The sequence below is a fragment of the Arthrobacter sp. K5 genome, assembly GCF_040448525.1.
Taxonomy (GTDB): Bacteria; Actinomycetota; Actinomycetes; order Actinomycetales; family Micrococcaceae; genus Arthrobacter; species Arthrobacter globiformis.
Genome location: NZ_CP159279.1, coordinates 2,348,281 through 2,403,948, shown reverse-complemented (window position 1 = coordinate 2,403,948; position 55,668 = coordinate 2,348,281). Strand labels below are relative to the sequence as shown.

Below are 55,668 nucleotides of genomic sequence, written 5' to 3'. Positions count from 1 at the left end.
GATGACCATGAACAGCAGGATCAGCGCGGTCAGGATCGGAGCCGGGACCCGCAGGATCGAGGTCCACAGACCCACCAGCGGGACGTTCAGCAGCACCAGCAGGAGGTTGCCGATGAAGAGGCTGGCGATGATCGCCCAGGCGATCTCGGAGTGCTCGGTGAACAGCGTCGGTCCGGGCGTCAGGCCCTGCTGAAGGAAGGCCCCCATCAGGACGGCGATGGTCGGGGAAGCAGGGATGCCGAGGGTGAACAGCGGGATGAGCGCGGCGTTGGCGTGGGCATTGTTGGCAGTTTCCGGCCCGGCAACACCTTCGACGGCGCCCTTGCCCAGCTCGTTGCGGTGCTTGGAGAACTTCTTCTCGGCGCCGTAGGAGAGCAGGGATGCGACCGATCCGGTCATGCCTGGGATCAGGCCGAGTCCGAAGCCGATGCCGGTTCCGCGGGCCATGGACGGTGCGCTGCGGCGCCATTCCTTGCCGGTGGGCAGCAGCGAGCGGAACCCGGGGGCGTGCACCACGGTCGACTCGCCCTTGCGGTAGGAGAGGATCTCGGACAGGCCGAAGACGCCGACGATGACAGCCACGAAGCTCACGCCGTCCAGGAGCCGGTCCATGCCGAACGTGAAGCGGGGTGCGCCGGCGACGGGGTCGATGCCGACCATGGAGATCAGCAGGCCCAGGGCTCCGGAGATCAGGGCCTTGACCATGGATTTGCCGGCCAGCGCCACGAGCAGAGAGATGCCGACGACCATGAGGGCGAAGAATTCCGGCGGACCGACGAGCAGGCCGAGCTCGCCCAGCGGTTTGGCCGCGGCAACGAGTCCGAGGGTGGCGATGGTGCCGCCGACGAAGGAGCCGATGGCGGCGATGGTGAGGGCCGCTCCGGCCTTGCCCATCTTTGTCATCGCATGGCCGTCAATGGTGGTGATGGCCGACGCCGCCTCACCCGGGGTGTTCAGCAGCACGCTGGTGATGGTTCCCCCGTAGGCCGTGCCGTAGAAGATGGCGCAGAGCATGATGATTGACCCGGTGGGGTCCATGTTCAGCGTGAGCGGGATGAGCAGGGCGACGCCGGCCACCGGGCCGATGCCCGGCAGGACGCCGATCACGGTGCCCAGGAGGCAGCCCAGGAACGCGAAGATGAGGTTCTGCCAGGTCAGGGCTGCCGCGAAGCCGTTCAGCAGTTCATTGAGGGTGTCCATGTCTAGAGTCCGATCAGGTTCAGGACGGGAATAGATGAGACAGGCAGGGCCACGTTCAGTCCGTAGTTGAAGGCGTAGAAAGCTCCGACGCTTCCGGCCAGGGCGGTGAGCAGGGCGGACAGCCAGCCCCGCTTCCCCCGGATCTTCAGGTGGTACATCAGGAAGAGGAACATGCTCAGCTGGAAGCCGAGCAGATCCAGCAACGCTGCCAGCAGCACAAGGCTGACGACGACGGCGAGCACCAGTCCGCCGTCGGCCTTTTCACCTGCCGCGCTGGGGCGCCTGAGCTCCTGAAGCAGCCAAAGGACTGACATCGAGGCGAGCACCGCGCCCATGGCGAACGGGAACAGTCCGGGGCCGGGACCTAGCGAGGTCCAGAGGCCCAGGCCCACTGAGCTGACAAGTACATAGGCGCCCAGTGCCCCGAAGGCGGCGATCCCGGCCAGGACGCTGCGCGCTGGCCTCGTCCGGGCGGGGGACTGGGTCAGGGTCGACTCCGTTGTCATCAAAATGCCTTCCAATTGCTTTCATAGAATGAAAGTATCTTACGTCAGAAGAAATAGTGACACGGCCCACAGGTGCTGTCAAGCGGGCAGGTAGGGACAGAACTTACATAGAATGAAAGAATGACGGTCACCAATGCGCAGCCCGGTACTGCAGCGGACGACGGCGGCAAGCCCTCCAACATGCGCTCGCTGTCGCGGGCGTTGGAGGTGTTTGCCGAACTGCAGCGGGCGGACCGCCCCCAGCGGCTCAGCGATCTGGCACGGAACTGCGGCATGAGCCTGCCCACCACGCTGCGCATCCTGCGCGTGCTGCAGGATTTCGGCATGGTCAGCCAGACGGACAAGACCTACCGGATCGGACCGGCCGTGCTGCCAGCGGCGCGCAGTTACATTGAGAACGATCCCCTGGTCACTGCATCCCGCCCGGTGCTCCAGCAGGTGGCGGCGCAGACCGGAATGACCGCGTCCCTCTACACCCGTCTGGGCTTTGAACGCATCCTGGTGGTCCGCGTCGACGGCGACGCCCCGCTCCGGTATGACATGCCGCTCGGCAAGCGGCTTCCCCTGACCGTCGGCGCGGCCGGCAAGGTCCTGCTGGCCGGTGCGTCGGACCAGCATCTTCAGGAAGTGGTGCAGGGGGCGGTCGCGGCCGGACACGAAAAGCCCACCTTCAGCCTGGCCGAGCTCAAGGCCCGCCTGCCGGAGCCCGGAACGGACTACGCTTACTCGGCCGACGAACGCGCCACCGGAGTGCTCTCGGTGGCGATCGCCATCAACCGGTCCGGGCTGCTGCCGAGCGAATCGATTGCGCTGACCAGCCCGGTGGAGGCCGCCACCGAGGAGGGGCTGAAGGCAGGCGTCCCCGAACTGCGGCGCGCAGCAAACCGGCTCTCTGAACTGCTGGAGGGCACCGTCTACTAGTGCAGGAAAGGCGAGAGTCTGAATGGCAGGAATGCCGCCGGCCACCATCGAAGTGAGTGACGCCGTCGTCCACGCCCTCATCCGGGCCCAGCGGCCGGACCTCTCAGGCCGCTCTTTGGTGCGCATGGCCAATGGCTGGGACAATGCGACCTTCCGTCTCGGTGACGATCTGGCGGTCCGGGTGCCGCGCCGTGCCGAAGCCGTGCCGCTTATCCTGCATGAACAGCAGTACCTTCCCAGTATTGCGAACCGGAACCGGACCCCGGTTCCGGTTCCCGTGCCCGTTCATGCCGGCAGCCCGACGTCGGACTTTCCCTGGCCCTGGAGCATCGTGCGGTGGGTTCCCGGCGCACCGGCGGTCGAGGCCGGGCCGGCGGACCGTGCGCCGGCCGTTGATGGCCTGGCCGCCTTTCTCAGGTCGCCTAACGTGCCCGCGGATGCAGGGGTCCCAGTGAATCCGCTCCGCGGGGTCCCACTGGCGGACCGGAACGCGGCAGTGCGGGAACGGCTTGGGGACCGGGAACGCTACCCGCAGGCGGCAGGGCTGAGGGAAGTGTGGGCGCAGGCCTGTGCGGTTCCCGTATGGGACGGTCCGGCGATGATGCTCCACGGGGACCTGCATCCGGCCAACATCCTCCTGGCGGCCGACGGGTCGCTGGCCGGCGTGATTGACTTCGGCGACGTGGGGGCCGGGGATCCCGCCGTCGACCTTGCCGTGGGCTGGTTGATGTTCGACGCCGGCGCCCGCCAGCGCTTCATCGGCGCCTTTGGCTTTTCGGTGGACCGGGGAACCTGGATGCGCGCCCGGGGCTGGGCCCTCGTCCTGTCTACCGCCATGCTGAGCAACTCCGACGACAATCCCCGGATGTTCTCCGTGGGGGAGTTCGGAATCCGGCAGGTCCTGGCGCGCTGATCCGGCGTTTCGCGCGGGCCGGGGCGGTAGGGTGAGGCCCATGGAGATGCGCCTTGAAGTTGTGCAAGTGCCGGTAGCCGACGTGGACGCGGCGAAATCGTTCTACGTGGAGAAGCTGGGCTTCGTCCTGGACCACGACGTGGAGCACATCCCCGGGATGAGGGTCGTGCAGCTGACGCCGCCTGGTTCTGCTGCCTCGATCGTCATCGGGACGGGCATGACCAGCATGGCGCCGGGGAGCCTCGAAGGGCTGCAGCTCGTCGTACCCGACATTGACGCCGTCCGCGCCGAGCTGCAGGAGCGCGGCGCCGGCATCAGCGACGTCCAGGACATGGGCGGGGTGAAGTTCGCCTTCCTCAGCGACCCGGACGGCAACCGCTGGGTCATCCAGGGGGCGACGCCTCCCGAGGTCAAGAGCGCGCACCTGGACCCAGCCGCGTCGTAGAGGTGCAGCCGCCTCGTAGCTGCCTGGCGCTGCGCCGTCGCTTTTCGTGACGAGGACATATTCGACTACGAGGGCAAGGGCACCTCCGGGGTCTACGAAACCCGACCCGCTCATCGTGCGGCGTGGCCGGGAGGACGTGGGCGACCGATCGGCGTCGTTCGGGTCAGCCGCTCCCTACCCACCCGCAACCACGCGGCGTTAGGATGCCGTGTGACTTTCACCCATGGATACGCGGCCAACGGCGAGCTCCGCATGTACTACGAGGTCCACGGCCGCCCGACAACCGACACAACACCGCTGCTCCTCATCCCCGGCGGCGGCTCCACCATCCAGACGAACTTCGCCCGCCTCATCCCGCTCCTGGCCGCCCAGCGGCAGGTGATCGCCGTCGACGAGGAAGGCCACGGCCGCACCCTGCCGACCGACCGGCCGCTCACCGCCGAGAACTCCGCCGGCGACGTCGTGGCGGTCCTCGACCGGCTGCAGCTGGACTCGGTGGACGTGCTTGGTTTCAGCGCCGGCGGCCACACCGCCCTCGCCCTGGCCATGCAGCACCCCGGGAGGGTGCGCCGCCTCGTCGCCGCCTCCACGTTCTTCAGCCGGGACGCGGTGCCCGACGAATTCTGGGAAGGCATGAAAACAGCCACCCTGGACAACATGCCGGCTGCCTACAAGGACGCGGACCGCAGCCTCAATCCAGAGCCCGGGCACCTGGAGCGGCTGTTCGAGCTGGACCGGCAGCGCATCGTCGGCTTCCCGGGCTGGTCCGAGCAGGACCTCGGAAAGATCACCGCGCCAACCCTGGTGCTCTGCGCCGACCAGGATGTTATGGGTCCCGAGCACGCCATGCGGATGTCCCGCGCCATCCCCGGTGCCCGCCTGCTGATCGTGCCCGGCGGCCACGGCGATTACCTCGGCGAACTCGCCGCCAGCGACGGCGATCTAAAGGCCCTGCACGCGACCTTCCCGCAGCTGCTGCGGTTCCTGGACGCATAGGAAGAGGAGGCACTGCTGCCGGAACGTCAGTTGCGCCCCTGCCAGGTGCAAATGTCCACCACATTCCCTTCGGGGTCGATGAGGGACACCCACGCCGGCGCATAACGGTCGCCCAGGACACGGCCGCCGGCGGCCACGATCGCGTCTATGCGCGCCTGCGCCTGGTCGTGCGGGACCGAGACGTCCATGTGGATACGGTTGCGCGGCGGAACGAACTCCTTGTCCTGGAACCACGCGGGTGGGCCGATGAGGTTGGGTTCGATGAGGTCCTCGTCCCCGACGGCGACGTAGCCCAGCGCCGCCCGCCAGAACTCCATCACGGCCGGTCGGTCCGCGGTGTCGAACGCGAGCTGCACGTGCTGCACGGCGGAGGGATCCGACTTCAGCCGCAGCCGGGTGGCAATGCCGGAGATGCTGCGGGCAAGCTCGAGGTCGCGGTCGCTCAGGCCCACGCCCGGTGTGACGACCTGGACTGTCACCGTGTCCGGTCTGAGGTCCACGAGCGGGGCATGGCCCATGGCTTCGGCGGCCTCTGCGATCGCGGCAACAAACTTCGCCCCGGTGGCAAAGTCGCCTGTCTCATAAAGTGCTTTCGCACCCCAGAACAGCACCCGCCACTCCGCGACGCCGTCGGCGGAAGAGAACTCTGCATCGGAAATCCCTGTTGCCATGCCCCCACTATTCGGACTCCGGCGGCGCCGGTCAATGGGGCCGTCCCGGCAGCTAGTAGGCTTCCTTGGGTTGGCTTCACGCCGAAGCATTCTTGGGGAATTTATTGGGGGAAATTTCATGAAGTACCGCTGGGCCACGTTCACTGCCGTTTTCGGAGCAATGTTGTGCCTCGGTTCCGCGCCGGCAGTCGCGGCACCTGATGAAGGAACAATCTCTGTCGACGGCGCACCCGTGCGGGTGGCCATTGCGGCGGACGGCACGGCCTACCTCGGCAATTACGGCCAGGGCGGCGGCATCTTCGTGGTTCCCCCCGGTGCCACCGAGCCGTCCCGCACCATCAGCACCGGAGGCTACATCACCACGGGGCTCGGGCTCGGCCCGGACGGCACCCTGTATGTGGCCACGGCAGACGGTGACCAAAGCGCCGTCGGGGTTGTTCCGGCCGGAGCTACAGACGTGGCGCGGACCATTCCGGTGTCGGCCGGGTTCCATCCGCTCGCCGTCGGACCGGACGGAACTGTATACGTCGCCAACTCCACGGGAAACACCGTCTCAGTCATTGCGCCGCAGGGGACGGCGGTGGATCGGACCATCAAGGTCGGGGCAGGACCGGCGGAAATAGCCGTGGCAAAGGACGGAACCGCGTTCGTGTCCAACCAGACTGCTGGCACTGTCTCCGTGATCCCGGCAGGGGCGGACGCCGTCTCAAAAACCATCGAGCTGGTCTCGGACACCGGAACGTCCCAGGAACCGCACGGGATCGCGGCCGGACCAGACGGAACCGTCTACGTGGCCAACATCAAGTCCAATGACATTGCCGTCATCAAAGCCGGCGCCGACACCGTGGCTGAGCGGATCTACGTCGAGGGAGGGCCGCAGGACGTGACCGTCGCACCGGACGGCTCCCTGTACGTGACGAGCCTGCTGACCCAGAAGCTCTCCGTCATCCGTCCCCACGCCGAGGACGTGGAAGGTTCCATCTCCACCGACGGCGGCCCGGGTCACCTGGCGGTGGCACCCGACGGTTCGGTCATCGTGATCAGCCCCGGATCCGGCCCCGGACAGGGCTCGGTGGTCCGGTATTCCGCGGAAGCATTGGCGGCAACGCCGCTTGCGTCCGGGGCGTCGACGGCGGCAGCACCGGCCGCAACCCCGGCTCCCGAAGCGGCGTCGCAACCAGCCGCCGAAGCACAACCGTCCGCCGGTTCCTGGAACGCCCTGCCCGCCGTGGCCGGCGGGGTGGCGGCAGTCGTCGTCGGCGTCGCTGTTCGGATTCTGCTGAAAGGCCGACGCCGGAAGGCCGGGCTGGCTGCCGGCGCCAGCCAGGCGGGGTAGCGGGCTGTAACATCGATCCCATCCGACGTTGAAAGGGGAGCAGTGCGCGCAACGGTCAAGGACGTCGCGCGCCGTGCCGGGGTTTCGCCCAAGACTGTCTCGAACGTGATGAACGGCGTGGTGCCGGTCAGCGGATCCACTAGGCTCAAGGTGGAGCAGGCCATCCTCGAACTCGACTATGTGCCCAACCTTTCCGCCCGGGGTCTGCGCAACGGCAGGTCCGGCGTCATTGCTCTGGCGCTGCCGGACCTGGCCACACCGTACTCCGCCGAGATCGCGCACAACGTGGTGGAGGTCGCCCACGAACAGGGCTGGAGCGTGCAGATCGAGGAAACCGGGTCCGATCCCCGCCGCGAATACGAGCTGATGTCCCGGGCGCGGTCCAACCTGATCGACGGTCTGATCCTCAACCCCGTGGTGCTGGACGAGAGCGCCGTCAAGGTGGGTGTCTCCCTGCCTCCGGTGGTCCTGCTGGGGGAGGTGTCCCAGCAGCTGGCCGACCGGGTGTGGGTGGACAGTGTTGCCGCCGCCCGCGACATGACCCTCGCGCTGGCCCGGACTGGCCGGCACCGCATTGCCGTGCTGGGGACTGCCGAAGGCCGGCACTCGGCAGCGGCAGTTCTGCGCACCCGCGGCTACCAGGCCGCGCTTGAGGACCTCGGCATTGACCGGGACGAATCGCTGCTGATCCCCTGTGAGAAGTGGACGCCACAGACGGCGGCTGGTGCGCTTGCCTCCTACCTGGATGCGCACCCGCTCCCGGACGCCCTGTTCTGCTTCACCGACTCGATGGCCATCGGTGCGCTCAGCGTGCTGTGGAAGCGCGGAATCAAGGTTCCGGACGACGTGGCGGTGGCAGGCTTTGACGACATCGCCGACGGGCAATATGCCGTGCCGTCCCTCACCACTGTGTCCTTCGACAAGCGCCGCGTGGCCACTGAGGCCCTGCGCCTGCTCACCGAGCGGATGACCGACCGGGCCAGCGGGCAGCGTGTGGTCACCGTCGATTACAGGATCATTGAGCGGGACAGCACCCGCAGCTAAACGAGACCGCCACATCAGATTGTTGGCGCTAACAATTTTTCCTTGTGCCGTGTTTTACAACGATGTAATGTGAGGTCTGCGTCACACGCCAGCTCCTACAGGATCCGAAATGCACTGGACCGGAAGGCTGGCGCGGTGCCATAAGGATTACTTTCAGCGGACCCATCCAAAGGAGTGACGGGTGAAGCAATTTGATTTTTTCGCCGGGAAACAGTTGTCCGGCAAACAGGTGTCCCGGCGGCAGTTGCTGGCAGGAACCGCGGCCCTGGGCAGTGTGTTTGCCGCGGCCGGCCTCACGGGCTGCGGCGGAACCGCCTCGGCGGCGGCCGTCCGGGACATTGCGTTCTGGCATCTGCTGTCCGGCGGCGACGGCATCAAGATGCAGGCCATGATCAGCGCGGCGAACGCGGCCAACCCCGGCTTCAAGGTCCATCCGACCGTCCTCGCGTGGGGCCCGCCGTACTACACCAAGCTGGCCATGGCGTCAGCCGGCGGCCGACCCCCGGAACTGGCCATCATGCACGCCAGCCGCGTCCCCGGGTATGCGCCGGGCGGACTCATCGATCCGTGGGACATGTCCCTGCTGGCCGAACACGGCGTGACCGCGGAGAGCTTCGCCCCGCGGATCTGGGACAAGAGCCAGCACGAAGGCCAGGTGTTCTCCATTGCGTTGGATTCCCACCCCTTCGTCATGTTCTACAACACCGACGTCGCCGGCAAGGCAGGGGTGCTGGCCTCCAACGGGCAGCTGCAGGTGGTGACCTCGCCGCAGGACTTCCTTGCGATGGCCCGAGAGATGCAGAAGGTGACGCAGGCCCACGGCCTGTCCTTCGGCTACCTCGGCAGCGGATCGCAGATGTGGCGACTGTTCTACACGCTCTACAAGCAGCACGGGGCGGACATGGAACTTACGCCTGGCCAGCCGATGAAGGTCGACCGGGATGCCGCCGTCGAATCCCTGGAATTCATGGCCTCGCTGTTCGATGACACCGTCGCGGCAAAGAGCGGTGACATCGGCACGGGCATCGCGGAATTTGCCCGCGGCGGTTCGGGCATGCTGTTCAGCGGCGTCTGGGAACTTCCCACCTTCAAGAAGGCCGAGCTGCCGGTCGATGCCGCCACCATCCCCACGCTATACGGGACGCCGGCGTCGTACGCGGATTCGCATTCCTTCGTGCTGCCGCGGCAACTGAACGTCGATGACGGGAAACGGCGCGACGTGTACAAGTTCGTCAGCGACATGCTCAAGGGTTCGCTGTCCTGGGCGGAGGCCGGCCACATTCCTGCCTATCAGCCGATCGTGCAGTCACAGGCCTACCGGGAGCTCACACCCCAGGTCCACTACGCCAACGCCGCGGACATCATCGCCTACGATCCCGAGGCCTGGTTCAGCGGCTCGGGTTCGGACTGGCAGACCTACTTTGCCGAAAACGTGCAGAACGTGCTCCTCGGCCGCGACAAGGCAGCCGATGGCTGGGACGCCTTTGTGCGGCGCACCAACACCCTTCTTTCCCGGCCCAACCCGGTCTGAGGCCACTGAGCTTCCGAAAGCACTGAGCGACAAAGGAGTCCCCGATGAGTTCCTTAGCAACATCCCAAGACGCCGAGCGTGAGGCGTCATCCCTGCGCGGCCAGCCCCGCAGAAACCCGTCCCGCAACAACGCCACCGGTTCAGAAACCTCCAGTCCCCGCCGGACCAGGGACAACCTCAACGGCTGGGGCTTTGCCGCCCCGTTCCTGGCGTTCTTCCTGATGTTCCTCGTCTGGCCGCTGCTGTACGGCCTGTACATGAGCCTCACCGGCAAGTCCCTCACCGGCGCCAACGACAGCCTGATCGGCCTGGCCAACTACGCCGAAGCGCTGGCCGACGCCGACATGTGGCATTCCCTCGGCAACACGCTCTATTTCACAGTGATCAGCACGGTTCCCCTGGTGCTCGTTGCCCTCGTCATGGCCGCACTGGTCAACGTCGGGCTGCCGGCGCAGTGGCTGTGGCGGCTCTCCTACTTCGCCCCGTACCTGCTTGCGTCCACCGTCGTCTCCCTCTTCTTCTCCTGGATGTACAACCCCCAGTTGGGCCTCATCAACGATTCGCTGGCGAAAATCGGTCTGCCCAAGGTGGCCTGGCTGAACGACCCGAACGTGGCCATGTGGGCCATCGTCATCGCCACCCTCTGGTGGACCGTGGGCTTCAACTTCCTGCTGTACCTGGCCGCCATGCAGAACATCCCCGCCCAGCACTACGAGGCGGCATCGCTGGACGGCGCCGGAGCCTGGCGGCAGTTCTTCTCCATCACCCTGCCGCAGCTCACCCCCACCACCGTGATGATCGTGCTCCTGCAGATCCTGGCCTCGCTGAAAATCTTCGATCAGGTGTACCAGATGACGGCCGGCGGACCCGCCGGTTCCACCCGGCCGGTGGTGCAGTACATCTTCGAAACCGGGTTCACCGGCTACCGGCTGGGCTACTCCGCAGCCATCTCCTACATCTTCTTCGGGCTGATCGTGGCCGTCTCGGTCATGCAGTTCTTCATCACTCGCCGCAGGAGTGCGTAACCATGGCCACCCAGACCCTCACCCGCCCCGCCGCCCGCAGCGCGTCCGCTCCGCGGCTCCGCCAGCCGCGGAAGAAGATGACGGCGGGCAGAACCGCAGTCCTCGCGGTCGCCGCGATCCTCGCCGTCCTCTGGCTGATTCCCTTCGCCTGGGCAACCGCCACCGCCTTCAAGAGCGAGACGGACGCCGCGGCACCGAAAGTAAGCTGGATTCCGCCGTCGGGCTTTACCGCCGACGCGTTCGTCAAGGTGTTCCAGGACGGCAACATCCCGCTGTGGACCTGGAACTCGCTCTACACCTCCGCGGCCATCACCGTGATCACGCTGGCCATTTCCGCGCTGGTGGCCTACGCCCTGTCCCGCATCGACTTCCGCGGCAAGAAAGTGCTGATGACGGTGATCATCGCCTCCATCATCATTCCGCCGCCGGTACTGATCATCCCGCTCTTCTACCAGATGGTGGCACTGCACATGATTGACACGTCGTGGGCCATCATCCTGCCGCAGGTCATCCACCCGGCCATGGTGTTCGTGCTCAAAAAGTTCTTCGACCAGATCCCGCGTGAACTCGAGGAGGCCGCGGTGATGGACGGTGCCAGCCGGATGCGGATCTTCACCCAGATCATCCTGCCGCTCTCACAGCCCATCCTTGCCGCCGTCGCGATCTTCGTGTTCATCAGCGCCTGGAACAACTTCCTCTGGCCCTTCATCTCCACGAACGACGGCTCCATCCTGACCCTGCCCGTGGGGCTGCAGACCATCAAGAGCGCCTACGGCATCCAGTACGCGCAGAACATGGCCTCCGCGCTGCTCGCGGCCCTGCCGCTCATCCTCGTCTTCCTGTTCTTCCAGCGCCAGATCATCAAGGGCGTTGCGACGACGGGACTCGCCGGCACCTGAGCCGGGCACCTTCGCTTTTCACTGACTGTCAAGAACCTGAACCACGACCAAGGAGATACCCCACATGTCCCGCGCAAGGATCACCCTCGACCGCGACTTCACCATCGGGGAAGTACCCCGCCGCCTCTTCGGCTCGTTCGTTGAGCACATGGGCCGCTGCGTCTACACCGGGATCTACGAGCCCGGCCACCCCGAGGCCGACGAGAACGGCTTCCGCCAGGACGTGCTTAAGCTCGTCAAGGAGCTCGGTGCCACCGTCATCCGCTACCCCGGCGGCAACTTCGTCTCCGGCTACAACTGGGAGGACGGCATCGGTCCCCGGGAAAACCGCCCCCGCCGGCTCGACGGCGCCTGGCACACCTTGGAGACGAACGCCTTCGGCTTGCATGAGTTCGTGGACTGGTCCCGGCAGGCGGGCACCGAAATCATGGAGGCCATCAACCTGGGCACCAGGGGAGTGGACGCGGCCCGCGAAATCGTGGAGTACGCCAACCACCCGGGCGGCACCTACCTGTCCGACCTGCGCGCAAAGAACGGCCACAAGGACCCGTTCAACATCAAGCTGTGGTGCCTCGGCAACGAGATGGACGGACCCTGGCAGATCGGCCACAAGACTGCCGAGGAATACGGCCGGCTGGCGCAGGAAGCCGCGAAGGCCATGCGGTTCGTGGACCCGGACATCGAACTGGTGGCCTGCGGCAGCTCCAACTCCGGAATGCCCACGTTCGGCGCCTGGGAGCAGACCGTGCTGACCCACGCCTACGAGGAGGTGGATTACGTCTCGCTGCACGCCTACTACCAGGAGCACGACGGCGACGTCGGCAGCTTCCTCGCCAGCGCAGTCGACACCGACTACTTCATCGAATCCGTGATCGCCACCGCCGACGCCGTCCGCGCGAAGGGCAAGCACAAGAAGCACATCAACCTGTCCTTCGACGAGTGGAACGTCTGGTACCAGCGCGGCCTCGACACCGAGGACCAGCCGCACAACGTCTCCAAGGCCGGCTGGCGCGAGCACCCCCGCGTCATCGAGGACAAGTACAACGTGACGGACGCCGTCGTCGTCGGCACCCTGCTCAACTCGCTGCTCCGGCACGGCGACCGGGTCAAGATCGCCAACCAGGCGCAGCTGGTCAACGTGATCGCCCCGATCTTCAGCGAGGAAAACGGCCCGGCCTGGCGCCAGACCATCTTCCACCCGTTCGCCCGGATGGCCGAACTGGCGAAGGGCCAGATCCTGCGCCTGTCCGTCGACTCCGACAAGTACGGGAATGCCCGCTTCGGAGACACCGACCTCGTCGACGTCAGCGCGACGTGGAACGAGGAAACCGGCCGGGTGGCGCTGTTCTTCGCGAACCGCGGCCTGGAGGAGGCGGCCGACGTCGAGGTGGCCCTGCGCGGCTTCGACGCCCGGCAGGTGCTCCGCGCCGAGGTCCTGGAAATCCCGGAGGGCGGGGACCGCTTCACGATCAATGCCCAGGGCAGCCCGGACCGCGTGGGCCTGAAACCGCTCGAAGGGGCGAAGGCAAGCGGCTCCGAGCTGCGCCTGAGCCTGCCGGCCCTGTCCTGGGCCGTCGTCGAGCTGGACGTGGTCAAGAACTAGAGGGGAGACGACGACGGCGGGTGGTCCCGCCGTCGTGCGTCCCTACACTTTGCGTGCCTACGCAGGGTAGACGGCGATGGCCGTGGCTTTGATGACGAAGTAGACGGTCATCCCGGGGGTGAGTCCGAGGTCTGCCGAGGCTGCCGGGGTGATGTCCGCGGACAGCCCGCCGGCGTGGACGCGGATCTGGTCGCCGTGGGGTTCCAGGTCCGTGATGGTGACGGCGAACGAGTTCCGCGGGCTGCCGTGTTCTGCGCCCAGGAAGACCGAGACCGCCGTCGGCGAAAAGACGGCCACGCCGTCCTGGCCGGGGACGGCACCGTCCTCGGGGTGCGCGGTGATGTCCAGTCCGCCGTCGGACGTGAGCCCACGGCCGGTGATAATGCCGGGAAGGAGGTTCATGCCCGCCAAACCGGCGGCGAACTTGCTGCGAGGTTTCTCCAGGACGCCGCGGGTGGGTCCGGCCTCGGTGATCCGCCCTCCTTCGACGACGATGGCCCGGTCCGCGAGCATGAGGGCGTCCAGGACGTCATGGGTGATGATGATGGCCCGGCGGCTGGCGAGGACGCGTTTGAGGAGCCTGCGCAGCATGGGGGCGGCGTGGATGTCGAGGGCGGCCATGGGTTCGTCGAGGAGCAGCAGCTCGGGGTCCGTGGCCAGGGCACGGGCGACGGCGACGCGCTGGGCCTGTCCGCCGGAGAGCTGGCCGGGCCGCCGGTCAGCGAACTCCGACGCTTCCACCTCGGCCAGCCAGTGCCGCGCCGTCTGCAGCGCACTGGCCCGGTTCGCGCCGGCCGCCCGCGGTCCGAAGGCGACGTTCTCCAGCACGTTCATGTGCGGAAACAGCAGCGGTTCCTGGGCGAGCAGCGCTGTTCCCCGGGTGTGCGGCGGCAGAAAGTGACTGTTCCCGGCGTCGAGGTTGAACAGCGTTTTGTCTCCGAGAACTGCATGCCCGCTGTCCGGACGGATGAGCCCGGCGATGATCCCCAGCAGAGTCGACTTCCCGGCTCCGTTGGGCCCCAGCACCGCGACGGTTTCGGCCGGTCCGAGGCTGAGGGAAACGTCGAAGTTGCGCGCGTGCAGCGCGGCGTTGAGTGTGAAGGTCATGCTGTTGGTGCCGGCTCCGCCGCCAGCGCCCGGGGGCGCCGGTAGGAAAGTCCGACGACGGCAACGGCCACCGCGACCAGCACCAGCGAGAGCGCGACGGCGGCGTCGGCGTCGGTTTCGCGCTGCAGGTAGATTTCCAGCGGCAGGGTGCGCGTGACCCCCTGCAGGCTGCCGGCGAACGTCAGGGTGGCGCCGAACTCCCCAAGGCAGCGCGCGAAGGACAGCACGGCACCGGAAGCCAGCCCCGGCAGCACCAGCGGGATGCTGACGCGGCGCAGTACCGTGGTGGGGCGCGCGCCGAGGGTTGCCGCGACCGCCTCGTATTTGGTGCCGGCGGTGCGCAGGGCGCCCTCCAGGCTGACCACCAGGAACGGCAGCGCCACGAATGTCTGCGCGAGAACGACGGCGGTGGTGGAGAAGGCGATCTGGATTCCCGCGAAGTCCAGGCTCCGCCCGAGCAGTCCCTGCCGGCCGAACGTGTAGAGCAGGGCGATGCCGCCGACAACAGGCGGCAGGACCAGGGGGAGCAGCACGAACGCCCGCAGCAGCCGCTGGCCCGGGAAGCTGGCACGGGCCAGGACGAGGGCCAGCGGCACGCCAAGAACGATGCTCAGCAGGGTGCTGGCGGCCGAGGTCCGCAGGCTCAGGCCCAGCGCGGTGAGGGAGGATTCCGAGGTAATGAGCGGGACGAACTGTCCCCAGTTCACCTTGGCCACCATTGCGGCAAGAGGCAGCAGGACAAACAGGGCTCCTGCTCCCGCGAGGACGAATACCCACGGCGGGACGCCGGTGTAGCCGGTGTCCCGCCTTTTTGTTGTGCGGGCCGTCCAGGCCTTGCTACGGGGTGCCGAAACCGGCGTCACTGAGGACCTTCCTGCCTTCGCTGCCCGTGACCATGGCGATGAAGGCATTGGCCAGTTCCTTGTTCCTGCTGCTGCCCACGGTGGCGATCGGGTAGGTATTCACAGCCTGGTCCGACTCGCTGAACGTGATGCCCTTGACCTTCCCGCCTGCGTTTTTGACGTCGGTGACGTAGACCAGGCCGGCGTCGGCTTCCCCGGAGGTGACCTTACCCAGGACATCGGTGACGGAGGATTCCTCACTGACGGGTTTCAGTGTGGTTCCCGTGGCCTGTTCCACCTTCTCGGTAGCGGAGCCGCAGGGCACCTGCGGCGCGCAGACAACCACCTTGAGGCCAGGCTTCGCCAGGTCGGCGAAGGACCTGATCGACGCCGGGTTGGCTGGCGGAACCGCGATCTCCAGGACGTTGGTGGCGAAGTTGCGCGCCGTTCCGTCTATGAGATTTGCGTCGGAGAGCTTGGCCATGTTCTTGGTGTCGGCGGCGGCGTATACGTCCGCCGGCGCCCCCTGGCTGATCTGGGTGGCCAAGTCAGAGGACCCGGCAAAGTTGAGCGTCACCTTGGTGCCCGGGTTCGCGGCTTCGAATTTGGAGGCGATCTTGGTGAAGGTCGCCTTCAGCGACGCGGCGGCAAACACGGTCACGGTGGGGGTATTGCCGTTCGCGGTAGTGGAAGTGGCGCAGCCGGACAGCCCGGCGGCAAGGACGCCGGCGGCCAGCAGGGCGCTGATGCGCACGCGGCTGATGCTCATATGATGCTCTTTCCCTGGGGTGTTTCGATGATGACCGTGGTGGCCTTGACCACGGCGGTGGCCACGGACCCGAGTTCCAGGCCGAGTTCGCGAACGGCTTCGCTGCTCATCAGGGAGACGACGCGGAACGGGCCGCACTGCAGCTCTACCTGTGCCATGACCTTGTCCGCGGTGATGCCGGTGACGAGGCCAACGAACCGGTTGCGGGCAGAGCTGCCCACGCGGGTGGGGTCCTCGGGCAGCTGCGCCTGGTCGCGGGCGAGGTGCGCGAGTTCAAGCCCCTCAACGGCCAGCCGGCCCGAGGCGTCCTTCACCGGGGTCAGGGTCCCGTTCTCGGTCCAGCGCCGGACGGTATCGTCGCTGACGCCCAGAAACCGCGCTGCTTCGGAGATGCGGATTTTCGGCATGACACCATATTCCACTATTTGCGGTAGTTTCCGCAGTTTTTTACCGCAAATCAGAAATCTGACTACAAATCCTGCTCGCGGGTAGGCTGCTGAGGATTGTCATTCAATCTAGGTAGTGACACTATCTATGAGTGAGCGGAATCGACTGGCTGCAGGAGCTGACCCGGGCTGCGCTCCCGCATGCGGTGCTCGGGCTCTTGGCGAACGGGGAGATGCACGGCTATGCCATGATCGAAGTCCTCCGCTCCGGAGGGTTCCCGCGGACCCAGGGCGGGACTTTGTACCCGCTCCTGCGGCGGCTGGAGGAGCAGGGGCTGGTCAGCCATGTGTGGCAGCACGACGCAGCTGGGCCCGGCCGCAAACAATTCACCATCACCGAAGAAGGCCGCGCGGAGCTGACGCGCGCGGCGGAGACCTGGCAGCAGATGGATGACGCACTCGGCAGGCTTCGAACCAGCAGACAGGACAACCCATGACGTACGAGCGCGACCTTGCCTTCAACCTTCGGATCCGCGGCATCCCGGAGTGCGAGATCGCCGAAATAATGGCGGAAGTGCGGGTCCATGAAGCGGCCACCGGGACGCCGGCAAAGGACGAGTTCGGAGCCGCCCAGGAGTATGCCAAGCAATTCCCGAAGGGCAAGAGCCGGTCACGGGGAACGGCCATCACCGCCGTGGCAGTGGCAGCGTCCCTCGTGTACGTTCTGGCCGTGGTCGTCACGCCGTTCCTTGGCGTCGATATCCAGGAATCCGTGGGGCCCATGACCCTGCTGCCGGCGCTCGCCGTATCCCTGGGAGGCGTCCTCGCCGGATTCCTCACCGACTGCCTCCGCCCGGTGTCTTCGTCCTCCCAAGCCTGAACGAGCGGCCCGAAACTGACGTGATGGCGGGGTTCGAACCCGCGTCAACGGTTTTGCAGACCGCTCCCTGGCCACTCGGGCACACCACGTACCGGTAGCCTAGGCAAGCCCTGGCCCGATGTCGCCTGTATGTCGAACTCGGTCTTGGCATTGCGGCTGACTACGTCGCGGCCGGCTTACGCCGCCTGATAACCCGCCAGGTCCAGCGTGTACACCACCAGCTGGACTTTCGGAGCGGGCCGGGGCCGCTCCCGTTCCGGCCGCCGGACAAAGCCGAAGCGCCGGTAGAGCTGCTGCGACCGCTCGTTGTCCGCCCCGGTGTCGAGCACCAGGCCGCTGGCACCGGTGGCTTGCGCGAGGTTTGCCGACTCGGCGAGCAGCCTCCAGCCGATGCCCGAGCGGCGGGCCTGCGGCAGCACCGCCAGCAGCCGCAGCTCCGTCTCGCCGTCGAGTGCCTGGCGGGCCAGGGATGAACCAAAAGGCAACAGGCTCGCGGTACCTACCAGGCCGCCGTCGGCCGCGTCCTCAGCAACCAAAAGCACGCCCTCCCTGGCCCGTGAAGCGGCGTCGAGCAGCAGTTCCAGGCGGTCGGGCGCAGGCTCCGGGGCACCGGGAAGATGGTGCCCAAAGCCTTCGTAGGTCAGGCGTCCGACGGCGTCGAGCTCCGACTCCGCGGCCTCGCGGATCCGGTACTGCGTTGCTGTTCCTGGCAGTGTCACGCGTGGACTCCTTTGAGGTTGTGGGGCTGGCCGCCAGCCTGCATCACAGGCTAAACGCGCCGCCGGGACGGTTCCCACAGCAGCGACATCCCCCGACGTTCTTCGTCACCCAAGGCCTGCATTTTGGACTGTTTTGTTACGCCCCGCTTCGGCCGGTGAAGCTGCGTTTCCATGCGCGTCAGTTCGTTGCAGCCGGGGTTTGGAAGCGGGCAGCGAGGTGCTTCATTGGGAGTACATGCTTCGAAAGGACTCGCCATGACGGAACTCTCAGACCTCAGCCCGCGCCGGATCCGCAACGTGCTGGGCCACTTTGCAACGGGCCTGACCGTGATCACCGCGGCCACCGAGAACGGCCCTGCCGGGTTCACCTGCCAGTCCTTTGCGTCCCTCTCGCTGGAACCGGCGCTGGTGACTTTCAGCCCCGCACGGACCTCCAGCACCTGGCCGCTGCTGCGCCGGGCGGGCCGCTTCACCATCAACATCCTCCCCGCCGACCACCAGCACCTCGCGGCCCAGTTCGCGCGGTCCGGTGCAGACAAGTTCGCCGGCGTCGACTACTCGCCGTCGCCCCTCGGCAACCCTGTCCTCGACGGCGCCCTGGCCTGGGTGGACTGCGAGCTGCACCAGGAGTACGACGGCGGGGACCACACCATTGTGGTGGCCGCGGTCCGCGCGCTGAGCGCCCGGTCCGACGTCGATCCGCTGCTCTTCTTCAAGGGCGACTACGTCTCCGTGCAGCCACGGGCGAAGATCCTGGAGGGCGCCGCATGACACGGGTCAAGGCCACGTCCCGGCGGCGCGGCCGCCGGCATGCGCAGCCGGAAACCAGCGATGAGGTGTTGCAGCCTGCGGAGGACTGGGCAGCCATCGAGGTGGGGGCCACGGTTGAAGTCACGCTGGCCGCCGGGCACTCCTACACCGGCCACATCGGTTCCAAGACGCACGATTCCGGCTTGGTGTGGGTCATTGATTCCGCCGGGCAGGGCCGCCAGATGTACGGCAACCGCGACGGCGTCCGCCTCCGGCCGGATTGACTCGTGGCGCGGGCGAGGCGGCCATGGACCCGTTACGGTCCCGCTTGTTGCCGCGCTTCCGCTCGGCGGCGATGGGCCTGTTCGACCAGTTCAATCATCCACGGACGGTGCCCTCGGAGGAACGTCATCCCTTCCGGAAGTCCTTGGACGGAGGGGACGGAGTTGGCAATGTCGATTGTGATGCGGCCGCCGCCCAGCGGCGCGTTGCTGATGTGCAGGTCCCCGAATGATTCCGGAAGAGCGGGATCCATCCACACCCCGCCGGCCGACACCACCGGGTCATACCGCATCAGGCTCGTCACCAGCTGGATCGGCGCGGTGGCTGCCCAGGCCTGCGGTGAGCACGCCGTCGGATACGGGACGGGGACGGCAAGCTGCTCCCGGCTGAAGCCGCAGAACAGCTCCGGCAGGCGGCCTTCGGAGTGCTCCGCCGCATCCATCATGCCGGTGGCGATCCGCTGCGCCTCTTCCACGAAGCCGTAGCGGAGGAGCCCGGCGGCGACGATGGCGTTGTCATGCGGCCAGACCGATCCGTTGTGGTAGCTGGCGGGGTTGTAGGCGCCCATGTCGCTGGCCAGGGTCCGCACGCCCCAGCCGCTGAACATCTCCGGGGACATCAGGTGCTCGGCCACCATCGGGGCCTTGTCCTGGTCAATGAGTCCCTGCAGCAGGCAGTGCCCCATGTTCGACGCACACGCGTCCACCTGCCGCTTCTTGCCGTCGAGGGCAATGGCGTAATACCCGCGTTCCGGGATCCAAAATTGCTCGTTGAACTGTTTCTTCAGCCGGGCCGCGCGGTCCGTGAGCTCATCCCCCAAAGCCGTGTCTCCGGCGTCGTATGCCAGCCAGGCGCGCGAAAGGTAGGCGACGTAGACGTAGGCCTGGACCTCGCAGAGGGCGATCGGCGGCTCAGCCAGTTTGCCGTTGGCGAAGTTGATTCCGTCCCAGGAGTCCTTCCAGCCCTGGTTGATCAGGCCCTGGGGATTGAGGCGCTCGTACTCGACGAAGCCGTCGCCGTCCTTGTCCCCGTAGTTTGTGATCCACTCGAGCGCCCGGTCCGCATGAGGGAGCAACGCGGCGATAGTGTCCGCGGCGAAGCCCCAGCGACTGACCGCCCCGAGCACCATCAGGAACAGGGGCGTGGCATCGACGCTGCCGTAGTAGTTGGACTTGCCGCCCAGCGACAGTCCGCTGGAGACGTCGAGCCGGACCTCGTGGAGGATCTTGCCGGGCTCCTCCTCGGTCATCGGGTCCACCACGGTGCCCTGGCGGTCGGCCAGCGTCTGCAGGGTGCCCAGCGCCAGGGACGGGTCCACCGGCATCGCCATGACCGAAGCCCACAGCGAGTCCCTGCCGAACAGGGTCATGAACCAGGGCGCTCCGGCGGCCACCACCACACGTTCAGGGTGGTCCGGGTCCTCAATCCGAAGGGCGCCCAGGTCGTCGTAGCTGCGGCGCAGCGTCCGCTCAACCGACCGGTTGCCCATCTGCAGGACCGGAATCTTGGCCACCCACTCCTGCCGGCGGCGGTCCCGGGGGGACAGGCCGTCCCCCTCGGAATGGACGAAAGCCATCGCCGAATCGGTGCCCTCGGTGCTGGGCAGCACGGTCAGGACCGTGCTCCAGTGCCCATGCGCCGGTACTGTTGCCCGATACATCACCGTATCCGCCGAAACGTCCGCACCCGGGGCTTGGACCACCACGCCCTTCCGGATGTCCTGCCACGCGGCCCGGATGGTGAGCGCACCTCCGCCGGCCTGACGGCTTTCGTCCCAGCGCCGCAGGATGCGTGCCTCCTTCACCTCAAAGAGGCCTGCGAAGTCCGCCTCGATTCTCAGTGCGATGACGCATTCGACCGGTTCGAGGGAGTAGTTCCGAACGGTGACCTGTTCTTGGATGCCGGCCCCAACTTCCCGCAGCCGCTCGACGATCAGCGGACTGTCGGCGTAGCCGTCCGAGCGGGGAACCCGCCCGACAAACAGCGCCCGGTACGGCTCCTTCGTCTCGGCTGCCAGCGGTTCCAGCGCCAGGCCATCAACCGTCAGGCTCCAGCCCGAAAGTATGCGGGCGTCCCGCACAAAGAGGCCATGCGGATGCTCGGCACTGATGTCCCCGTTCGGCAAGGAAATGCAGAAGGACGATCCCTCAACCAAGGTGACCGTCCCGGCCCCCAACGGACCCGCCGCCGTATCAGCATTCCATCCAGCCATCGGGGCCACCTCCGGGCAACTAGCAACAGCGTGCAGTTCGACGCTACGCTTGCTGGCCCGGCCTAGCTAGGGCCTTGCCGCGTACAACGACGCCGGCGACGGCGGCCCGCCGAATTACGCCGGGATCGCTCCGGATTCCGGCTGCACGCCCCAGGTGATTTTCCGGATAGTTTCGCGCTGCAAACCGCTGAGGGCGGCGAGTTCGTAGTCATCCAGGACTCCCGGCCGTCGTGCTCCTGCCAGGAGGTTCAGGCGGTGGTCTTCCAGAGACGTCTTGGACTCTTCAAGTTCCGCCAGCTCGGATTTGAGCTGGCGGATCTCGGCAAGGCGCTGCTCGGCCGGAAGGCCGGAGGGGACCATGTCGTCGGCAGACAGGCCCACTGTGCGGACCGCCCACCGCGAGAGCTCCGCGGCTTCGGCGAGGCGTGTGACTTTCAGTCCGTCGCAGAGCGCCTGCGCGATCTGCTGGTTCAACCGGACGGAGAGGGCGCGCATGCTGGTGGCGTTGAAGGAGATCCGCTGCTTGTTGTCCCTGAGCAGTTTGCGCGTTTTTTCCGCCCGGACAGCGGTCTTATCGGGTTTCGCCGTCCCCCGGTAGCGATAGTAGCCTTCCCGGCGGTCATCGCGGTGCAGAACAGCCAACAGCACTCCTCGGTTCGGATTTACATCGGACGGCGCCGGCTTCGGCCGGCCAAATGGTGCCCGCCAAACGGGCCCGACATATGTAGAAGGCTAGGCAGATCGGACGGAGGTGCGGAAATACCTATAGTGCGTGGAGCCATAACCAAAAAGTTTGGTTTGTGTTCTTCTGCAGGACGTTCGACGGCGGCCCATAAGGGACGCTTATCCGTCCACGCAGATTAGGTCTTATCCATACCGGCCGGGATTCCCTAGTGTCGAAGGAACGAATATCGCTTCGTCCTGACTCCCTAGGAAGAGACCATGCCTGAATTTGAACCTGCATCGCGAGTGTCCCGCATCAAGTCTTCCGCCAGCGTGGCCGCAGCGGCCCGCGTGCGTGAGCTGAAGGCTGAAGGGCGCCGGATCCTGGACCTGACAGTCGGTGAGCCGGACTTCGATACCCCTGAACACATCAAGGCGGCAGCGGTTGAGGCGATCAGCAAGGGCGAGACGAAGTACACCTCGGTCGCGGGCACACCGGCACTGCAGAAGGCGATCCTCCAGACCATTGAGCTGCGCAGCGGCCTCCGCTACGCCCCGGCTGAGATTACGATCGGCGGTGGCGCCAAGCAGGTGATCTTCACGGCGTTCATGGCTTCGCTGGACGCCGGCGACGAGGTTGTGGTGCCCGCCCCGTACTGGGTCTCCTACCCGGACATGGTGCTCGCGAACGAGGGCACTCCGGTGGTTGTCACCTGCGGTGAGGAGTCGGGCTTCAAGCTGACCCCCGAAGCCCTGGCCGGGGCGCTGAACGAGCGGACCAAGTGGGTCATCCTGAACACCCCGTCAAACCCGACGGGCGCCGTGTACTCCAAGGCGGAACTACGGGCCCTCGCGGATGTCCTGGCGGACTTCCCGAACGTCTTCGTCCTGACGGACGAGATTTACGACCAGATCTACTTCGGTGCCGGCCGGATCTCGAGCCTGGTGGAGGTTGCCCCGGAGCTGAAGGACCGCGTTCTCGCCGTCAACGGCGTGTCGAAGGCCTACGCCATGACCGGCTGGCGGCTCGGTTACGCCACCGGGCCGGCGCCGCTGATCGCGGCGATCAACAAGCTCCAGTCGCAGATCTCCTCCTGCCCGTCCTCCGTGAGCCAGGCCGCCAGCGCCGCCGCACTCACCGGCGACCAGACCTTCGTGCGGGAGAGCGTGGAGGTCTACCGCAGCCGCCGCGACGCGGCGGTAGCCGCCCTGAACGCCGTCGACGGCCTTTCATGCGCGACGCCGGAAGGCGCCTTTTACGCCTACGTCAACTGCGGCGGCGCGATCGGCAAGACCACACCGGAGGGGAAGGTCATCGCCAACGACGAGGACTTCACGCTCTACCTTCTTGAGGCAGCCTCCGTCGCAGTCATTCAGGGCTCGGCCTACGGCCTGGGCCCGTACTTCCGCATCTCGTACGCCAGCAGCCTCGACGTCATCGAAGAGTCCATCGCAGCCATCGACAAGGCCGTCCGGGCACTCAGCTAACCACCACCAAAATGAAGGAACATTCCGTGATCCACGTAAAGACCAACATCGAACGACCCGACGCCGACGCCGTCCGTCGCCTGGCGAAGTTTTCCTCGGCTACGATCCACGAGGCACAGGGCCGCAAGGGAGCGCTCAGCTCCAGGATTAAGCCGATCGACCGCAGCATGTCCTTCTGCGGCCCTGCCACCACCGTCCGCTGCGCGCCGCGGGACAACCTTATGCTGCAGGTGGCCATCCACTACGCCGAGGCCGGAGACGTTGTCCTAGCCGCGGCCGGCGAATATGAGGAAGCCGGCACGTTCGGCGACGTACTCGGCAACGCCATGAAGGCCAAGGGCCTCGCGGGCCTGGTGACGGACTCCGGCGTCCGCGACACCCAGGACCTCATCGAACTGGGCCTGCCCGTGTTCTCCGGCAGTGTCTCCATCAAGGGCACTGTTAAGGAGACCATCGGCCCCATCAACCACCCTGTGGTTTTCGGTGACGAGATCATCTATCCGGGTGACGTCCTGCGCGGCGACGCTGACGGCGTTGTGGTGGTCCGGAAGGACGAGATCGAGGAAGTTATCCGACTCTCCCAGGAACGAGACGACGCCGAACGCGAGCTCATTGGCCTCTACAAGGCCGGCGGAACCACCATCGAACTGTGCAACCTGACGGAGGTCCTGAAAGCCAAGGGGCTGCTCGTCGAGCAGGCGTAGGCGCGGGGCGACGACGGCGCTGGTCGTCGCTGGTGCCTAGACGCGCCGGTACCTGAAGGCCGCCCAGCATCTCAGGCGGGACAGTCTTCTGTCCCGCCTGAGGCGTAGCGATGTAACCGCGCTTTTGCCTCGCACTCTTTAGCTCGCATGCTTTGCTCGCCGGGCTTTGCTCCCCGCAGCCGCGGCCTGCCTGCCGCCGCCTCCGTTAGGGCGCCGGACCAGGCCGCTCGGACTGGTGTGTTTTGCGCACCACGGCTCCGGGCCGTGGCGTTCCCGGCAGTGGCGGTGCCGTTGAGTGGTAGGTGTGGCCGGTGGGTGTGGTGAGTTCGATGGTGTGTCTTGGCCCGGGTCTGGGTTGGGTTTTCCATCCGGGGAGTTCTTTGGTGTGGTTGCAGGCCTCGCAGAGCCCGGCGCCGTTGGCCAGGGTGGTGGGGCCGTCGTTGTGCCAGGGGATGATGTGGTCGTGGTGGCGGATGGGGGCGTCGCAGTAGGGTGTGCGGCAGGTGTCGTCGCGGACCTGGATGAAGCGGCGCAGCTTTGGCGGGAACAGGCGCCTGCGCGAGTCCATGGCCACCAGGTCGCCGGTCCCGGGGGCGGTGTAGAGCCGCCGGATCCAGGTCTTGAGCTCCTTCAGGCCGGCGGTGGAACCGTCGGCGGCTGGCTGGACGCTGCCCTGCTCTCCTCGTCCCTGGGTGATGAGGTTGCGGGCGAAGTCTGCGGGGACGGTGCCGTAGCCGGGGATCCGGGCGGGTTCGCTGTCGCCCTGCAGGAGGGTGTGGTCGGTCATGACGAGATTGATTTCGATACCGGTGATGCCGCCGGGGGTGCCGGTGGTCCATTCGACCAGGGTGTCGGCTTTGATCTGGCCCAAGGAGCGTGTGTCCCCGGCGGCGTGGAGGGCATCGGCGTGCCGGGTGAGGGCCGCACAGACGGCGACGCCCTGGTGGACGGGGAGCAGTGCCGTCAGGTACGTCATGGTGTCCGGCGCGGGGCGGAGGCTGACGGTCCGTTCGGTTGCGGCGTGGCTGGCGCGCTGAGCGACAGAGCGGGGGTCCCTGCGCGTGGCGGCGGCGCGGACCGCCCCCACAATGGTCCGGGTCCCGGCGCCGGTGAAGGTTCCGGTGTCGGCGGCGAGTTCCTCGTCGACCGCCGCCCGGTCAGCCGGGCTCAGGCACGCTGTTTCCTTCACGACGTGCATGATGCGTTCTTCGTTGAGCTGCCCGGTGTCCAGGGCGGCCAGGGTATGGGGCATCTGCACCAGCGCCCTCGCCATCCCAAGCAGCCGGCCGCCGCGGTTCGGGGATTCGCGCCGGGCCAGTGCGATCTGTTCGGCCGCGCCCAGGCCGTGCTCCTTGGTACGGTCTTTGCCCAGGTCTTCGGCTCTCAGTGTCCCCCGGTCGGACTGTTCCTGACGGAGCCGGGCCTCAAAGGCCACCGAAAGCCGCGCCTGTTGGCCGGCGGCCCAGCACTTGAAGTTCTCGTAAACATGGATCTGGTCGATCAGGCCGGCATTGTCAGCGGTGAGGTCAGCTGCGTGCCAGGTGGTAGCGGCGGTAGAGGGAACGCCGTCATCAAAAGGGATGTCGTCAAAGAGGTCTTCGCCGAAAGGGCGGTCGGCAAAAAGAACCTCGGGAAAGGGGTCCTCCGGTAACGATGCCGGAAACACGGCGTTGAGGTCATCGTCATACGGAAGCCCGTCGTCCGCGGAGGCATCCTCCGGGAAAACGGCCTCTGGAAGCAGAATGTCAGGAACCGCCGCAGCCTGCAGAACGCCGCCGTGCGGCGCCGCTCCTGCTGCCAGTGCTGAATTCCCGAACCCGTCCATGCACACAGTCTGCCAAGGGGGACTGACATTTAAGCGTCCATATGGCATCGGCTAGGGACGGGATCCAAATAGTTTCTTGAACCCGCCGGAGAATGAAAGTAGGTAGCAGCTCAGGGCCTTCCCAGCCCTGAGAACGCCCTGAAGTGCTACCTAGTTGGGCCGCCGAAGGGTAAGAGCCGGTTAGACGCGCTGGGGGATCGGGTAGGCGGGGGCGCCGAAGACGGCGTCCTCCAGGTACCAGACCGTCGAGCCGCCGCTGACCGGCATGATGCTTCCTTCGAAAACGAAGACCGGAGCTGCGGACCGGTCCTCCGGCCGCCAGAAGCCGTTGGTGGGGCAGTGGGATCCGGTTTTCGCCATGAGTCCCAGACTCGGGTCTGTAGTTCTCCTGATGGTGCTGAGCTTCTTCATGGCAAACTCCCGGATTCTGATTGTGGAAAATGCTTTTCCGCAATTTATTGGCTTGCTGCCAATATTAGAATCCCGGGGAGCCCGTTACTAAGACAAATGATGAGTGCCCTAATAAGCGGAACCTATGAACCCCTACCGGCCATACTTATTGCTGAGCATTTCCTGCAGCATTTCCTTAAGCACCAGGAGTACAGCGGACGCCGCCTCTGAGAGGGGATCATGGTCGGGCGTGCACAGGGCGATCTTGCACTGCAGCGCGGGGTCCACGATCCGCAGCACGTGGAAGTCCTCCTCGTGGAACAGCGCGTCCGCGGCCGACTTGGGCATGATGGTGGCCCCCAGGTCCGCCCGCAGGAGACGCGCGATGGACGGCACGGACTCGACCTCGCCCACGAGCTGGAGCTTCAGCCCCTTGCTCTCGAAACCCGCCTCCACCGCCTGGCGGAGGGTGTGGATCTTTTCGGGAAGGAAGAGCCCCAGACGGGCCACCTCCTCCAGCGTGATCTCGCCGGTCTCCGCATTGACATCCGTCCTGGCGGCGTTGACCACCAGGTGCAGGTCCTCGACGATCATCGTGGTGAAGAGGACGCCCCGGATGGGCCCCGGCTCGTAGATGAGGGCCATGTCCAGCCTGCCATTCTTAATGGCCTCGCTCAGGACGCCGCCATAGATTTCCGTGACGTGCAGGACGATATCCGGGTACCGGCGGGCCACTTCGCTGATGATCCGGGGTGTCAGGCTCGAGGCCATGCTGTAGGGCGCAATGGCGATGGACACCCTGCCTGCGGGCGCGGCCCCGGACTTGGCGACGTCCTGCCGGGCCTGGGCGACGAGCCGAAGGATGGACTGGGCGTGGCGGTACAGCGTGTGCCCGGCGGCCGTTGGCTGCACTCCCTGCTTGCTGCGGATCAGCAGCCGCTGTTTCAGATCAGTCTCCAGCGCCGAAACCTGCTGGCTCAGGGCCGGCTGTGCCACGTGAAGTGCGGCCGCCGCCTTGGTGATGCTCCCCGAATCCACGATCTGTACGAAGTACGCAAGTTTCCTGGTATCCACGGCCGCCCTCTCTCTTTGCGGCGCCCTGAACCCACAGAAGGTCATAACGGGTTGCTATGGAGGGACACGCAATAGGTCTTTGTGTGATCCACATCGCTGACACTAGGTTGAACCCAGAACGCTATTTCACTAAGCCTACATTCTATCCCCTCCGGTGACATATGAATTCCTGATGAGGCCAGATGCATTTTGCATAGAAATGGACTTTATCGAAATAGGCGGCGTGTTTTACATTCCGGAAATAAATGCTCCATATCTTCAATTCAACGAGGGTGGGTCGCCAAGGCCCGAACCCTCCGTAGCGGGAAGGAGACGATCATGGACTCCAGTGCGGAGGTGGTCATAACCGGCACCTATCCCGTGACACCGATTACGTCTTTGTGTGAGCCAAATCCCGGTGTCAGACTTTTTTGCAGAAGCCGGTAGCCCGGCAGTACCGAACCGGGAACCCTCCGCAGGGCCGGCTCGGACCCTCCTCAACACCAGCGCAGCTGATCCCTTTGCCCCGGCGGGCAGGGCCGCTGCTAACCACCCCAGGAAGGCAGATAATGGGACCCACAGTTGATCTCGTCGCAGATCTTGGAGAAGGCTTCGGCGCCTACTCGATGGGCGACGACGCGGCCTTGCTCGAGGTGGTTTCCAGTGCCAACATCGCCTGCGGCTTCCACGCCGGTGACCCGGACATCATGCACGCGACAGTCGCTGAATGTGTTCGCCGCGGCGTCAGCATCGGGGCACACCCGAGCTTCCCGGACCTGCGTGGCTTTGGCCGGCGCGCCATGGACCTGACGGCCGACGAGGTCCGCAACGACGTCCTGTACCAGTTCGGTGCGCTGAGTGCTTTCGCCGCATACCACGGCACCAGCGTCGCCCACATTGCGCCGCACGGACGCCTGGGCAACCTCGTTGCCACCCGCTCCGACTACGCAGCGGCCGTGGCCGACGCCGCCGCCCGCCTGAACCCCGGCCTCATCGTCCTGGCACAGGACGGCGAACTGGCCTCCGCCGCTGCCGAACGGCAGCTCCCGGTGGGCATTGTCGGCATCGCCGACCGCGCCTACGAAGCCGACGGCACCCTGGTGCCCCGCGGCCGCCCCGGCGCCGTGATCCACGACCCTGCCGCCATCGTGGAGCGCACCGTGCGAATGGTGTGCGAAGGCCTCATCGAGACCGTCGCCGGAGCGGACCTGCCGATTATTGCCGACACCGTCCTCCTGCACGGTGACACGCCCGGCGCCGTGCAGCTGGCCCGCCAGGTCCGCGCCGAACTGGAGAACGCCGGCGTGACCATCGCCCCGCTGGCCCAGGTGCTGGCCGCCAAAGAGAAGGTCGCCTGACGTGGCTGCCACCCCAAATCCAACTCCCGTGGAGATCTTCGAGTCCGGGGATTCGGCCCTGCGGGTCGTCGCCTCCTCCGCTGACACGGAGGCCAACTGGAGCAGTGTCCACTCCCTCGCTCAATGGCTTGAGACTGCTGGGGCCGACGGCGTACACGGCGCAGTGCCGACGTACGACTCGCTGCTCGTGGAATTTGACCCCGGGGTCACCTCGGCGCGACAGGTCCGGGCCTTTGTCCTCCTTGGCCTGCGCCAGCTTGAGCACACGGGTGCACCCGCCCGCACGCCCCGTGAGTTCAGCGTCCCGGTGGTTTACGGCGGCGAGTACGGCCCGGACCTGGCGCGCGTCGCCGAGCACGAGCAACTCACCGTGGAGGAGATCATCGCCCTGCACACGGCCAAGTCCTACGTCATCCGTTGCCTCGGTGCCCCTGCGGGCTCACCCATGATGGACGGCCCCGATTTTCCGCTCCCCGTTCCGCGGCTGAAGGACCCCCGGCTGTCCGTTCCGGCAGGTGCCGTGGCCGTCGCCGGCCGGCAGGCCGTCATCGCCCCGGCGGTGGCTCCCGGCGGATGGTGTGTCATCGGCCAGACACCGCTGACCGTCCTTGACGCCGCCAGTGAGCCGCTGGTTCCCTACCTGCCCGGCGACCTCCTGACGCTCCGCCAGATCCAGCCGGAAGAGTTCGCGGACTACGCGGGCCGGAAACTGGAAGCGGCACGATGAGCGGATCACTGATCATCCAGCAGCCCGGAAACTCCGTGGTCACGGACCTGGGCCGCTTCCGCGGACCCCGGTTCGGCCTTCCCGTCAACGGGGCGCTCGACCAGTTCTCGGCACGGGCGGCGAACATCCTCGCCGCCAACGCGGACAATGCCCCGCTGCTGGAAATAACCGCGCTGGACTTCCGCATGCGGGCCACCACGGACCTCCTCATCGCCGTCACCGGCGCACCGCTGACCCTCACGGTCGGCGGGCGCGAATGCCCGCAGTGGGAACCGGTATCCGTGCGTGCGGGGGAGACAGTGGCGGTGCGCCGCATCACCGGCGGCCTCCGCGCCTACCTTGCCGTCCACGGTTCGGTTGAGGCGCCGGCCCTGCTGGGAAGCTGCGCCCCGGATACTGTCATCGGGTTCGGCCTCCGGCTCTCCGAGGGTACCGAACTGAAGACCTCCAGGAGCGTCGGACCCATCCGGCAGCCATACTTTGACCTTCCGCTGTTCAGGCTGGGGCTGACCAGGCCCGAATACAGCAGCCGGGCGGTCATTGACGTCACGGACGGTCCGGACGTCGACGAATTCGGCGACACAGCAGAGCTGCTGTTCAACACCGAATACACCGTCAGCGCCCGGAGCAATCACATCGGGCTGCGCCTCGGCGGTGCCCTGCCCGAACGCCAAACGTCAGCCGAAGTGCTGTCGCGCGGCGTTCCGGTGGGTGCCATCGAGGTTCCCTCCAGGGAAGAACTGTTGGTGCTGCACCGCGGACGCGGCGTCACCGCCGGCTATCCCGTCCTGGCAGTGGTCACCAGCCGCTCGCTCGACACCCTTGCCCAGGGCCGGCCCGGGCACATCATCACCTTCCGCAAGACCACCGTCCCCGAAGCCACAGCAAAGCATCGGGCCGCAATACGGGAACTGGAAAACCTCCGTTCCCGAGTCAGCACAGTCTTCGCCCTCCTTGGCATCGGCAAAGAGCCCGGCTGGCCGGAACTCATACCGGCAGCCGGCAGCTAAGGATCACCGATGAACTCCCCTCGAACCAAGTCCAAGATAGGAATGAAAATGTCTACATCAACGCGTGCGGGTGCACCGCAGCATGACCGCCTCGATGCGAGGCAGACCCGGAAGGTCGTGACCGCCGGGTGCGTCGGAATCTTTGTGGAGCTGTACGACAACGGCATTTTCGCCTTCATGGCCGGAACCCTTGCCCTTGTGTTCCTGGCTCCCGGCAACCCGGATAACGCCCTACTGTTCGTCTTCGCCGGCTACGCCGTGTCCTTCTTCGTCCGCCCCCTCGGCGCCGTGGTCTGCGGCATCCTGGGAGACAAGATCGGGCGACAGAAACTACTGGTCTTTGTCATCCTTCTGATCAGCGTGGCGACGGCGGGCATCGGCCTGCTGCCCGCTTACTCAGCCATCGGCATCGCAGCACCGGTGCTGCTCGTGCTGCTTCGCCTGCTCCAGGGCTTCTCCGTTGGCGGCGAGGCTGCCGGTGCCATGACCTTCCTCGCCGAGCACGCCCCTGAAGGCAAGCGCGGCATCATCACCTCCTACGCCCAGATCGCCTCCTTCGCTGCCCTGCTTACCGGTACGCTGGTTGCCTACTCCATGTCGCCATGGCTCACCCAGGCAGCGATCGACGGCGGCGGCTTCGGTTCCTTCGCATGGCGCATTCCGTTCCTGGTTGCCATCCCCATGGGCGTCATCGGCTGGTACATCCGCAAGGCCATCAGCGATACCCCGAACTTCCAGAAGCTGAAGGAAGAGGGCGGGCTGTCCAAGAACCCGCTGAAGGAAGCCTTCGCCTCGGCCGAACACCGCCGCGCCATGGTGCTGGCTCTGTTCATCCCGCTCATGAACGGCTCCGGTTACTACGTCCTCTTCTCGTACATGCCCACGTTCCTCAAGGGCAAGCAGCTCAACTTCACCATCGGTGAGGCCCTCCTCGTCACGGCCTGCAGCCTGGTGGTCATCTGCATCGCGATCCCCTTCATGGGTGCCCTCTCCGACCGCATCGGACGCAAGAAGGTCATCGCCGGCGCCGCCATCGCCATGGCTGTCCTGGGCATCCCTGCCTACGCCCTCATCGCCACCGGCAACATGGCGCTGGCCATCCTGGGCGCCTGCATCATGGCCGTTGTCTTCGCCGGGCACACCGCGGTGATCCACATCCTGATCGTGGAGCTGTTCCCCACCCGCGTCCGGTACTCGGCCTACGGACTGGGCTACAACATCTCCTCGGCACTCTTCGGCGGAACTGCCCCGCTGCTGATGACCTGGCTGATCTCGTCCACCGGCAACGTCTACATGCCCGCCTTCTACGCCGTCATCACCGCGCTGGGCACGCTGGCAGCCGTCAGCACCGTCAAGGACCGCGCGCACCTTCCGCTGCGCGACGCCTAACACTTACTACTGCACAACCAGGAGACTTAAATGCCGTTTTCAGACTACTCAGCCGCCCTCGTCACCGGCGCCTCAACCGGGATGGGCGCCGCGATCGCCGAGCGCCTGGCCAAGCGCGGACTCACGGTCCACGCAGTGGCACGCAACGAGGAACGCCTGAACGACCTGGCCGACAAGACCGGCGCCATTCCCCACGTCGTCGACCTGACCGACACCGCGGCCCTGACTGCCGCCGTCGGTCATCTCGAAGTCGACGTCCTGGTGAACTGCGCCGGAGTGTCCCGGCCCGGCAACATCCTGGACTCCTCGGAAGACGACATCGACGAGCTCATTGACGTCAATCTCCGCGGCCTGCTCCAGCTGACCCGCCTGGTTCTGCCGGGCATGGTGGAACGCGACCGCGGCCATGTCATCAACATCAGCTCCATCGCCGGCCTGTACAACTTCTACGGCCATACGGTCTACCACGCCACCAAGGCGGCCGTGCACCAGATCTCGCGCCAGCTGCGCAACGACACCGTGGGCAAGCGCATCCGTGTCACCGAGATCTGCCCCGGACGCGTCGAGACGGAGATCTTCGGCCGCAACATGGGGGGCACGCCTGAGGCCATGGAAGAGGCCTGGAAGACGTACTACGAGGGCTACGAATCCCTCACCACCGACGACATTGTCAATGCCATGGATTACGCCATCGAAACACCGCGCCACGTGAACGTTGGCATGCTGGAACTCATGCCCACCTTCCAGGTCCCCGGCGGGCTCACGTTCGACCGGCGCTAACCGCCCCGGACCCACCAGAGTCCGCCCGCCCAATCCGCCCCAGATCCACAGAAACAGGTTTCCGATGCAACCAGTACGCACCATCAGCTTCCCCGACCGGCAACTTCTCGCCGATCTCACACCCCTTCCGGAGGGGCTGAGAGGCGTTGTCTGGGACATGAAGTCGGATCCCGAAAACGCGACGCTGGGCGAGATCGACGGCGTCATCCTCCCGTACATCAACGCCGGCGCGGTTCTGGGATCGCTCGCCCAGGTGGACGAACTGAAGTTCGTCCAGACGCAGTCCACCGGATACGACGGCGTTATTGAGGCCGCCGGTCCGGCGGCCGGCGTCGCCAACGCCTCCGGCGTTCATGCGGCGGCGACGGCGGAACTGGCGGTGGGGTTGATCCTCGCCAAACTGCGCGGCATCGACCAGGCCGTCCGCGACCAGCAGTACGGCCTCTGGCGGCCGGAACGGCGCCAGTCCCTGGCGGACCGCCGCGTGCTGCTGGTGGGCGTCGGCGGGATCGGCCACGAGATCGCCCGCCGACTCGAGCCCTTCGAGGTCACGGTCACCCGGGTGGGAAGCACGGCGCGGACCGACAAGCACGGCGAGGTCCACGCCTCGGCGGACCTGGCCGCGCTGGCCGCCACGCACGACATCCTGGTCACAGTGCTGCCGCTGAACGAGCACACCCACTACCTGATCGGCGAGGAAGTCCTCGCCGCACTGCCCGACGGCGCCCTCGTGGTGAACGTGGGACGCGGCCCGGTGGTGGACACGGCAGCCCTGACCAAGGAAGTCCTGTCAGGCCGCCTGCAGTGCGCCCTCGACGTCGTCGACCCCGAACCGCTGCCGCAGGACCACCCGCTGTGGTCCGCGCCCAACGCCCTGATCACACCCCATGTTGGCGGCAACACGTCCGCCTTCGAGCCGCGGATCCTGAAACTCCTGCGGCACCAGCTCGAAGCGCTGGCCGCGGGACAGACCCCCGCCAACCTGGTTCAGAAGGGCCCCTTCGCATGACGTCACTTTTTGATTTGACCGGGCGGGTTGCGTTGGTGACTGGTTCGAGTCGGGGGATTGGTAATGCGTTGGCGCGGGCGTTGGCTGATGCGGGGGCGACGGTGGTGCTGAATGGTGTGAATGCTGAGCGGCTGAAGGCTGCGGAGGCTGTGATGGCGGCCGGGTATGCGCCGGGGCGGGTGCATAGTGTGGCGTTTGATGTCACGGATGATGCGGCGGCCGCGGCGGGTGTGGCGTGGGTGGAGGAGCATGTGGGCCCGTTGGAGGTTCTGGTGAATAATGCCGGGATCCAGCACCGGGTGCCGATGCTGGATTTGGATGTGAAGGACTGGGAGCGGGTGATTTCCACGGATTTGACCAGTGCGTTCCTGGTGGGGCGGGAGGCGGCCCGGCACATGATCCGGCGGGGGCGGGGGAAGATCATTAACATCTGTTCGGTGCAGACGGACCTGGCCCGGCCCACGATCGCGCCGTATGTTGCGGCGAAGGGCGGGTTGCGGAACCTGACCCGGGCGATGACGGCTGAGTGGGCGGGGTCGGGGCTGCAGATCAACGGGATCGCGCCGGGGTATATCCATACCGAGATGACGCAGAACCTGGTCGATGATGAGCAGTTCAATGCCTGGATTCTGGGCCGGACCCCGGCGGCGCGGTGGGGCACGGTGCAGGATCTGGCGGGCCCGGCGGTGTGGCTGGCCTCGTCCGGGTCTGATTTCGTGAACGGGCAGACGATCTTTATCGACGGCGGAATGACGGTGGTGGTCTGATGACACAGGCAGCAGAAACTTCTTTGCCGGTCTCGGGTCCGGCGGTGGTGGCGCACGGTAAGGGGGACCTGCGGGTCGAGGATATTGCCCTGCGGGCGCCGGGGCCGGATGAGGCGGTGGTGGAGGTGCTGTACGGGGGGATTTGCGGGTCGGACCTGCATTACTGGCTGCACGGTGCGGCGGGCGAGTCGGTCCTGAAGGCCCCGCTGGTCCTCGGCCATGAGATTTCCGGGCGGGTGGTCCGGGCTGCGGGGGACGGGACCGGCCCGGCGGCGGGGACGCCGGTGGCGGTGCACCCGGCCACCCCCGGGCCCGGAGACGGGACGGTGAAGTATCCGGCGGGGCGGCCGAATCTGTCGCCGGGGTGCACGTATCTGGGGTCCGCGGCGAGGTTCCCGCACACGGACGGGGCGTTCAGCCGGTACGTGAACGTCCCGGTGCGGATGCTCCGGGCCCTGCCTGACACCCTGGATGTGCGGACCGCGGCGCTGATCGAACCCGCGTCGGTGGCCTGGCACGCCGTTGCCCGGGCCGGGGACGTGGCCGGCAAAACCGCCCTGGTCATCGGGTCCGGTCCGATCGGGGCGTTGGCGGTCGCTGTTCTCAAACGTGCCGGCGCGGCCCGGATCGTCGCGGTGGACATGCACGCCAAACCGTTGGAGATCGCCGCGGCGGTGGGCGCGGACGAGGTCCTGAACGCGACCGACGCGGAGGCGATCGCCGCGGTCCAGGCCGACGTCGTGATCGAGTCCTCCGGGAACCACCACGGCCTGGCCTCCGCGATCCAGGGCGCGGCCCGGGGCGGGACCGTGGTCATGGTCGGGCTGCTGCCCACCGGGGCCCAGCCGGTCCTGATCTCCCTGGCCATCACCCGGGAACTGGACCTCAAAGGCTCGTTCCGGTTCAACGACGAAATCGACGAGGTCATCACCGCCCTGACCGACGGAACCCTGCACATCGGCCCGGTCATCACCCACGACTACCCCGTCACCGACGCCCTCGAAGCCTTCGACATCGCCCGCAACTCCGCCCAATCCGGCAAAGTCCTCCTCAACTTCACCGGCTAAAACAGAGCCACGCATGGAAAGAACAACAATGATCACGAACCTGCCGCCCCTGGTTGTCATGGGCGTCTCAGGCTGCGGAAAGTCGACCGTCGGCGCGCTGCTGGGCGAGCGCCTGGGCGTGCCCTTCTTCGACGGGGACGACTTTCATCCGGCTGCCAACAAGGCCAAGATGGCAAGCGGCACACCGCTGAATGACGAGGACAGGGCGCCCTGGCTCGCCGAAATCGGTGCGTCGCTGGCAACACCCGCCGACGGAGCGGGCACGCGCATCATCGCCTGCTCGGCGCTCAAGCGCAGCTACCGTGACCTGCTGCGCAGCTTCGCACCTGACCTGATGTTCATCCACCTTTCCGGCGAGGCTGCCACTATTTCGGACCGGATAAGCGGCAGGGCGCACGAATACATGCCCAGCAGCCTCCTGGCTTCCCAGCTTGCGACGCTGGAGCCGCTGGGGGCTGATGAGGTGCATATTCCCGTGGACATCCTCGGCGATCCGGCATCGCTGGTGGAAGGCATCGTCCGCGAATTGGAACTTTCCTAGCCCTACCTCTGGGGCAGGATCCCGGTTCCCGCGCCCTTGGCTAGTTTGAGTTCGGTGTAGATGATTTCGGCGGAGCACTGGAACTGCGCGTTGCAGCTTTGCAGAACGACAGTAGCTGCGGCCGTGCCCTCGTTGAACGCCATCACGTTGGGAACCACCCGGATGGTGACGGTCTGGGCCTGCCGGGTGCAGCTGAGCTGTTCGTTTCCGATGCCGCCGGCGATCCGTCCGTCGCTGACCCTTTGGGTGAGCTGGATGACGGGCACGGCGATGAGCAGGGTGGGGTCGGTGTCGCAGACGAAGGTCACTGGAATATCGACGGCGGCGCCGTCGGCGACGAGGATTCCGGGTCCCGCGGTGACGAGCGCCGCGGGGGCTGCGTGGGCGGGGGCGGCGATGCCCATGAGGCAGGCGGCGAGTGCGACGGCGGCGAGGCGGCTTTTGGTGCCTAACATCAGGTTCTTCCTTGGATAAAGGGTGTGGTGAACGGAAGCGTGGCGTCCTGCGTCGCCTGTGGCGGTGCCAGTGCTGCGACCGGGTGCCCGAATCTACGGGGCCATGTTTGTACGGTCATGTCCCCTGACGGCGGCGCCGTTTGGGGTGCCGCGCTGTGCTGCCAAACATCCGGCACTGCCAAAACATCCGGCTCGGCCGAAAGTCCGGCTGGCCGCACCATCTCATGTACCGGGTGCACTGACAAGAGCCAAATGCAAAGGAAGCGGACGACGGCGGGAGGTCCCGCCGTCGTCCGCTTCCTTTTGTGCGTCAGTGGTTAGTGCCAGAGGCGTAATGCCAAAGGCTTAGTGCCAGAGCCCGAGGGCGAACTCCGCGATCACGGTGGACAGCAGGAACGATGCGGTGACTGCCACCAGGCCCACCGGAATGATCTTCCAGCCGATGTTTTTCAGCAGTGGAATGTCCTTGCCCAGGGACAGGCCGGCGAGCGTCAGCATGACCGTGGCGATCGAGAGGAAGTCCACCGACTTGATGGGGCCGTTGAGTGCCGCGGCGCCGAAGAACCAGGGACTGGAGATGTAGGCGCCGATGGTGGTGATGTAGACGATGGCCGAGATCTTCTTTGTGAGCTTGGCCAGGGCGATACTGACCAGGACGAGGGCCAGCATGATCGCGTACCCTGCGACGATGGTCAGGCTGAATCCCTTGGCCGCGATCGAGGCCGTGCCGATGCCGAGGACGGTCAGGACCGAGAGGGACAGCCACAGCGGAAGGTGCATGGCCGCCGACGATTCGGCGACCCGTTCGCGGAAGCGGCGGTTTTCCTCCGCCTGCGCGGCTTCCCTGGCGTCCGCGCCGGCGAGTTCGGTGTCCGCGCCGGCGCCGCGGCGCTGGGTGTCCCCACCCTGGGCCGGGGCGCCGGCCGTGACTGCAGCCTCTTCGCGGGTCTGCCTGCGGGTGAGGACCCGGTAGAAACGGTCCGCCAGCGGCAGGGCGAGGTAGATGCCGACGTAGACGCCCAGGATGGTGGTGATCAGGTTGGAGATGGCCGCCATGCCCAGGATGGCCTCCTGGTCGCCGGGGTAGGCGGCGATGATGCTGGCGGAGGACGCCGCCATCATGGAGCCGGACCCGACGCCTGCGCCCATGGCCAGGGCCAGGGGGTCGAAGATCTTCCAGTTGGACACGAGCGAGGTCAGCAGCGTGATGTAGACGGCGCCGAACAGGGTGCCGAAAACGTACATGGCCAGGACGCCGCGGTACTGGTCGGAGTCGGGCCCGTACTTTTCGGAGACCATGGCGAAGGACGGTTCGCGGTCAAGGGAGAACGTGGCTCCGACCGTAGCCTTGCCCATGCGGAGCAGCACGGCCAGCGGAAGCGCCAGCGCAATGGTGCCCAGCAGGTGGCCCACCTCCTGCAGCAGCAGCGCCGGGCCTGCCTTGAGCAGGGTGGGAAGGCTGGGCCCGATGTTGAAAGCCAGCCTGGCCACCAGGAGCAGCACGGCCACACCGACCAGGGCGGCGGCGACCCGCTGCAGGTCCAGGCCCAGCGGCTTGAATTTCTGGACCGAGACCAGCAGGCCGAGGATGAGGCCCCAGACCATGGGGAAGATGACGATCGCGCCGATGCCGACGTCGATCTTGGCCTGGCCGATCAGCTGGACCGCCAGCGCAATGACGAAGGCCAGCGCGGCGATGGGAAGCGTGAGCCGGGTGCCGGCCTTGTCTGTCCGCGCGGGAGTTGTGCTGGTGCTCATGGTGTGCCTTCCTGTGTGTCCGTCTGACGGCGGTAGGCCGCTTTGATCAGGCGTGCCCTTTCGGTGGGGGTGGTGGCCGCTGCGGCGACTGTCCAGGACAGTGCGGTGGCTGCCTCGAACATCACGGCATAGGCCTCCGGGGAGTCTGCCAGTGCGGCAAAGGCATGGGAGTGGATGGGGACGTCCGCGCCGGGAATGCTCAGCCAGGGATGCAGGCTCGGGATGACCTGGGAGATGTTGCCCATGTCCGTGGAGCCGCCGCTGATGCCGGCCGAGGGCGAGGTGTCCTTGCCAAACACGTCCATGGCCTCGGTCCAATGCGCCGCCAGGGCGTCGTCCTGGATCAGCGGTGCGTAGAGCGGTTCCGTGTCCTCGATGGCCAGCGTGGCGCCGGTGGCCAGTGCGGCCCCCTCAAAGCAGCGGCGGACGCGCTCCAGCAGCACTTCGTATTCCTTCAGCGTGAAGGCCCGGCATTCAAACTCCACCACCGCGCGTTCCGGAATGATGTTGGTGACATGGCCGGCCTCTGCGACATACATGGCGATGCGGTGGTCGCCGGGGATCTGTTGGCGCAGGAGTCCGACGGCCACCTGGCTCAGCACGGCGGCGTCCGCGGCGTTCACGCCCTGGTGCGGGGCGGCCGCGGCATGGGCGGCTTTTCCCGTGAACGTCGCCCGGTACCGGCCCACAGCCTGGGCGCTGGTGCCTGCGGGGTTGTACGTCACCCCGTCCTGGACGGGATGAACCATCAGGGCCAGGCTGACGCCGTCGAAAGCGCCGCGTTCCAGCAGGAGCGCCTTGCCGCCGCCATGTTCCTCGGCGGGTGTTCCAATGGTCTTCAGGGTGATGCCCAGCTCGTCGACGAAGGGCCGCAGCGCCAGGGCGGCGGCGACGGAGGCACCGGCGATCAGGTTGTGCCCGCAGGCGTGCCCGATGTCGGGCAGCGCGTCGTATTCCACGCACAGGGCCACCGTCAGTTCGCCGCTGCCGGCGCTGGCGGTGAAGGCCGTGGGGAGCCCGCCGGTTCCGCGATCCACCTCGAAGCCGCCCTCGGCCAGCAGGTCTGCTGCCGCCCTCGCCGAGTGGACCTCCTCGAAGGACACCTCCTTGAGGGCGTGGATTTGCTGGGCCATGGCCAGTGCCCGCGGTTTCCACTTGCTGACGCCTTCGGCCAGGGCGGCGCGGAGGGCCGGTGCTTCTGTCGGTTCCATGATCATGCCTGCCCTAGTAGGAGAGGGACGGGAAGGGGGCGCCTGCTGCACGGGTCGGCACCCAGACTGCTTTGGTCTGCGTGTACTCGTCCAGGACGCCCGGGCCGGAGGAGCGGCCGTGGCCGGAGTCCCCGAAGCCGCCGAACGGGACGGCCACGTGGATGGTCTTGTAGGAGTTGATCCAGAATGTGCCGGCCTTCACTTGGCGTGCCACGTGGTGGGCACGGGATACGTCCGAGGTCCATACCGCGCCCGCCAGGCCGAAGTTGGTGTTGTTGGCCCGGGCAATCGCCTCGGCCTCCGTGTCGAAGGCGTCGGCTCCGACGACGGGTCCGAAGACTTCCGTGGTTTCCAGGCGGTTCTGCGGCGTCACGCCGTCGAGCAGGGTGGGCATCACCCAGTGGCCGCCGGCCAGCGACGACCCGGCCAAAGCGTCGGGAAGCGTTCCGCCCGTGACCCGGCGTCCGCCGTCGTTCATTCCGGCCTCGATGAGCGAGGTGACGGTGGCGAACTGCTGCGCCGTGATGATGGGGCCCACTTCGGTGTCCGCGCTCAGCGGGTCGCCGACGCGCAGGCGGGCTGCCTTTTGCGCGACCAGCTCCACGAACCGGGCGTGCACGCTGCGCTCCACCAGGAGCCGCGACCCGGCCACGCAGGACTGCCCGGCGCCGGAGAAGATCGCGGCGATGGCGCCGTCGGCGGCGCGTTCCAGGTCCGCGTCCGCGAACACAATGTTGGCGCTCTTGCCGCCGAGTTCCAGCAGCGCGGGAATGCCGGCCTGCGCGGCAGCGACGGCAACCCGGCGCCCGGTGGGGACGGAGCCGATGAAGCTGACCTTGCCGACGCGCCGGTCGCTCGTAAGTGCCGCGCCGACGGTCTGGCCCAGCCCCGTGGCCACGTTGAACACGCCTGCAGGCAGGCCGGCCTCGTGCGCCAGCTGCGCCAGCCGGACACTGGAGGCCGGTGTGAATTCGCTGGGCTTGATGATCACGGCGTTGCCCGCGGCCAGCGGAGCCGCGGAATTCCAGCCGGCGGTGAACAGCGGCGCGTTCCAGGGTGTGATGGCGACGACGACGCCCCAGGGGACGCGTTCCGTGTACGTGTGCCACGGGCCGGGAACGGGGATGGTCTGGCCTGTCAGTTTGTCCGCCCAGCCTGCGTAGTAGCCGAACATCTCGGCGACCTTGGCGGCCTCAACCCGGGCGTCGCGGATGGGCTTTCCGGTGGTGGCGGACTCGAGGATGGCCAGCTCCTCCGCGTGTGCTTCCACTGTGCGGCTGACGTTGCGCAGGATGGCGGCCCGTTCGAACCCGTTCATTTCGCCCCAGGTTCTTGCCCCGGCGACTGAGCTTTCCAGGATGGCGTCGGCGCCCTCGGTGCCGGGGTCGGCGTAGGTGGCGAACGGTTCGCCCGTCGCCGCGGCGGTGAGGGTGATGCCCTCGCCGCTGCCGGGGACAGTCCTGCCGTCAAGGAATGCTCCGAGCCCTTTGGGGAACGCTGCGTCCAGGACCGCCCGCGCGGTGGCCGCTGACGAGGAAGTGGGTGCTGTGGTGGCGCTCAATGTGATGATCCTCTTTGTTCTCTGAGTCGTTTGCTTCGGGGTCAGTCAGACGACGGCGGTGGTGTCGTTTGTGCTTTCCGGTGCACCCGCGGGGGCTCCAGCGGGGGTGACGGCCGGGGCGACGGTCCGCGCGATCTCGGTGAAATCCGCGCGCGGTCCGAGGACGGCCAGCGCTTCCTGCCATCGGCCGGCGACGGCGGCCAGCAGTGCCGGATGTTCTCCGATCCGGGCGGCGACGTCGACGGCGAGTGCGGCGTCGCGCGCCATGAGCCCGAGCGAAAAACCGGAGTCGTGGGTACCGGAGAGCACCCAGTTCGGATACATGGCTGCGGAGACTTTGCTGCCGCCGGAGGCGCCGCTGATGCTTGCTGCCGCCGTGGCCGGATCAATGCCATAGGCCTTGGCGACTCCCAGGGCCTCGCCAACCGAGACGAGGTTGGCCGCGGCCAGGACGTTGTTGAGGAGCTTGACGACGTTGCCGCTGCCGGGCCCGCCGATGTGGTTGTACCTGCCGCCGGTGAGTGCCAGCAGGACGGGCTCGGCGGCGGCAAGGGCCGCATCGGTCGCCCCGACGAAGGCGCTCAAGGTTCCGGTTGCTGCGCCGTCGCGGCCGCCCGAGACCGGGGCATCCACGAACGCTGCGCCTTGCGCTTCAGCGAGTTCGGCCATCTGCTTGCTCGTTGCCGGCTCGGAAGTGGTGGTGTCGATGATTGCGACGGTTCCGGGGGACGCAAGGAGCTGCGGAACCGTGGACTCGACGACGCTGGCCGCAGGCAGCGAGAGTACCGCGTAGGGGGTGCCGGCGAGATCCTCGACGCTGGCGGTGATGGCGATGCCGGCGCCGGACGCGGCGGTCCGTGCCGCCTCAGAGGGGTCGAAGCCGGTGACGTCCCAGCCGGTGTTGTGGAGCGTGGCTGCCATCGCTCCGCCCATGGAGCCGAGGCCGATGACGGCGATGCGGCGTTCGGTGCTGGTGTTCATGAAGGTGCTCCTGGAAGGGGTAGGTGGTGCAGCTGCGGGAGCTGCAGGTCAGTCGAGGTAGATGTCGAGGTCTTTCCACAGCTGCTGGGTGCGCCGGATGGCTGCACGGCTGCGCTCGGGGTGCGCGGCCTCCATGCCCGCGAGCAGGCCGTAGATCAGTGAGTTTGCGGCGGTGACGGACTGGAAGAAGGAGATGCCTTCCGACGCCACCACCAGCAGGTGGTCGGCGACGGCCGCCAGGCGGCCGCGGCGCATATCGCTGATGGCGACGACCTTGGCGCCCGCCTGTTTCGCGGCTTCGGCGGTGACGATGATCTGCCGCATCGAGCGCCACATGTTGATGACCACCAGGACATCCCCGGGGCCCAATGCGTTGGCGCTGGAGGCGAGGTGGACCGCGCCGCGGTTCTCGAGGGTAATGGGGTATCCCATGGTCGAGCCCAGATGGGCCATCACGCTGGCGGGGCCTGCGAACGAGCCCAGCCCCAGGACGATGATGGACTTGGCCGCCGCCATGGTGGCAATGGCCGCCTCGGCGTCGTCGGCCGTGTTGGAGTCCAGGGTCAGGCGCAGGTTCTCGATGTCGTGGTTGAGCGCATCATGCAGGGGACTGCGGTGTTCCCCGTGCTCGGTCAGGGTGTCCTCGGTGGAGATCATCACCAGATAGCGGGACCGCAGTTCCCGCTGGAGGTCCGGCCATCCCCGGTAGCCCAGGTGCTGGGCCGCGCGGACCACTGTCGAATTGTTGACGTCGGCCCGCTGGGCGATCTCTGCGATGTCTGCGTACGAGGAAAGCTGCGGGTTGCGCGCAATCACATCGACCACGCGGCTCTGGGCCTTGGACAGCGGAAGGTCCGGAAGCGCGTCGCCGAGCCACGCATGGGTGGCGGGACCCGCGCCGGTTTCCGTGCCGGGCTCCAGGCCGGCGGCGTTGGCGTTCAAGTCGTACCTCATTTCTGTTACGGGATTCCTGGTACGTGGATCACTCTGCAAGATTGATTGCATCAAATGTACTCTGCAATTCTGTTTGCGTGAAGGGCTTTTTGGGTCTCCGGTGTGAAATTCCCGGGGTTGGCCGTCCATTGCAGCGGCGGCGGGACCGGTGGACCATGAGGGTATGAGCACCGAAATCCCGGGCGCCGGGGAGCTGAACCTCCCGCAGGCGTTCCTCGTTCTGGCAACGAATGACACGGACGGCGAACCGGAAGTGCCGCAGAGCGTCCTCAAAGCCGGACTGGCCGGGGCAATCCTGGCCGAGCTGGACCTGCTGGGCGCAATCGAGCTGCAGGGGAAATACGTCAGGGCCACCGGAGCCGCTCCGCAGTCTGACTTCCTGCACCAGTGGGAGCTGATCCACGACAAGTCCCGGCCGCACAGCCCGCGGCGGTGGGTTGCCATGCTGGAAAACCGCGCCGAACTGCACCGCGTCTATGAGGGGATGGCGGCTCTCGGCATCGTGACCCATGTGGGCGAAAAGCATCTTGGCCTCTTCAGGACCACGCGCTACCCGGAGAAGGACCACGCTCCGGAGGCGGCACTTCTGGCGAGGATCGAAAGCGTACTCAACGGATCGCCGTCGGACGCCAGAACCGCTGCGCTGATTGGCCTGCTGCACGCGGCGGGCCTGATGGACAAGCTTTTCCCGGGGGCCAGTCCTGCCCGGCTCAAAGAACTGGCCGGTGATCATTGGCCTTCCAGTGCGGTGCGCGATGAGCTTCGCATGATCCGGCTGGCGGAGGCGGAGGCCGCCACGTAGCCGAAACCCTTGCAGGAAACCCAGCCTGCTGATTTACTGCCAGCACGGTTCCCTAAGCAAACGGGTCCGAGTGCATAGCGCGCGCTGCCATTGGGGGAGCACCTGTCGGAGGGGTTATGGCCGGGGAACATCGCGACGATTTGGTGATGCAGTCGCTGCTGCTGGACGAGATCGGCCAATCGGTTATCGGCATGGACGGCGACTGGCGCATCACGTACTGGAACCGCGCGTCGGAGCGGCTGTACGGGTTGGCCCCGGACAAGGTTCTTGGGCTCAAGATCACGGACCTGGGCATCATCGGCGGCGCCGAGGTCCGCGGCGGCGGCGCCACCGACCGCGAAATCGCCAACAGGGTGGCCCGCGGCGGGGACTGGGCCGGCGAACTGTGGGCCCGCCACAGCACCGGCCGTGAATTCCCCGTCCACGCCACACTCAGCCGGATCAGGGGCCGGCACACCGTGCCCGTAGCCGTTGTCGCGATCTCGAAGGACATCACGGACCGCAAGCACACCGAGGCGATCCTGCGCAGGCTCTCGGCCATGGTCGAATCCTCCGGCGATGCCATCATCGGCGCCGACCTCACCGGGAAGATCACCAGCTGGAACGCGGGGGCGGCGAGGATGCTCGGCTGGAGCTCCTGGGAGGCTGTGGGACAGAGCCACGGCCTGGTAACGGCCGACGACGGCGCCTACTTCGGCACGGAGGTCACCTCCGGTTCGGGGAGCGGGGCGTTCGTCACCGGTGTGGAGTCCCGGTGGCGCTGCAAGGACGGGTCGGTGATCGACGTCGAACTGACAGTGTCCCCTGTCTACGACCAGGACGGCATCAGGGTGGGGGCATCCGCCATTGCCAGGGACATTACGGAGATCCAGCGGCTGAAGGCCGTGGCCGATGCCGAACGCGAGCGGCTGCTGGCTGCCCAGGAGATGGCCCACGTTGGAAGTGTCGAGCACACCGTTGCCACCGGGGAGACGTGGCATTCGGAGGAATTCGACCGGATCCTGGGAATCTCCGCCGGGGACCGGAAAGACCGGGAAGCCATCCTGGCGCGGACGCACCCCGATGACCGGGACCGTGTCCGTGAAGTGTGGCAGAGCCTGGACCACGGGCTCGGTTTCGCCGACTTTGAATACCGGATCATTAGGCCCAGCGGAGAACAGCGTTGGCTGCATTCACGGATCCGGAGCATTAACGGCGCCGACGGCACCCCTGTCCGGTTCCTGGATACTGTCCTGGACATCACCGACCGGAAGAATGCTGAACAGATCCTCGAGTGGCAGGCGCGCCATGACGCCCTGACCGGCCTGCCGAACAGGTACATGGTCACCGAGGTCCTCCAGAATTTCCTGGACCGGGCCGCCCGGCCGGTGGTGATGTTCGTCGACGTCGACCGCTTCAAGCTGATCAATGACGGCATCGGCCACGGCGCCGGCGACATGATCCTCGTGCAGCTGGGCGAGCGGCTGAAGGCCGCCGTCCGGGAAGGCGACACGGTGGGCCGGTTCGGCGGCGACGAATTCGTGGTGATCTGCGAGGGCCTGCAGATGTGCGGCGCGCAGGATCTGGCCGGGCGGATCAGGGAAGCGACCCGGCAGCCTTTCGACGTGGACGGCCGGCAGATCTACCTCAATGTCAGCGTGGGCATCGCCCTCGCGGACGTCGAGGATACCGCCGAGTCCATGCTTCAGGGGGCGGACGCCGCCATGTACCGGGCCAAGTCCGCCGGCGGGGATTCGTCAGCGATCTACGATGTCCGCATGGCCGGGCGGGCCACCGGGCGCCTCGACCTGGAGTCCGACCTGCGCCTTGCACTGGACCGCAACGAGCTTTCCCTCAATTACCAGCCGATCATCGACGTTTCCACCGAGGGGGCCGTCGGCTTTGAGGCTCTGCTGCGCTGGCACCACCACGAACACGGCCCGATCATGCCCGATGCCTTTATCCCGATTGCCGAGGAGACGGGCCTGATCCTGCCAATCGGCACCTGGGTGCTCCGCGAGGCGCTGCGCCAGGTGCAGCAGTGGCGCACACAGGTCCCGGGAGCGGAGAACTTCACGGCGGCCGTGAACATCTCCGGCCGCCAGCTCGTGGCCGGCGATTTTCCCGACGTCGTCGAGGCGGCCATCCGCGATACCGGCATCGACCCCGCCGCCATCCACCTGGAAATCACCGAAACAGTGCTGATGGACCAGCCGGACCTGCCCAAGGAAACGCTCCAGCGGCTGGCCCGCCTGGGGGTAGGCTTGTCCATCGACGACTTCGGCACCGGCTACTCCTCGCTGAGCTACCTCAAGTGGCTCTCGGCACGGACTCTCAAGATCGACCGCACCTTCGTGGAGGAGCTGGGCGCCGATCCGCACGGGGCCACGATCATTGAACTGGTCCTTGGGATGGCCGAGAGCCTCCGGCTAGACGTCGTGGCCGAAGGCGTGGAAACCGCCGTCCAGCTGGGCGAACTCCGCCGGCTGGGTGTGCGCCTCGCCCAAGGGTACCTGTGGAGCAAGCCGCTGCCGGCCGAACGGATCCCGGCTTGGCTGCGGTCCCATCCGGCCAACGTTGCCGCCGCGATTTCCGCGCCGGTTGCCGCAGGAATGTCAGCGGGGGAGCCCCTGCCGCAGGTGGGCTAACGAGGCCGGTTGGCCAACGGGGCCGGGAGTTTTGTACAGATAATGGCCCCAAAACGCCGCCCCTCAAGTCGCGACAAGTGGACAAAAACTCGCCCGCGCGACCAGGTGTAGCTTTGCAGCATGGAGGCCCGCAAACGCACGCGCCGCTGGGTCATGGCCGCCGCGGCGGGTGCCGCCGTGCTGGCGCTAGGGCTCGCGCTATTCAAGCCGTGGCTTCTGTTTGTTGACGTGCGCGTGGATGAGCAGCAACCCACAGTCGCAGCCTCAGCAGTGCTGACGCCGCCAGCCCCCTCCGCCACCTCGAAGCCACCCTCCGGAACCACCACGAAGATGCCCTCCGCTCCCGTTCAACTTGCCAAGGGTTCCCTCATTAGCCACGAACACGCCACCACGGGAACTGTCAGAATCATCCAGCAGCCCGGCGGCTCGCGGGTTCTGACACTGGAGAACCTCGACACTTCCAACGGCCCGGATGTGCACGTCTGGCTCAGCGCAGCGGACGTGGTGGAGGGAACTGCCGGATGGTTCACGGCCGGCTCCGCCGAACACGTTGACCTGGGGGTGATCAAGGGGAACCAGGGCAACCAGGTGTACGCGATCCCCGAGGACGTTGACCTGGCCAGGTACAGGTCTGTTGACCTGTGGTGCGTCCAGTTCAGTGTTTCGTTCGGAGCGGCCCAGCTCGCGAGGTGAGCGATCCGTTTACGCAAGAAGGACGACGGCGGGTGGTTCCGCCGTCGTCCTTCATTGGGGTGGAGTCTTTGTACAGATAATGGCCCCAAAACGCCGCCCCTCAAGTCGCGACAGGCGGACAAAAACTCCGGGCCCGGGCGCGGTTTGGTGGTGCGGCGCGGTCAGAGGTGCGTTGCGATGTGCTCGCCGACCGCGAAGGCCCGGGTGATGGCCGAGCCAAGGGTTGCGCCGCCGCCGGGGTAGTTGTTGCGGAAAACCCCCGCGGAGACGTTGCCCGCCGCGTAGATTCCCGGGATGGGCTGCCGGTGCCGGTCCAGGACGCGGCCGTTGAAGTCGGTGTCCAGGCCGCCGGAGGTTCCCAGCACGCCGGCGGAAATCCGGACCGCGTAGAACGGGGCGGTCGCGAGCGGCGCCAGGCACGGGTTGGGAGTGTTGGCAGCGTCGCCGAGGAAGCGGTCCTGCGGGGTGGCGCCGCGATGGAATTCCGGGTCCATGCCCTCCGAGGCACCGGCGTTGAAGCGGGCCACCGTGGCGGTCAGCCCGGCCGGATCGATGCCCACCTTGCCGGCCAGCTCCTCCAGCGAATCGGCGGCCGTCATCCAGGCGGCCGGAGAGCCCGCGGCTGAGCCGGCCACCGGGTACTTCGCCAGATACGCAGCGTCGAACACGAGCCACGCCGGGTTGTTCTGCTGGCGGCCGGTCAGCGGGTCAACGGAGGCGAAGACTCGGCAGGCATCGTGGTAGTTCAGCGCCTCATTCACGAAACGCTTCCCGGCCGCATTGACGGTGATCGAGCCGGGAAGGGTCATTTCCACGTTCCCCATCCGGCCGGACCGCACACCGTCGTATTCGTGCGCGGCCTCGGAAATCACCGGCACTCCCCAGATGGCGGTCATGTCCGCCACGGCGGCGCCGGCCTTCAGGCCCAGCTCCAGGCCGTCGCCCTCGTTGGACGGCGCGCTGATGGGCGTCACCGGAAACGGCAGGAACGCCTGGCGGAGCCGCGGGTTCCACTCGAAACCGCCGGAAGCCAGCACGACGGCGGCCGCCGAGACGGTTCTGCCGGCTGCGGCGCCGCCGAGGGCCACCGTCCACTTGCCACCATCGCGGCCCAGGTCTTCGACCGGTGCGGAGACCGCAATCTCCACGCCGCGGTCCAACGCGCTCGCCAGCAGCGACGCCACCAGGGCGCCGCCCATGGTCCGCACGCCAGTGGCGGCCCGCCGGGACAGCAGTTCCGGATCCGCCGCACGGCCGTTGAGCTGGTCGCGCTCCGTCATGGTCAGGAGCGGAAAATACGACGACGGCCGGATCGCCTCCGCGAGGCCCGGGTACCCCGACGGGTCGAAGGCGTCATTGTCCAGGCCGCGTCCGCCGTCGGCCGCGCCGGACCACTCCATGTGGTAGTCCGGGCGGGCGATCGGCGTCAGCGAAAGCCGGGTTTCGTTGTCGAGATAGGCGACGGCGCGCGGAGCAGTGCTGACGTACCATTCCACCTCCTCGCGGGTCAGCACGTGCCCGGCAGCCTCGGTGAGGTAGGCGACGCCGTCCTCGTGGCTGTCCCGGTAACCGGCCTGCCGGGCGAGGTGGTTGTTCGGTGCCCACATCACACCGCCCCCAGCGGCCGTCGTGCCGCCGAGCAGCGGGGCCTTCTCGGCCACCAGTACCCGCAGCCCGGAGCCGGCGGCCCGGATCGCGGCGACCAGGCCGGCGGCGCCGCTGCCCGCGACCACCACATCGTAGGTGCCCGAGATGTTCCCGGCGGCCGTGAGCAGCGGGCTTGCCGCCGGGCCGTCCACGGCTTCGATCCCGCTCACGCCCGCACTCCCGTGAGCGCGCCAGTTCCCGCCGGGCGAGCGGACTGCGAGGCCGGCATGTCCACCACGATCTTGCCCACCGGTTCGGTGCGGCTGCGCATCAGTTCGAAGGCCTGCTGCAGGTCCCCGAAAGCAAAACGGTGCGTCATCAGCGCGCCGGCCTGGTCCCGGTGCCGGGCCAGCAGTTCCAGCCCTGCCGGGATGAGATTCAGGCTGTTCCGGCTGCCCAGCAGGTCGATTTCCTTGAAGGGGACGGCATTCATGGGAACGGACGCGGTCCGCGCCGAAATCCCCACCTGGACGATCCGTCCGGCGCTTGCCACCAGTCGGACGGCGGTTTCCAGCGAGGACGGTACACCCGTTGCCTCAATGACCAGCTCCGGCCCGGACGAGTCCGTCACCGCATCAAGCCGGACTGCCTGGTCGGCGCCGGGGAAGTCCGAACGGGGATCCACCAGCAGCGTGTCCACGGCGCCGAACATGGAAGCCAGCGCCAGCCGGTCCGGCTCGGTGTCGGCGCAAACTACGCTCACTCCCAGGTCCGTCAGGTACAGCGTGGCGAGCAGCCCGATCGGGCCGCTGCCCAGCACCAGGGCCGTTTCCCCCGGGGACGGCCGCCCCCGGTTCACCGCCTGCATGGCGATGGACGCGGGCTCGGCCATGGCTGCGAGATCGAGTTCCAGGCTGTCCGGCACGGGGCACAGCTTCTCCACCGGCACGCTGAGAATTTCCACGAGGGCGCCGTCCGAATAGCACCCGATGCAGCCGATGTTCTCGCAGACGTTGAACCGGCCCAGTCTGCACGGCCGGCAGAGTCCGCAGTAGACCATGGGGCTGACGGCAACGCGGTCACCGGTGCGGATGCCGGCGTCGTTGGTTCCGATGGCCTCGACGGTGCCGGCGAATTCATGGCCCTGGATGACGGGCAGCCCGGCCGGATAGTCGTCCTCCCAGATGTGCAGGTCGGTGCCGCACAGGGTGACGTTGTGGACGCGGACCAGGGCATGGCCGGGTTCGAGGGCCGGCTCCGGAATATCCTCATACCGGATGGTCTCCCTGGCGACGGTGCGCGCGATCAGCATGGCCTGCTCCTAGTTCCGCGTGGTGGCGGCGGCAGCGTCGGCACCAAAGAAGACGTTCCACTGCCGGATGCTGCGCCGCTCCACGAGGCCGTTGAGATAGAACGGGTCCTGGTTCATCAGGGCCTCGACGTCGGCCTTCGAGTCAGCCTCGATGATCAGCAGCGCGCCGGGATCCTCCTCCGGCCCGAACGGACCGCTCTTCACCAGCGTCCCGCCGTCGAACTGCTCCTGAAGGAATTCCACGTGGCGGGGGCGGTGTTCGTCGCGGCCGGCGGACGAGCTGGCGGCGTAGGCGTAGGTGACGGCGAATGTTGCCATGGTGTGTCCTCTTCGTTGAGTGGATGTTCCCTCCATCGTGGCCACCGGGATTGTGCCACGTCCAACACTTATTTGGTCAATGAGTATGTGTGAAAGACACATAATGCACGACGCCGGGAGGCGGGGCGGGGTGCCTCAGCCGGCCTGGGCGCCAGCCCGTGGAAACCGGGTCAGCCGGCCGGAGTCGGGAGGACTTCCGCGGCGACTCCCAGGGCCAGTGCCAGGGCGGGGGAGATGCCGGCGGGGTTCCAGGCGAGGCCTGATTCGAGCAGGGGCGCGGTGCCGGTCAGCGGGATGAACACGGTGCCGCCCGGCATGATGCTGGCGACGGAGGAGGGCATCAGGCTCACCCCGACGCCGCCGGCAACGAGCGACAGCGCGGTGTACGGATCCGTGACTTCCTGTGCCACCCTCGGCCGGAAGCCGGCGGCCGCGCAGGCGGAGAAGATGGCCTCGCGGAGAGTGGATCCCTGGGCGGCGCGCATGGTGACAAAACCGTCGTCAGACAGTTCGGCGAGCCCGACCGCCGGCCGTTCGGCCAGCGGGTGGTCAACCGGCACGGTGGCGCCCAGTTGTTCGAGGGCGATGGTGCGGGTGGTCAGCCCGCCCGCGTCCAGCGGCAGCCCGACGAAGGCCAGGTCCAGCGAACCGTTCCGGAGCTGCTGCAGGGCGTCCTGGGTCAGCAGGCCGCCGGTGAGTGTCAGGTCCAGGGACGGGTAGCGGTGCCGGAGCGCCCGGGTCAGCGGGGGAAGGGTCCGGTGGTTCAGCGCCCCGGAAAAGCCGATGCTGAGCCGGCCATAGAACGTGCCCGGTTCGGTGACGGCGGAACGGCGGGCGAGATCAAGTTCGTCGATGACCCGGCGGGCGTGGGGAAGAAAGGCAACACCCGCCGTCGTTAGTGCCACCGAACGGGTGTTGCGCTCAAACAGATCCGAGCCGAGCTCCTTCTCGAGCTTCCTGATGGTCTGGCTCAGCGGCGACTGGGCCATGCGGAGGCGCTGGGCTGCCCGGCCGAAGTGCAGTTCCTCGGCCACGGCAAGGAACGCCTCGATCTGCCGAAGCTCCATGCAGTTCCTCCTGTGTCGTGGGACGGCAGAACTATCCCACGAAAAGGCAGATAATGCCCTCAAACCGGCAATTTGAGGGCATTATCTGCCAGTTCGCGCTTCGGCTGTGTGCTAGCGGACCGGGTTGCCCAGCTGCCGCAGCGGGGTCTTGTGGGTTTCTCGGGCCCAGTACGCGCCGGCCACAGCCAGCAGGGACGAGGCCGCGACGATCCAGGCGGCGGGGCCCCAGTTGGCCTTGTCGGCTCCCACCAGCGCGGTGCCCAGCAGGGGAGTGAAGCCGGCGCAGAGAATGCCGACCTGCAGGCCGATGGCCATGCCCGAGTAGCGGACCTTGACGTTGAACAGCTCGGAGAACCAGGCCGGATAGATCGCGTTGGACATGGAGTACGTGCCGGCGGTGATCACCGTGCTGGCGAGGAAGATCATGGGGATGTTGCCGGTGGAGATGACGGAGAAGTAGACGAAGATCATCAGTCCGGATCCCAGGACGCCGGCAATGAACACCGGGCGCCGGCCAAAGCGGTCCGAGAGGCGGGCCAGCAGCGGCTGGCTGAACATGGCGATCACGTTGCCCAGGATGCTCACCCACAGCATGGTCGACGCCGGGACTCCGACGGACACGGCGTACGCGAGGCCGAAGGACTGCATGAACGTGTTGGTGACGGTCTCGAAAGACATCAGGGCGACCTGGAAGAACTGCGCCGGATGCGTCTTGAACATCTTGGCGAACGGAAGCTTCACAAGTTCGCCGTGGTCGTGCTTTTCCTCGAAGACCTCGGGTTCCTCAAGGGAGCGCCGGACCAGGTACGCGACCACCAGCACCAGGAGGGACAGCCAGAACGGGATGCGCCAGCCCCAGGCGAGGCGGTCCGCCTCGCTCATGGCGGCGACGGGGAGGAAGGCCAGGGAGGCCAGGACGATGCCCGCGGAAATGCCGCTCATGGCGAAGCTGGCGAAGAAGCCGCGGCGGCCTTCCGGGGCCTCCTCGGTGGACAGGGCGGAGGCGCCAGCGGTTTCCGCGCCGGCGGAGAGGCCCTGCATGAGGCGCAGGAGGACCAGCAGGGCGGGTGCCCAGTAGCCGGCGGCGTTGAAGTCCGGGAGCACGCCGATCAGGAACGTGGCCGATCCCATGAGCACCAGGGTCAGGACGAGGGTGTTCTTGCGGCCGATCTTGTCCCCCAGGTGCCCGAAGACGACGGCGCCGAAGGGCCGGGCCACGTAGGCGACGCCGAAGGTGGCAAACGAGGCGATGAGGGCGACGGTGGGGTCGCCTGCGGGGAAGAAGATCTTGGAGAAGACCAACGACGCCGCGGTGGCGTAGATGAAGAAGTCGTAGTACTCCAGTGCGCCGCCGAGGAAGGCAGCCAGGGCGGCCTTCTTGGCGCGCTTGAGCTGGTACTGCTTCGCCTCAGCGGTCTGGGTAGGGGCTAGATCGGTCATTGCAGGGGTCCTTCCGCACTGAAAGACGGGGTCCGAATTGGTGATTTGTGCGTATCGCGAACAGGCGTGCGATATGCGACTAGAAAAATGATAGCGCAGAGTGAAGTGACTCACAATCCGTTTTCCCTGCCCTGCACCCTCCCGGGCGGTGGACCGTATTCTGGGTACGTCAGGAACAGCGCAGCCTCCACACGTCTGAGCGGTCATCGCTGGAGGTTGCCGGAGGATGCAGGGAGCCCATGGACGAACAGCCGGCCTACTTTGTGAAATCGGTCGAAAAGGCGTTCGACGTGCTCCGGGCCTTCACCCCGAACGCGCCCCGGCTGACGGTGTCCCAGGTGGCCGCGGCGGCGGATACCACCAGGGCTTCTGCGCGCCGGTTCCTCCTCACCCTTGCCGACCTCGGGTACCTGAGGGCCGACGGTGCGCACTTCGAGCTGACCGCGCGCTCGCTGGACATCGGACGGTCATTCCTGGCCAACCTCGAGCTTCCGGCCATCGCGGACCGGCACCTGAAGGCGCTTGCGTCCGAGCTGAACGAGACCACCTCCCTCTGCATTCTGGACGGCGCCGACGTCGTGTATGTCGCCTGTGTGCCCTCGCCCCGGCTGCTCAGCGTGACGATCACCGTGGGCACCAGGTTCCCCGCCTGGGCCACTTCCATGGGGCGCGTGCTGCTGGGGGCCCTGACCGAGCCGGATCTGCAGGCCTACTTCGAAACCGTTCGGCTGCAGAAGCTGACAGAACACTCGGTGGCAAGCCTCGACCAGCTGCGGACAGAAATTGACCGTGCCAGGTCAAGGGGGTGGGCCATGGTGTCGCAGGAACTGGAAGAGGGGCTGCGCGGCGTGGCCGTACCGGTGTGCCGCGGCCGTGACGTGGTGGCTGCCGTCAACGTCTCCCTGCAGACCCACCGGTCACCTGCCGAGGACATTGAAAAGTCCGTGGTGCCGCGCCTGCAGCAAGCGGCCCGGCAGATCGGCCTGGACTACGGCGGGGACGCGTCCGGGCTGCGGCGGGCCTGATGGCCAACTCGCCCTCCGGCGAATCCGTCATCCAGCGCGTGGTGAAGATCCTGGATGCCTTTTCGAAGGGCCGGCCGCGGATGTCGCTGAGCGAACTGGTCCGGGCCACCGGCATGTCCAGCAGCACCGCCCACCGGCTGGCCAACGACCTGGTGGACAGCGGGCTGCTGAACCGCAGCGAGGCAGGGGACTACGGCGTCGGCATGAAGATGTGGGAACTGGCGTCCCGCAGCAACCCGCTTGAGGAATTCCGGCGCCGGGGCCTTCCGTTCCTCGAAGGCGTCCACGCCGCTGTCCGGGAGCAGGTGTCCCTCTCCATTCCCGACGTCGGTTCCGGCACCGTGCTCTACCTGGAGCAGCTGGACCGCCACGGCACCGCCACCAACCTTGCCGCGGTGGCCGGCCGGCTCCTGATCCACAACACGTCGTCCGGCATGGCCATGATGGCGCACATGCCGCGCGACGTGCAGGAGCGGTTCCTTGCCGGGCCGCTGGAGAAAACCACGGAGGCCACGGAGACGGATCCGGTGCGCCTGCGCGCCCAGCTCGCCCTGATCCGGGAACGCGGATACGTCCGCATGGCGGGCGTCCTGGTGGAGGAAAACACCGCCTACGCCGTCCCGGTCTTTGGTGAGGGCAACAGCGTGATCGGAGCGATCGCCGTCGTAATTCCGACGGCGGGCGAGGACCCCAAGGTGGTTCTTCCCGTCCTGGTGGCCGCGGGGCGCGGCCTGTCCCGGACCATGGGCGCAGAACGCCGTCCGTACGGCACGCGGCCCTGGCTTCAGGGAGCCTGACCCGCGCCCTGTTCCGCCTGGGACCCTGAATAGCTGGCGTCCCGTTGAATGGGAAGTTTCGCCGCGGCGCTTTTCCCTGCTCCTAGTGTTTTCCTCCAGAGCAACCCACCGGACACGGTGCACGCTCACCACTTTGGCCCCACCAACTTCGGTGGCGGCCGCCCTGGAAACTCAATGAGGAGAACCTATGGGACATGTCCAGCCCCCAACCCCCGCCGCAGAGACCGCCGTCCTGGAACGCGCGGACAGCCTCCCGGCGAAGACCCCGAAGAAGGCCGCACTGGCTTCCTTCCTCGGATCCACGCTGGAGTACTACGACTTCTTCATCTACGGCACGGCAGCAGCGCTGGTGTTCCCGAGGATCTTCTTCCCCGGCGGAGACCCGGTGGTTGCCCTGCTCGGGGCGATGGCAACATTCGGCGTCGGCTACCTGGCCCGGCCCCTGGGCGGCGTCATCATGAGCCACTTCGGGGACAGGATCGGCCGCAAGCAGGCACTGATGATCACGCTGGTGATCATGGGTGTGGCCTCCATCGGCATCGGCTTCCTGCCCACCTACGACCAGGTCGGCTACTGGGCCACGGCGCTCCTGCTGGTGGGCCGGCTGGCGCAGGGATTCTCCGCCGGGGCAGAGGCCGCGGGAGCATCGACCCTGACCATGGAACACTCCCCGGAAGGACGCCGCGGCTTCTTCACCAGCTTCGTGATGACCGGCTACGCGTCCGGCATGGTGCTCTCCACGGTGGTGTTCATCCCGCTCGCCGCCCTCCCGGAGGAGCAGCTGCTCGGCTGGGGCTGGCGCGTCCCGTTCTGGCTGTCCGCCGTGGTGCTGCTGGTCGCCTACTGGATCCGCACCCGGCTGGAGGAGCCTCCCGTGTTCGAGGAGACGGTGGAAGCGAAGAAGCCCAAGGGCATTCCGGCGGCCGAGGTGCTGAAAACCCAGTGGCGCGACGTTCTGCGCGTGGCCCTGGTAATGCTGTTCTCCGTCATGCAGACCACCTTCACCGTGTACGCGCTGGCCTACGCCACCGGCAAGGGCATCGGCCTGGACCGGACCCTGATGCTCACGGTCAACGCACTCACCATCGGCCTGTCCATGTTCACCATCCCGCTGGCCGGCATCATCTCGGACCGGTTCGGCCGCAAGAAGGTGCTCCTGGTGGGCTCCCTGGGCTGCGCCATCACCTCGTTCGGCTACTTCTGGGCCATCAGCGAGCACAACATCGCCCTGATCTTCGTCTTCGGATTCCTGAACATGTCCGTGTTCTACTC

General features: G+C 66.9%; 55 protein-coding genes and 1 tRNA gene (2 of these 56 cut by a window edge). 31 read left to right on the top strand and 25 right to left on the bottom strand.

Translation table 11 applies throughout. The annotated features are described in order from the left end of the window. Both ABRP34_RS10910 and ABRP34_RS10905 read right to left on the bottom strand, forming a co-directional pair. Positions 1–1,200 carry the 5' portion of a tripartite tricarboxylate transporter permease gene (locus tag ABRP34_RS10910; protein WP_353713240.1) on the bottom strand. It extends 300 nt beyond the left edge of the window, so the window shows 1,200 of its 1,500 coding nt (coding positions 1–1,200); the start codon lies at positions 1,198–1,200; its stop codon lies beyond the left edge, outside the window. Between the two features lie 2 nt (positions 1,201–1,202). After that, complete coding sequence (locus ABRP34_RS10905) at positions 1,203–1,706, bottom strand: tripartite tricarboxylate transporter TctB family protein (RefSeq protein ID WP_353713239.1); 504 nt, start codon at positions 1,704–1,706, stop codon at positions 1,203–1,205. Positions 1,707–1,826: 120 nt separating this feature from the next. Between ABRP34_RS10905 and ABRP34_RS10900 the strand changes: the two genes are divergently transcribed. From ABRP34_RS10900 to ABRP34_RS10885, 4 genes are all read left to right on the top strand, one after another. After that, positions 1,827–2,627 (top strand): IclR family transcriptional regulator, encoded by an 801-nt coding sequence (locus ABRP34_RS10900; protein ID WP_003799029.1) that lies wholly within the window; start codon positions 1,827–1,829, stop codon positions 2,625–2,627. Between the two features lie 22 nt (positions 2,628–2,649). Further along, positions 2,650–3,540, top strand: coding sequence for an aminoglycoside phosphotransferase family protein (locus ABRP34_RS10895; RefSeq protein ID WP_353713238.1), 891 nt, complete (start codon positions 2,650–2,652; stop codon positions 3,538–3,540). A 40-nt stretch (positions 3,541–3,580) separates the two neighbouring features. Further along, positions 3,581–3,985, top strand: a complete 405-nt coding sequence (locus ABRP34_RS10890; protein WP_353713237.1) for a VOC family protein — start codon at positions 3,581–3,583, stop codon at positions 3,983–3,985. A 210-nt stretch (positions 3,986–4,195) separates the two neighbouring features. After that, entirely contained in the window at positions 4,196–4,981 is a 786-nt protein-coding gene (locus tag ABRP34_RS10885; protein ID WP_353713236.1) for an alpha/beta hydrolase, read from the top strand. A 26-nt stretch (positions 4,982–5,007) separates the two neighbouring features. On the opposite strand, the gene ABRP34_RS10880 is transcribed toward ABRP34_RS10885, so the two are convergent. Beyond that, positions 5,008–5,652, bottom strand: coding sequence for a VOC family protein (locus tag ABRP34_RS10880; protein WP_353713235.1), 645 nt, complete (start codon positions 5,650–5,652; stop codon positions 5,008–5,010). A 118-nt stretch (positions 5,653–5,770) separates the two neighbouring features. On the opposite strand from ABRP34_RS10880, the gene ABRP34_RS10875 reads away from it, so the two are divergent. From ABRP34_RS10875 to ABRP34_RS10850, 6 genes are all read left to right on the top strand, one after another. Beyond that, positions 5,771–6,988 carry a YncE family protein gene (locus ABRP34_RS10875; RefSeq protein ID WP_353713234.1) on the top strand — a complete coding sequence of 406 codons (1,218 nt, stop codon included), beginning with the start codon at positions 5,771–5,773 and terminating at the stop codon, positions 6,986–6,988. Positions 6,989–7,030: 42 nt separating this feature from the next. After that, positions 7,031–8,032, top strand: coding sequence for a LacI family DNA-binding transcriptional regulator (locus tag ABRP34_RS10870; RefSeq protein ID WP_353713233.1), 1,002 nt, complete (start codon positions 7,031–7,033; stop codon positions 8,030–8,032). Between the two features lie 181 nt (positions 8,033–8,213). Further along, on the top strand, positions 8,214–9,563 hold the full coding sequence (locus ABRP34_RS10865) for an extracellular solute-binding protein (RefSeq protein ID WP_353713232.1): 1,350 nt from the start codon (positions 8,214–8,216) through the stop codon (positions 9,561–9,563). Between the two features lie 44 nt (positions 9,564–9,607). Continuing rightward, positions 9,608–10,588 (top strand): sugar ABC transporter permease, encoded by a 981-nt coding sequence (locus tag ABRP34_RS10860; RefSeq protein WP_353713231.1) that lies wholly within the window; start codon positions 9,608–9,610, stop codon positions 10,586–10,588. A gap of 2 nt (positions 10,589–10,590) precedes the next feature. Beyond that, on the top strand, positions 10,591–11,487 hold the full coding sequence (locus tag ABRP34_RS10855; protein WP_353713230.1) for a carbohydrate ABC transporter permease: 897 nt from the start codon (positions 10,591–10,593) through the stop codon (positions 11,485–11,487). A 64-nt stretch (positions 11,488–11,551) separates the two neighbouring features. After that, positions 11,552–13,090, top strand: coding sequence for an alpha-N-arabinofuranosidase (locus ABRP34_RS10850; RefSeq protein ID WP_003797472.1), 1,539 nt, complete (start codon positions 11,552–11,554; stop codon positions 13,088–13,090). Positions 13,091–13,147: 57 nt separating this feature from the next. Here the strand turns inward: ABRP34_RS10850 and ABRP34_RS10845 are convergent, their stop codons facing one another. The 4 genes from ABRP34_RS10845 to ABRP34_RS10830 are packed head-to-tail and all read right to left on the bottom strand — an operon-like array spanning position 13,148 to position 16,215. After that, positions 13,148–14,197, bottom strand: coding sequence for an ABC transporter ATP-binding protein (locus tag ABRP34_RS10845; RefSeq protein ID WP_353713229.1), 1,050 nt, complete (start codon positions 14,195–14,197; stop codon positions 13,148–13,150). Beyond that, positions 14,194–15,060, bottom strand: a complete 867-nt coding sequence (locus ABRP34_RS10840; protein WP_353713228.1) for an ABC transporter permease — start codon at positions 15,058–15,060, stop codon at positions 14,194–14,196. The genes ABRP34_RS10845 and ABRP34_RS10840 overlap by 4 nt, the downstream gene beginning before the upstream one ends. Next, positions 15,035–15,808, bottom strand: coding sequence for a molybdate ABC transporter substrate-binding protein (modA, locus tag ABRP34_RS10835; protein ID WP_353713227.1), 774 nt, complete (start codon positions 15,806–15,808; stop codon positions 15,035–15,037). Before modA ends, ABRP34_RS10840 begins: the two co-directional genes overlap by 26 nt. Next, entirely contained in the window at positions 15,805–16,215 is a 411-nt protein-coding gene (locus tag ABRP34_RS10830) for a TOBE domain-containing protein (protein ID WP_043417530.1), read from the bottom strand. The genes modA and ABRP34_RS10830 overlap by 4 nt, the downstream gene beginning before the upstream one ends. Positions 16,216–16,346: 131 nt before the next feature. Here ABRP34_RS10830 and ABRP34_RS10825 point away from each other — a divergent pair, with 131 nt between their 5' ends. Next, the gene (locus tag ABRP34_RS10825) at positions 16,347–16,691 is read left to right on the top strand and encodes a PadR family transcriptional regulator (RefSeq protein ID WP_353713226.1); all 345 of its coding nucleotides are present in this window, start codon (positions 16,347–16,349) and stop codon (positions 16,689–16,691) included. After that, a complete protein-coding gene (locus tag ABRP34_RS10820) occupies positions 16,688–17,074 on the top strand; it encodes a hypothetical protein (RefSeq protein ID WP_353713225.1) in 387 nt (128 codons plus the stop codon). The genes ABRP34_RS10825 and ABRP34_RS10820 overlap by 4 nt, the downstream gene beginning before the upstream one ends. A gap of 18 nt (positions 17,075–17,092) precedes the next feature. Here the strand turns inward: ABRP34_RS10820 and ABRP34_RS10815 are convergent. Both ABRP34_RS10815 and ABRP34_RS10810 read right to left on the bottom strand, forming a co-directional pair. Then, a tRNA-Cys gene (locus ABRP34_RS10815) sits at positions 17,093–17,163 on the bottom strand. An 87-nt stretch (positions 17,164–17,250) separates the two neighbouring features. Continuing rightward, complete coding sequence (locus ABRP34_RS10810; protein ID WP_353713224.1) at positions 17,251–17,793, bottom strand: GNAT family N-acetyltransferase; 543 nt, start codon at positions 17,791–17,793, stop codon at positions 17,251–17,253. Between the two features lie 255 nt (positions 17,794–18,048). Here ABRP34_RS10810 and ABRP34_RS10805 point away from each other — a divergent pair, with 255 nt between their 5' ends. Further along, positions 18,049–18,564 (top strand): flavin reductase family protein, encoded by a 516-nt coding sequence (locus ABRP34_RS10805; protein WP_353713223.1) that lies wholly within the window; start codon positions 18,049–18,051, stop codon positions 18,562–18,564. Continuing rightward, positions 18,561–18,827, top strand: a complete 267-nt coding sequence (locus ABRP34_RS10800) for a hypothetical protein (protein ID WP_353713222.1) — start codon at positions 18,561–18,563, stop codon at positions 18,825–18,827. Before ABRP34_RS10805 ends, ABRP34_RS10800 begins: the two co-directional genes overlap by 4 nt. A gap of 32 nt (positions 18,828–18,859) precedes the next feature. Here the strand turns inward: ABRP34_RS10800 and ABRP34_RS10795 are convergent, their stop codons facing one another. Both ABRP34_RS10795 and ABRP34_RS10790 read right to left on the bottom strand, forming a co-directional pair. After that, a complete protein-coding gene (locus tag ABRP34_RS10795) occupies positions 18,860–21,037 on the bottom strand; it encodes a glycogen debranching N-terminal domain-containing protein (protein ID WP_353713221.1) in 2,178 nt (725 codons plus the stop codon). Positions 21,038–21,151: 114 nt separating this feature from the next. Beyond that, on the bottom strand, positions 21,152–21,685 hold the full coding sequence (locus ABRP34_RS10790; protein WP_353713220.1) for a hypothetical protein: 534 nt from the start codon (positions 21,683–21,685) through the stop codon (positions 21,152–21,154). A 294-nt stretch (positions 21,686–21,979) separates the two neighbouring features. Here ABRP34_RS10790 and ABRP34_RS10785 point away from each other — a divergent pair, with 294 nt between their 5' ends. Continuing rightward, entirely contained in the window at positions 21,980–23,188 is a 1,209-nt protein-coding gene (locus ABRP34_RS10785) for an aspartate transaminase (RefSeq protein ID WP_353713219.1), read from the top strand. Positions 23,189–23,214: 26 nt separating this feature from the next. After that, positions 23,215–23,892 carry a 4-carboxy-4-hydroxy-2-oxoadipate aldolase/oxaloacetate decarboxylase gene (locus ABRP34_RS10780; protein WP_353713218.1) on the top strand — a complete coding sequence of 226 codons (678 nt, stop codon included), beginning with the start codon at positions 23,215–23,217 and terminating at the stop codon, positions 23,890–23,892. A gap of 205 nt (positions 23,893–24,097) precedes the next feature. Here the strand turns inward: ABRP34_RS10780 and ABRP34_RS10775 are convergent, their stop codons facing one another. The 3 genes from ABRP34_RS10775 to ABRP34_RS10765 form a co-directional block, all read right to left on the bottom strand. Further along, positions 24,098–25,717: a DUF222 domain-containing protein gene (locus ABRP34_RS10775; protein ID WP_353713217.1), complete on the bottom strand. Its 1,620-nt coding sequence runs from the start codon at positions 25,715–25,717 to the stop codon at positions 24,098–24,100. A 180-nt stretch (positions 25,718–25,897) separates the two neighbouring features. Then, positions 25,898–26,128 (bottom strand): hypothetical protein, encoded by a 231-nt coding sequence (locus tag ABRP34_RS10770; protein WP_353713216.1) that lies wholly within the window; start codon positions 26,126–26,128, stop codon positions 25,898–25,900. 132 nt (positions 26,129–26,260) lie between these two features. Next, positions 26,261–27,181, bottom strand: a complete 921-nt coding sequence (locus ABRP34_RS10765; protein WP_003797546.1) for a LysR substrate-binding domain-containing protein — start codon at positions 27,179–27,181, stop codon at positions 26,261–26,263. Between the two features lie 548 nt (positions 27,182–27,729). Between ABRP34_RS10765 and ABRP34_RS10760 the strand changes: the two genes are divergently transcribed. From ABRP34_RS10760 to ABRP34_RS10720, 9 genes are all read left to right on the top strand, one after another. Next, positions 27,730–28,518 carry a 5-oxoprolinase subunit PxpA gene (locus ABRP34_RS10760; RefSeq protein ID WP_353713215.1) on the top strand — a complete coding sequence of 263 codons (789 nt, stop codon included), beginning with the start codon at positions 27,730–27,732 and terminating at the stop codon, positions 28,516–28,518. Between the two features lies 1 nt (position 28,519). Then, positions 28,520–29,245: a carboxyltransferase domain-containing protein gene (locus tag ABRP34_RS10755; RefSeq protein WP_353713214.1), complete on the top strand. Its 726-nt coding sequence runs from the start codon at positions 28,520–28,522 to the stop codon at positions 29,243–29,245. Further along, the gene (locus tag ABRP34_RS10750; RefSeq protein WP_353713213.1) at positions 29,242–30,255 is read left to right on the top strand and encodes an allophanate hydrolase; all 1,014 of its coding nucleotides are present in this window, start codon (positions 29,242–29,244) and stop codon (positions 30,253–30,255) included. Before ABRP34_RS10755 ends, ABRP34_RS10750 begins: the two co-directional genes overlap by 4 nt. 48 nt (positions 30,256–30,303) lie before the next feature. Then, positions 30,304–31,644, top strand: a complete 1,341-nt coding sequence (locus ABRP34_RS10745) for an MFS transporter (RefSeq protein ID WP_043417534.1) — start codon at positions 30,304–30,306, stop codon at positions 31,642–31,644. Between the two features lie 30 nt (positions 31,645–31,674). After that, on the top strand, positions 31,675–32,424 hold the full coding sequence (locus tag ABRP34_RS10740) for an SDR family oxidoreductase (protein ID WP_353713212.1): 750 nt from the start codon (positions 31,675–31,677) through the stop codon (positions 32,422–32,424). A gap of 64 nt (positions 32,425–32,488) precedes the next feature. Further along, positions 32,489–33,433, top strand: a complete 945-nt coding sequence (locus ABRP34_RS10735; protein ID WP_353713211.1) for a 2-hydroxyacid dehydrogenase — start codon at positions 32,489–32,491, stop codon at positions 33,431–33,433. Continuing rightward, positions 33,430–34,200 (top strand): SDR family oxidoreductase, encoded by a 771-nt coding sequence (locus ABRP34_RS10730; RefSeq protein WP_353713210.1) that lies wholly within the window; start codon positions 33,430–33,432, stop codon positions 34,198–34,200. The genes ABRP34_RS10735 and ABRP34_RS10730 overlap by 4 nt, the downstream gene beginning before the upstream one ends. Further along, positions 34,200–35,267 carry an L-idonate 5-dehydrogenase gene (locus ABRP34_RS10725; protein WP_353712453.1) on the top strand — a complete coding sequence of 356 codons (1,068 nt, stop codon included), beginning with the start codon at positions 34,200–34,202 and terminating at the stop codon, positions 35,265–35,267. Before ABRP34_RS10730 ends, ABRP34_RS10725 begins: the two co-directional genes overlap by 1 nt. 13 nt (positions 35,268–35,280) lie before the next feature. Further along, entirely contained in the window at positions 35,281–35,808 is a 528-nt protein-coding gene (locus tag ABRP34_RS10720) for a gluconokinase (protein ID WP_353713209.1), read from the top strand. 2 nt (positions 35,809–35,810) lie between these two features. On the opposite strand, the gene ABRP34_RS10715 is transcribed toward ABRP34_RS10720, so the two are convergent. From ABRP34_RS10715 to ABRP34_RS10690, 6 genes are all read right to left on the bottom strand, one after another. Then, on the bottom strand, positions 35,811–36,263 hold the full coding sequence (locus ABRP34_RS10715) for a hypothetical protein (protein WP_353713208.1): 453 nt from the start codon (positions 36,261–36,263) through the stop codon (positions 35,811–35,813). A gap of 345 nt (positions 36,264–36,608) precedes the next feature. Then, a complete protein-coding gene (locus ABRP34_RS10710; RefSeq protein WP_353713207.1) occupies positions 36,609–38,021 on the bottom strand; it encodes a DUF3100 domain-containing protein in 1,413 nt (470 codons plus the stop codon). Next, positions 38,018–39,232 carry an amidohydrolase gene (locus ABRP34_RS10705; RefSeq protein ID WP_353713206.1) on the bottom strand — a complete coding sequence of 405 codons (1,215 nt, stop codon included), beginning with the start codon at positions 39,230–39,232 and terminating at the stop codon, positions 38,018–38,020. Before ABRP34_RS10705 ends, ABRP34_RS10710 begins: the two co-directional genes overlap by 4 nt. Before the next feature lie 13 nt (positions 39,233–39,245). Beyond that, positions 39,246–40,793: an aldehyde dehydrogenase family protein gene (locus tag ABRP34_RS10700; RefSeq protein WP_003806451.1), complete on the bottom strand. Its 1,548-nt coding sequence runs from the start codon at positions 40,791–40,793 to the stop codon at positions 39,246–39,248. Positions 40,794–40,838: 45 nt separating this feature from the next. Then, positions 40,839–41,774 (bottom strand): NAD(P)-dependent oxidoreductase, encoded by a 936-nt coding sequence (locus tag ABRP34_RS10695; RefSeq protein ID WP_353713205.1) that lies wholly within the window; start codon positions 41,772–41,774, stop codon positions 40,839–40,841. Between the two features lie 48 nt (positions 41,775–41,822). Beyond that, a complete protein-coding gene (locus tag ABRP34_RS10690) occupies positions 41,823–42,728 on the bottom strand; it encodes a MurR/RpiR family transcriptional regulator (RefSeq protein ID WP_353713204.1) in 906 nt (301 codons plus the stop codon). A 163-nt stretch (positions 42,729–42,891) separates the two neighbouring features. On the opposite strand from ABRP34_RS10690, the gene ABRP34_RS10685 reads away from it, so the two are divergent. The 3 genes from ABRP34_RS10685 (at position 42,892) to ABRP34_RS10675 (ending at position 46,850) form a co-directional block, all read left to right on the top strand. Beyond that, positions 42,892–43,530 carry a GPP34 family phosphoprotein gene (locus ABRP34_RS10685; protein WP_353713203.1) on the top strand — a complete coding sequence of 213 codons (639 nt, stop codon included), beginning with the start codon at positions 42,892–42,894 and terminating at the stop codon, positions 43,528–43,530. Between the two features lie 116 nt (positions 43,531–43,646). After that, positions 43,647–46,157 carry an EAL domain-containing protein gene (locus ABRP34_RS10680; RefSeq protein WP_353713202.1) on the top strand — a complete coding sequence of 837 codons (2,511 nt, stop codon included), beginning with the start codon at positions 43,647–43,649 and terminating at the stop codon, positions 46,155–46,157. Positions 46,158–46,277: 120 nt separating this feature from the next. Further along, entirely contained in the window at positions 46,278–46,850 is a 573-nt protein-coding gene (locus ABRP34_RS10675) for a DM13 domain-containing protein (RefSeq protein ID WP_353713201.1), read from the top strand. Positions 46,851–47,011: 161 nt separating this feature from the next. On the opposite strand, the gene ABRP34_RS10670 is transcribed toward ABRP34_RS10675, so the two are convergent. The 5 genes from ABRP34_RS10670 to ABRP34_RS10650 form a co-directional block, all read right to left on the bottom strand. Beyond that, positions 47,012–48,667, bottom strand: a complete 1,656-nt coding sequence (locus tag ABRP34_RS10670; RefSeq protein ID WP_353713200.1) for an FAD-dependent oxidoreductase — start codon at positions 48,665–48,667, stop codon at positions 47,012–47,014. Then, a complete protein-coding gene (locus ABRP34_RS10665; protein WP_353713199.1) occupies positions 48,664–49,749 on the bottom strand; it encodes an alcohol dehydrogenase catalytic domain-containing protein in 1,086 nt (361 codons plus the stop codon). Before ABRP34_RS10665 ends, ABRP34_RS10670 begins: the two co-directional genes overlap by 4 nt. A 9-nt stretch (positions 49,750–49,758) precedes the next feature. After that, positions 49,759–50,067, bottom strand: coding sequence for a YciI family protein (locus ABRP34_RS10660; RefSeq protein ID WP_353713198.1), 309 nt, complete (start codon positions 50,065–50,067; stop codon positions 49,759–49,761). Positions 50,068–50,237: 170 nt separating this feature from the next. Continuing rightward, positions 50,238–51,134 (bottom strand): LysR family transcriptional regulator, encoded by an 897-nt coding sequence (locus tag ABRP34_RS10655; protein WP_353713197.1) that lies wholly within the window; start codon positions 51,132–51,134, stop codon positions 50,238–50,240. 111 nt (positions 51,135–51,245) lie between these two features. Beyond that, positions 51,246–52,574, bottom strand: coding sequence for an MFS transporter (locus ABRP34_RS10650; RefSeq protein ID WP_003806439.1), 1,329 nt, complete (start codon positions 52,572–52,574; stop codon positions 51,246–51,248). Between the two features lie 239 nt (positions 52,575–52,813). Here ABRP34_RS10650 and ABRP34_RS10645 point away from each other — a divergent pair, with 239 nt between their 5' ends. The 3 genes from ABRP34_RS10645 to ABRP34_RS10635 all read left to right on the top strand — a co-directional run. After that, on the top strand, positions 52,814–53,599 hold the full coding sequence (locus ABRP34_RS10645) for an IclR family transcriptional regulator C-terminal domain-containing protein (protein WP_353713196.1): 786 nt from the start codon (positions 52,814–52,816) through the stop codon (positions 53,597–53,599). Then, complete coding sequence (locus ABRP34_RS10640) at positions 53,599–54,396, top strand: IclR family transcriptional regulator (protein ID WP_353713195.1); 798 nt, start codon at positions 53,599–53,601, stop codon at positions 54,394–54,396. Before ABRP34_RS10645 ends, ABRP34_RS10640 begins: the two co-directional genes overlap by 1 nt. A 187-nt stretch (positions 54,397–54,583) precedes the next feature. Further along, positions 54,584–55,668: the 5' portion of an MFS transporter gene (locus ABRP34_RS10635; protein ID WP_003806434.1), read on the top strand. The gene runs 292 nt beyond the window's last position; the window shows 1,085 of its 1,377 coding nt (coding positions 1–1,085); the start codon lies at positions 54,584–54,586; its stop codon lies off the right edge, out of view.

Bases quoted from the DNA above. Each gene is read 5' to 3' on its own strand.
- ABRP34_RS10905 (WP_353713239.1), bottom strand. From the start codon at position 1,706: ATGACAACGGAGTCGACCCTGACCCAGTCCCCCGCCCGGACGAGGCCA.
- ABRP34_RS10650 (WP_003806439.1), bottom strand. From the start codon at position 52,574: ATGACCGATCTAGCCCCTACCCAGACCGCTGAGGCGAAGCAGTACCAG.
- modA (WP_353713227.1), bottom strand. From the start codon at position 15,808: ATGAGCATCAGCCGCGTGCGCATCAGCGCCCTGCTGGCCGCCGGCGTC.
- ABRP34_RS10890 (WP_353713237.1), top strand. From the start codon at position 3,581: ATGGAGATGCGCCTTGAAGTTGTGCAAGTGCCGGTAGCCGACGTGGAC.
- ABRP34_RS10895 (WP_353713238.1), top strand. From the start codon at position 2,650: ATGGCAGGAATGCCGCCGGCCACCATCGAAGTGAGTGACGCCGTCGTC.
- ABRP34_RS10745 (WP_043417534.1), top strand. From the start codon at position 30,304: ATGTCTACATCAACGCGTGCGGGTGCACCGCAGCATGACCGCCTCGAT.
- ABRP34_RS10680 (WP_353713202.1), top strand. From the start codon at position 43,647: ATGGCCGGGGAACATCGCGACGATTTGGTGATGCAGTCGCTGCTGCTG.
- ABRP34_RS10710 (WP_353713207.1), bottom strand. From the start codon at position 38,021: ATGAGCACCAGCACAACTCCCGCGCGGACAGACAAGGCCGGCACCCGG.
- ABRP34_RS10820 (WP_353713225.1), top strand. From the start codon at position 16,688: ATGACGTACGAGCGCGACCTTGCCTTCAACCTTCGGATCCGCGGCATC.
- ABRP34_RS10725 (WP_353712453.1), top strand. From the start codon at position 34,200: ATGACACAGGCAGCAGAAACTTCTTTGCCGGTCTCGGGTCCGGCGGTG.
- ABRP34_RS10900 (WP_003799029.1), top strand. From the start codon at position 1,827: ATGACGGTCACCAATGCGCAGCCCGGTACTGCAGCGGACGACGGCGGC.
- ABRP34_RS10675 (WP_353713201.1), top strand. From the start codon at position 46,278: ATGGAGGCCCGCAAACGCACGCGCCGCTGGGTCATGGCCGCCGCGGCG.
- ABRP34_RS10855 (WP_353713230.1), top strand. From the start codon at position 10,591: ATGGCCACCCAGACCCTCACCCGCCCCGCCGCCCGCAGCGCGTCCGCT.
- ABRP34_RS10655 (WP_353713197.1), bottom strand. From the start codon at position 51,134: ATGGAGCTTCGGCAGATCGAGGCGTTCCTTGCCGTGGCCGAGGAACTG.
- ABRP34_RS10730 (WP_353713210.1), top strand. From the start codon at position 33,430: ATGACGTCACTTTTTGATTTGACCGGGCGGGTTGCGTTGGTGACTGGT.
- ABRP34_RS10875 (WP_353713234.1), top strand. From the start codon at position 5,771: ATGAAGTACCGCTGGGCCACGTTCACTGCCGTTTTCGGAGCAATGTTG.
- ABRP34_RS10860 (WP_353713231.1), top strand. From the start codon at position 9,608: ATGAGTTCCTTAGCAACATCCCAAGACGCCGAGCGTGAGGCGTCATCC.
- ABRP34_RS10740 (WP_353713212.1), top strand. From the start codon at position 31,675: ATGCCGTTTTCAGACTACTCAGCCGCCCTCGTCACCGGCGCCTCAACC.
- ABRP34_RS10720 (WP_353713209.1), top strand. From the start codon at position 35,281: ATGGAAAGAACAACAATGATCACGAACCTGCCGCCCCTGGTTGTCATG.
- ABRP34_RS10800 (WP_353713222.1), top strand. From the start codon at position 18,561: ATGACACGGGTCAAGGCCACGTCCCGGCGGCGCGGCCGCCGGCATGCG.
- ABRP34_RS10640 (WP_353713195.1), top strand. From the start codon at position 53,599: ATGGCCAACTCGCCCTCCGGCGAATCCGTCATCCAGCGCGTGGTGAAG.
- ABRP34_RS10850 (WP_003797472.1), top strand. From the start codon at position 11,552: ATGTCCCGCGCAAGGATCACCCTCGACCGCGACTTCACCATCGGGGAA.
- ABRP34_RS10735 (WP_353713211.1), top strand. From the start codon at position 32,489: ATGCAACCAGTACGCACCATCAGCTTCCCCGACCGGCAACTTCTCGCC.
- ABRP34_RS10830 (WP_043417530.1), bottom strand. From the start codon at position 16,215: ATGCCGAAAATCCGCATCTCCGAAGCAGCGCGGTTTCTGGGCGTCAGC.
- ABRP34_RS10775 (WP_353713217.1), bottom strand. From the start codon at position 25,717: ATGGACGGGTTCGGGAATTCAGCACTGGCAGCAGGAGCGGCGCCGCAC.
- ABRP34_RS10690 (WP_353713204.1), bottom strand. From the start codon at position 42,728: ATGAGGTACGACTTGAACGCCAACGCCGCCGGCCTGGAGCCCGGCACG.
- ABRP34_RS10750 (WP_353713213.1), top strand. From the start codon at position 29,242: ATGAGCGGATCACTGATCATCCAGCAGCCCGGAAACTCCGTGGTCACG.
- ABRP34_RS10660 (WP_353713198.1), bottom strand. From the start codon at position 50,067: ATGGCAACATTCGCCGTCACCTACGCCTACGCCGCCAGCTCGTCCGCC.
- ABRP34_RS10665 (WP_353713199.1), bottom strand. From the start codon at position 49,749: ATGCTGATCGCGCGCACCGTCGCCAGGGAGACCATCCGGTATGAGGAT.
- ABRP34_RS10795 (WP_353713221.1), bottom strand. From the start codon at position 21,037: ATGGCTGGATGGAATGCTGATACGGCGGCGGGTCCGTTGGGGGCCGGG.
- ABRP34_RS10805 (WP_353713223.1), top strand. From the start codon at position 18,049: ATGACGGAACTCTCAGACCTCAGCCCGCGCCGGATCCGCAACGTGCTG.
- ABRP34_RS10715 (WP_353713208.1), bottom strand. From the start codon at position 36,263: ATGTTAGGCACCAAAAGCCGCCTCGCCGCCGTCGCACTCGCCGCCTGC.
- ABRP34_RS10705 (WP_353713206.1), bottom strand. From the start codon at position 39,232: ATGGAACCGACAGAAGCACCGGCCCTCCGCGCCGCCCTGGCCGAAGGC.
- ABRP34_RS10845 (WP_353713229.1), bottom strand. From the start codon at position 14,197: ATGACCTTCACACTCAACGCCGCGCTGCACGCGCGCAACTTCGACGTT.
- ABRP34_RS10645 (WP_353713196.1), top strand. From the start codon at position 52,814: ATGGACGAACAGCCGGCCTACTTTGTGAAATCGGTCGAAAAGGCGTTC.
- ABRP34_RS10770 (WP_353713216.1), bottom strand. From the start codon at position 26,128: ATGAAGAAGCTCAGCACCATCAGGAGAACTACAGACCCGAGTCTGGGA.
- ABRP34_RS10785 (WP_353713219.1), top strand. From the start codon at position 21,980: ATGCCTGAATTTGAACCTGCATCGCGAGTGTCCCGCATCAAGTCTTCC.
- ABRP34_RS10880 (WP_353713235.1), bottom strand. From the start codon at position 5,652: ATGGCAACAGGGATTTCCGATGCAGAGTTCTCTTCCGCCGACGGCGTC.
- ABRP34_RS10695 (WP_353713205.1), bottom strand. From the start codon at position 41,774: ATGAACACCAGCACCGAACGCCGCATCGCCGTCATCGGCCTCGGCTCC.
- ABRP34_RS10685 (WP_353713203.1), top strand. From the start codon at position 42,892: ATGAGCACCGAAATCCCGGGCGCCGGGGAGCTGAACCTCCCGCAGGCG.
- ABRP34_RS10760 (WP_353713215.1), top strand. From the start codon at position 27,730: ATGGGACCCACAGTTGATCTCGTCGCAGATCTTGGAGAAGGCTTCGGC.